The organism is Vibrio crassostreae (genome assembly GCF_041439375.1).
Lineage (GTDB): Bacteria > Pseudomonadota > Gammaproteobacteria > Enterobacterales > Vibrionaceae > Vibrio > Vibrio crassostreae_D.
Window position 1 is genome coordinate 57,672 of record NZ_JBGONY010000014.1, and the last position, 45,048, is coordinate 102,719.

General features: G+C 42.9%; 28 protein-coding genes and 2 pseudogenes (1 of these 30 cut by a window edge). 12 read left to right on the plus strand and 18 right to left on the minus strand.

The features are described 5' to 3' along the window. Positions 1–1,140: the 5' portion of a transglycosylase SLT domain-containing protein gene (locus ACED45_RS08480; protein WP_371713758.1), read on the minus strand. The gene continues 330 nt to the left of window position 1, outside the view; 1,140 of the gene's 1,470 nt are visible here — the first part of the coding sequence; the start codon lies at positions 1,138–1,140; the stop codon falls past the left edge of the window. A 614-nt stretch (positions 1,141–1,754) separates the two neighbouring features. Here ACED45_RS08480 and ACED45_RS08485 point away from each other — a divergent pair. Then, entirely contained in the window at positions 1,755–2,963 is a 1,209-nt protein-coding gene (locus ACED45_RS08485) for a DUF3103 domain-containing protein (RefSeq protein ID WP_146489915.1), read from the plus strand. 92 nt (positions 2,964–3,055) lie between these two features. On the opposite strand, the gene ACED45_RS08490 is transcribed toward ACED45_RS08485, so the two are convergent. Continuing rightward, positions 3,056–3,373, minus strand: coding sequence for a Dabb family protein (locus tag ACED45_RS08490; RefSeq protein WP_371713759.1), 318 nt, complete (start codon positions 3,371–3,373; stop codon positions 3,056–3,058). 215 nt (positions 3,374–3,588) lie between these two features. Continuing rightward, a complete protein-coding gene (locus ACED45_RS08495; protein WP_285954386.1) occupies positions 3,589–3,828 on the minus strand; it encodes a hypothetical protein in 240 nt (79 codons plus the stop codon). A gap of 282 nt (positions 3,829–4,110) precedes the next feature. Between ACED45_RS08495 and ACED45_RS08500 the strand changes: the two genes are divergently transcribed. Continuing rightward, a complete protein-coding gene (locus ACED45_RS08500; RefSeq protein ID WP_371713760.1) occupies positions 4,111–4,989 on the plus strand; it encodes a LysR substrate-binding domain-containing protein in 879 nt (292 codons plus the stop codon). Positions 4,990–5,085: 96 nt separating this feature from the next. Here the strand turns inward: ACED45_RS08500 and tnaA are convergent, their stop codons facing one another. The 3 genes from tnaA to ACED45_RS08515 all read right to left on the minus strand — a co-directional run bounded on the left by tnaA (position 5,086) and on the right by ACED45_RS08515 (position 10,068). Further along, a complete protein-coding gene (gene tnaA / locus ACED45_RS08505; RefSeq protein ID WP_146489912.1) occupies positions 5,086–6,558 on the minus strand; it encodes a tryptophanase in 1,473 nt (490 codons plus the stop codon). A 752-nt stretch (positions 6,559–7,310) separates the two neighbouring features. After that, positions 7,311–8,969 carry a GTPase family protein gene (locus ACED45_RS08510; RefSeq protein WP_371713761.1) on the minus strand — a complete coding sequence of 553 codons (1,659 nt, stop codon included), beginning with the start codon at positions 8,967–8,969 and terminating at the stop codon, positions 7,311–7,313. Further along, positions 8,956–10,068 (minus strand): YcjF family protein, encoded by a 1,113-nt coding sequence (locus tag ACED45_RS08515; RefSeq protein WP_371713762.1) that lies wholly within the window; start codon positions 10,066–10,068, stop codon positions 8,956–8,958. The genes ACED45_RS08510 and ACED45_RS08515 overlap by 14 nt, the downstream gene beginning before the upstream one ends. A 228-nt stretch (positions 10,069–10,296) precedes the next feature. On the opposite strand from ACED45_RS08515, the gene ACED45_RS08520 reads away from it, so the two are divergent. Then, entirely contained in the window at positions 10,297–10,809 is a 513-nt protein-coding gene (locus ACED45_RS08520; protein WP_371713763.1) for a peptide-methionine (S)-S-oxide reductase, read from the plus strand. Positions 10,810–10,976: 167 nt separating this feature from the next. Here ACED45_RS08520 and ACED45_RS08525 read toward each other — a convergent pair whose 3' ends face one another. Both ACED45_RS08525 and ACED45_RS08530 read right to left on the minus strand, forming a co-directional pair. Next, positions 10,977–12,593: a polysaccharide lyase 6 family protein gene (locus ACED45_RS08525; protein ID WP_371713764.1), complete on the minus strand. Its 1,617-nt coding sequence runs from the start codon at positions 12,591–12,593 to the stop codon at positions 10,977–10,979. A gap of 85 nt (positions 12,594–12,678) precedes the next feature. Further along, positions 12,679–14,451 (minus strand): sodium:solute symporter family transporter, encoded by a 1,773-nt coding sequence (locus tag ACED45_RS08530; RefSeq protein ID WP_371713765.1) that lies wholly within the window; start codon positions 14,449–14,451, stop codon positions 12,679–12,681. A gap of 509 nt (positions 14,452–14,960) precedes the next feature. On the opposite strand from ACED45_RS08530, the gene ACED45_RS08535 reads away from it, so the two are divergent. From ACED45_RS08535 to ACED45_RS08545, 3 genes are all read left to right on the plus strand, one after another. Next, positions 14,961–15,569, plus strand: a complete 609-nt coding sequence (locus tag ACED45_RS08535; protein ID WP_371713766.1) for a toxin-antitoxin system YwqK family antitoxin — start codon at positions 14,961–14,963, stop codon at positions 15,567–15,569. 719 nt (positions 15,570–16,288) lie between these two features. After that, positions 16,289–17,548, plus strand: coding sequence for an alginate lyase family protein (locus tag ACED45_RS08540; RefSeq protein ID WP_371713767.1), 1,260 nt, complete (start codon positions 16,289–16,291; stop codon positions 17,546–17,548). A 75-nt stretch (positions 17,549–17,623) separates the two neighbouring features. Continuing rightward, positions 17,624–18,298, plus strand: a complete 675-nt coding sequence (locus ACED45_RS08545) for an oligogalacturonate-specific porin KdgM family protein (protein WP_086716214.1) — start codon at positions 17,624–17,626, stop codon at positions 18,296–18,298. Positions 18,299–18,433: 135 nt separating this feature from the next. On the opposite strand, the gene ACED45_RS08550 is transcribed toward ACED45_RS08545, so the two are convergent. The 3 genes and pseudogenes from ACED45_RS08550 to ACED45_RS08560 form a co-directional block, all read right to left on the minus strand. Beyond that, positions 18,434–19,150: a 3'-5' exonuclease gene (locus ACED45_RS08550; RefSeq protein WP_371713768.1), complete on the minus strand. Its 717-nt coding sequence runs from the start codon at positions 19,148–19,150 to the stop codon at positions 18,434–18,436. Next, positions 19,150–21,012 (minus strand): DUF294 nucleotidyltransferase-like domain-containing protein, encoded by a 1,863-nt coding sequence (locus ACED45_RS08555; RefSeq protein ID WP_004733532.1) that lies wholly within the window; start codon positions 21,010–21,012, stop codon positions 19,150–19,152. Before ACED45_RS08555 ends, ACED45_RS08550 begins: the two co-directional genes overlap by 1 nt. Positions 21,013–21,239: 227 nt before the next feature. After that, positions 21,240–21,957, minus strand: a pseudogene (locus ACED45_RS08560) (FadR/GntR family transcriptional regulator). A gap of 342 nt (positions 21,958–22,299) precedes the next feature. On the opposite strand from ACED45_RS08560, the gene ACED45_RS08565 reads away from it, so the two are divergent. From ACED45_RS08565 to ACED45_RS08575, 3 genes are all read left to right on the plus strand, one after another. After that, entirely contained in the window at positions 22,300–23,076 is a 777-nt protein-coding gene (locus ACED45_RS08565; RefSeq protein WP_004733530.1) for an SDR family NAD(P)-dependent oxidoreductase, read from the plus strand. 201 nt (positions 23,077–23,277) lie between these two features. Further along, on the plus strand, positions 23,278–24,000 hold the full coding sequence (locus ACED45_RS08570; RefSeq protein ID WP_004733529.1) for a FadR/GntR family transcriptional regulator: 723 nt from the start codon (positions 23,278–23,280) through the stop codon (positions 23,998–24,000). Between the two features lie 147 nt (positions 24,001–24,147). Next, entirely contained in the window at positions 24,148–25,515 is a 1,368-nt protein-coding gene (locus ACED45_RS08575; RefSeq protein ID WP_371693255.1) for an MATE family efflux transporter, read from the plus strand. Positions 25,516–25,774: 259 nt separating this feature from the next. Here the strand turns inward: ACED45_RS08575 and ACED45_RS08580 are convergent, their stop codons facing one another. Beyond that, the gene (locus ACED45_RS08580) at positions 25,775–26,812 is read right to left on the minus strand and encodes a polysaccharide lyase family 7 protein (RefSeq protein ID WP_004733527.1); all 1,038 of its coding nucleotides are present in this window, start codon (positions 26,810–26,812) and stop codon (positions 25,775–25,777) included. A 538-nt stretch (positions 26,813–27,350) separates the two neighbouring features. On the opposite strand from ACED45_RS08580, the gene ACED45_RS08585 reads away from it, so the two are divergent. Then, complete coding sequence (locus ACED45_RS08585) at positions 27,351–28,211, plus strand: oligogalacturonate-specific porin KdgM family protein (RefSeq protein WP_004733526.1); 861 nt, start codon at positions 27,351–27,353, stop codon at positions 28,209–28,211. 192 nt (positions 28,212–28,403) lie between these two features. Beyond that, entirely contained in the window at positions 28,404–30,203 is a 1,800-nt protein-coding gene (locus ACED45_RS08590) for a hypothetical protein (RefSeq protein ID WP_371713769.1), read from the plus strand. Positions 30,204–30,919: 716 nt separating this feature from the next. Here ACED45_RS08590 and ACED45_RS08595 read toward each other — a convergent pair. The 6 genes and pseudogenes from ACED45_RS08595 to ACED45_RS08620 form a co-directional block, all read right to left on the minus strand. Further along, positions 30,920–32,488 carry a polysaccharide lyase family 7 protein gene (locus ACED45_RS08595; protein WP_102503948.1) on the minus strand — a complete coding sequence of 523 codons (1,569 nt, stop codon included), beginning with the start codon at positions 32,486–32,488 and terminating at the stop codon, positions 30,920–30,922. Positions 32,489–32,909: 421 nt separating this feature from the next. Continuing rightward, positions 32,910–34,652, minus strand: coding sequence for a polysaccharide lyase family 7 protein (locus ACED45_RS08600; RefSeq protein WP_371713770.1), 1,743 nt, complete (start codon positions 34,650–34,652; stop codon positions 32,910–32,912). Positions 34,653–34,890: 238 nt separating this feature from the next. After that, positions 34,891–36,762: a methyl-accepting chemotaxis protein gene (locus ACED45_RS08605; protein ID WP_371713773.1), complete on the minus strand. Its 1,872-nt coding sequence runs from the start codon at positions 36,760–36,762 to the stop codon at positions 34,891–34,893. A 1,164-nt stretch (positions 36,763–37,926) separates the two neighbouring features. After that, entirely contained in the window at positions 37,927–38,808 is an 882-nt protein-coding gene (locus ACED45_RS08610; RefSeq protein ID WP_004733521.1) for an NAD(P)-dependent oxidoreductase, read from the minus strand. Between the two features lie 650 nt (positions 38,809–39,458). Further along, a pseudogene (locus ACED45_RS08615) lies at positions 39,459–41,536 on the minus strand (DUF4962 domain-containing protein). A gap of 219 nt (positions 41,537–41,755) precedes the next feature. Beyond that, entirely contained in the window at positions 41,756–43,534 is a 1,779-nt protein-coding gene (locus ACED45_RS08620) for a sodium:solute symporter family transporter (RefSeq protein ID WP_371713771.1), read from the minus strand. A 986-nt stretch (positions 43,535–44,520) separates the two neighbouring features. Between ACED45_RS08620 and ACED45_RS08625 the strand changes: the two genes are divergently transcribed. Further along, positions 44,521–44,991 carry a hypothetical protein gene (locus tag ACED45_RS08625; protein ID WP_017077171.1) on the plus strand — a complete coding sequence of 157 codons (471 nt, stop codon included), beginning with the start codon at positions 44,521–44,523 and terminating at the stop codon, positions 44,989–44,991. Positions 44,992–45,048 lie beyond the last annotated feature (57 nt).

The window sequence follows — 45,048 nt, forward strand, 5'->3', positions numbered from 1 at the left end:
GATAAAACGCAGATACTTGCTGCCCGCATGAATATTGCTTTCTAAGTCGTACACATTATCAATATCGACATACCAATCTTTGGCGGTTTTAGGCATCACTTGCATAATACCAACCGCACCACGATGCGATATTTTTGAGTGATCCAAGCCTGATTCTTGAAAAGCCATGGCTAACAAAATGAACCAATCGATCTCGAACTTTTCCCCATAAACCATGAACAGCTTTTCTAGCTTATCCCGCTCTTTGTTTTGTATCGGGTTAGACGCTCTATTCATCCATGATGTGCTTTCGAGATAACGATTGTCGATGACATTACCCAGCAATGTACCCTGCTTTGAATCTTGCAAATATTGGTCGATTTTGGCTTTCAATTGCGGGCTATTTTTGCGAATCGCCCAAGCAATATCAGCATTGTGTCTAAAGGCAAGATTACGATGGATTCTGATGTCTTGCTCTAAGTTTCCCCATAGTTCAAGCTTGTGGCTATCCACAATGGTTGCGGTAATTTGTCCACGTTTAATCAAATCTAGCAATTCGAGATCTTGGAGGTTGTCACTTAACAAATGGATATAGATGGGTGCTAAACCTTTCTTCTTTAACTGTTTATTCACGGCATGAACACTGCTGACGTAACTGGAATTCTGCTTTAACCAGACCTCTTTACCCTGTAACTGGGTGATGTCATTAATCAAAGGTGTAGAACGGCTTGTCACCAACAATTCATCAATGTCGCTACGAATGGGAATGCTGAAATCGACTAATTGCTCACGCTGTTTGGTCACTGTTAAATTTGCGACTGCAATATCACCTTTCCCCTGATTCAAAGCATTGAGTAACTCGCTCCGCTCAACCGGAATCACCTTAACGCGCAGTAAAGGGTCACGCAGCTTTAGCTCTTGATCAAAGTAATAAATCTGCTCAGCAAGAATCCCTTTCGGCTTACCATTTTCAATATGATAGAACCCCATATCACCAGAAACTAAAACACGCACAACGCCTTTTTCACGCAACGCAGAGAAATCACCCACATAGGATTCGAGTGCGTTGTCGGGTATTTCAAAACCAAGAGTTGATTTGGAAATAAGAGAAAGAAAAACCAACATCTTCGATAAACGTGAAGCGCGCTTAAAATTCGTCATATTCAGTATTCCTAATGCGTTTAAGCCAAAACCCTCAATAGTTCTAGGTATTGCGTGGGAGCTATCGGGCTAGAAGCGATTCAACGTAAAGGAACATTTCTTAACGTTGTACGATTGCAATGTACGTTGATGAACAAAATGCGTTGATGCGAAAAGTGTGTTTGATGTCCAGAGCAATTTGGTGAGCGTTATGGATCGTTTAGGCGTTGCTTTGATTCGTTACTTTTATCAAGGGAGGCGAATTATACCGAAAACCATCAAGTTCGAAATAACGCAGTGGCTATAGTAGATATAGGGTGTTCCTATAGATCTCATTCCCCTCTAAAAGCTCCATCAGAAGTCACTCTTCACGATCCCGAATCCCCCCCTAAATAGGCCATACACCACTAGGCTAGTTAATGATTTAATCAGTAAGCTATTGATTGGTTTATAAATTCGCATATATCAAGCCAACATCAGCTTGATATTTTATAAATTATTTAAATTGAGATCCTGTGCTGCACAACGAAATAAAAATAAGCTGTCTAACTTTTAAACACATTCACCTTACTGATAGGTTAATCCTTATAGGGCAAATGCTCTATTGATGATAAAAATTAAAATAAGGATTATTTATGAGACCATCTTTCTCTATCAGTATGGTGCTTGCAACAACAGTGGTTGGCTTCCAGTCCTATGCAAACAATATCGACACAACAAGCTCACTCTCTCTTTCGGAGAACGCCTCAGCGCAAAAGCAGTCTTTGGCGTTGCAAATCAGTGCCCGCTACTCCGATCTTGAGCTTTCTTTAAAAGACCAAATAACAGAAAAGCAACTGTCTACACCGATAGACAAGCTTAACTCAGCTAAGCCCTACTCCGCATTTTCAAGCAAGATGCAAAAAGCCGATCTTAGCTACCGCAAGATGAAAGGGGTCAACGACTTCAGTGACTCTTTGCTAGAGATTCGCATGGCTGATGAAGCGATGATTGAAGCTTGGAAGAATGGTGAAAGCCCGCTGTTTGCCTTCGAACCCTCTGGTGACGATTCAAATTGGCAATACATCGAAGCGTACGATGTGTATGGACAAGTTCATGAATTAGACGTGTACCAAATGCCCGACGTTCCAGTGTTTGTTATTGATAGTAACGGCGCAGAAGAACTCAAAGCAGGCCTAATGGCGATGCAGACCGAGATGAACAAGCTGGGTACTGCAACTCAAATCAATGCCAACAGTGATAAAAGCAACGTCCACAAGTCTCAAAAACAGCCTTTAATGAACAAAGTTCGTCGCTCTATTTCAGAATCTGAACCTGAAGAACTGAACACCACCCAATTATCGAAGATTCGTTTGGCCATTGATAGAGAACCGTGGATCTCTGGCAAAGCTGAAATCTACGCTATTGTCACTGGAGTTAATGCAAGCCGTATAGAACCACAGATCGACTTGGTTGAGATGCCTTATCTGGACTACGACAAACAGACATACTACCCAAATCAAACGGTAATCTTCTGGCCTCGCTACCGTTGGGGCGCAGCAGATATGATTTTGATGGAGCACGATGACGGCACCGATTATAAAGCGTTAGCCAAACTGCTCGTTGAAGCCGCAGAAGAGATATTGAAGATGATTCCAGATCCTGAAGTTCAGGGTTATGCGATCATTCCTCAAATCACAAGTAAGATCATTGATGTGATTCCTGAAGGCGTATTAGTGAATGATGATGACTTCGTGGACGTGTATTACACCTTAATGCAAAACACTCCTTATGTTGATCGCCCGGGAGCTGGCGGTAATGCGGTTGCTTCGTTCACCCCTGTTACGATTTCACCGACAGAGTAAATCGTTCTTTATTGGTTAGGGCTTAGTCACACAAGCCCTAACTCTTCATTATCAAACGTTAGAAAAACATAAGAGACGAACTGAGAAGCTGATTACAGGGAGTAATCAAACACGATAATGTCATCTAACAAAGGACGAAACATATCTTTCAGCGCATCATGCTCTGGGTGTGGAAGGTAGTTCTGACGGCCGTCTTCGTCAGCGAACGTCATTAGCACCGAATGGGTATAACCTTGGTTCTTGTTTTCAGGGCTGTCATTTAACCCCCACTCGACTGAAGTCACCCCTTCAACTTTGCTTGGCATCGCTTCAAACAGTCCTTTGAGTTTCTCAATGTCAGACGCTTCAGCCTCTTCTTTAAACTTAATCAGCAAAATATGACGAATCATTCCCGTTTCTTTTCGATTCATTCCTAGTCCTTTTCGAATCTTCGTTTGCTTGTGTGTCATTCTGAGCCCACACCTAATCGTGAGTTAAAGTTAATAGAAAGACAAAATGCCACACGTTACACACCATGCCAAGGCTAGATCACTAGAGTTTATAAAATATTCCAAATCCCAAAACGAAAAATGCTGCACCTAAGGGCGCAGCATTTCTCATGACAATGGTAAGCACTGATTAAGCGTTAGTCGCGACGACCTGTTAACTGAATAGCTTGGTCTTGTGGCGTATTCGTTTCGAACTTCAGACCGCCAGTCGACGCTTCGTTTCTTCCTTCAAGCGTCAGATCAGACTCAACACGCTCAACATTCACTTGATTTTGGTGACTCGTCGTCATGTCGATAGTACCAGTGTAAGAACCGTCTGCAGCAAAAGCTGTATTCATTGAAATAGCCATTAAGCCTAATGCGATTAGTTTTTTCATACATCACCTCTTATCATTTTAATACTTTGAGTACTGAGGAATTGCTTCAGTACTGTTATTCGTTCATTGCGTTTCTCTTTGTTGAGGTAACTTTAACAACCGAACACAAGGCATTCGAGGAAAAGCAAGATTTACAAAATGGAAAATCAAGGGATTAGCGAATTTCTGACGCGGTGCTGTCTTATAAGGTTTTCATTGGCACTATGATATTAGAGTCACATAATTTCTGTGCGCCTGCAGCACAGAGATTACTGCCCATAAAAGGATTCATTTGGAGAACCTGTGGACATCAATCTAGACATTCAAAATATCCTCGTCATCAAGCGTATGTATGAACTTCGCAATGTTGGATTGGTTGCGGAGTCGCTCGGGAAGACATCAGGGGCGATCAGTAAGAAACTGTCGAAGTTAAAGTTACAACTCGACGACCCACTGTTCATTCAAACCAAACACGGCTTTGAGCCAACGACTTTTGTTGAAAACAATATCGACAATTTTGAACAGATACTGAGCAGTGTCGAAGCCATCAAACACCAAGTTTTCTTACCTGAATCTTATCAGGGCGATATCAAGATTTATGCCAATACCCTGTTTTGGGAACGCTACGGATCTAAGCTCTACCTTGCTCTCAGTAAAGAAGCGCCACATGCCCATTTCTCGTTAGTGAGATGGGGTACCAATGTTAAAAACAGAATCATCGATGGTGAAGAAGCGATAGCCGTTCACTATTTTGACGAAAGCCTGCCACAATCCATCTCACAGAAAGAACTTGGCAAAGGAAAAGTCGTGTTCTTCGTTCGAGAAGAGCATGAAGCGCAAACCTTTGAGTCTTTGGTCAACTATCCCATCATTCTTTTTAAAACCCCTGGGTGGAATGACAATAGATACCCAATTATCGATCGCCTCAAAAACGTCGGTTTCGATGTTACTCCGAAAGTCGAAGTCGACCACCCTGCAATGATCCACGATATTGTGTTGAAGTCAGACTATTTTGGTATCACCTTAGATGGCAGTGTGCCTGAAGGCTGTCGCAGTATTGATTTACCAGAAAAACTCATCATCGATGTTCGCTATGTAATGAGTTGTCGCCGTTCGCAAAAAGACGCACCGCTAAATCAATGGCTTTTCACTATTTTAAAGTCTGTTCTAAGTAGTAAGTAAACGTAGCTTCTTTCCAATACGTTTCTAATGCGTTTAATGAAAAAAAGGCTCCAACAGGAGCCTTTGCAATTGTGACTATTCGCTTATGTTTTTATTTTAAAATGCTTCTTCGAGCGTTTGTTCATTCTTTTTTCCTGCTTGTTTCTCGCTTATTTCTACCTCTTTCAAGCGCGCCGTAAAGTGTCTTAACACTGGCGGTTCATAGGTAAAGTCGAGCCCTTTCACTTTGCTTGCGTTCTCTTTCACTTTCTCAAACGCTTCAATAATAAAATCCATGTGTGTTTGTGTGTAAGTCGCGCGTGGAATAGTTAAGCGTAATAACTCAGCAGGACATGGATGCTGCTCGCCCGTTGCTGGGTCGCGACCTTGCAGTAAGGACCCGATTTCAACCGCTCTGATACCTGCCACTTTATACAATTCACACGCCAAAGCATGTGCTGGGAACTGACCTGCTGGAATATGAGGAAGCAATTTACCCGCATCGACAAACGCAGCATGACCGCCCGCTTGCTGACACACGATACCCATCGCTTCTAAGCCATCAACAAGGTATTGAACCTGACCAATGCGATACTCCAACCAATCTTGACGCATGCCGTCATAAAGACCAACCGCAAGGCGCTCCATCGCACCACCCTCTAAGCCACCATAGGTTGGGAAACCTTCCTGCACGACACACAAGGTTCGACACTCTGTATACACATCCATGAAAGAGTCGTCTTTAAAGCATAACAAGCCGCCCATTTGTACCATCGCATCTTTCTTGGCAGACATGGCTAAACCATCCGCGTATTTGTATGACTCACGCGTGATTTGTTCGATAGTCCAATCTTGATAACCGGCTTCACGCTGCTGGATGAAGTAGGCATTTTCAGCGTAGCGAGCAGAGTCCATGATCACTGGAATATCGTACTTCTGAGCGATTTCGTATACGGCTTTGAGGTTAGCGATCGAAACAGGTTGTCCACCAGCCGAGTTACAAGTAATAGTGCTCACGATGTAAGGAACGTTGGCCGCGCCCGCTTCTAAGATAGCTTCTTCCAATTTGACGATATCGAAGTTGCCTTTGAAGTCGGCATTCACTGAGGTGTCGAACGCTTCTTTGGTATAAACGTTCTTCGCCACGCAGCAATTTACTTGAGTGTGGCCTTGCGTGGTATCAAAGAAGTAGTTCGACAAGGCGACCATTTTACTACGATCCAACCCCTTCTCCATTTCACGCTTCTTGATCAGAACCGGAATGTAAATCTGCTCTGCGCCACGCCCTTGGTGAGTAGGAATAGTCAGCTCATAGCCGAAGATATCTTTCACCGCATTCGACAGTGCATAGTAACTGCGACTGCCGCTGTAGGCTTCATCACCCATCAACATCGCTGCTTGCATACGTTGTGTGATTGAACCCGTACCGCTGTCGGTCAGCAAATCGATGAACACATCATCACTGTCGAGTAGAAACGGGTTCATGCCCGCTTCGACAATGGCTTGTTCACGATAGGCGCGAGTTGTTCTTTTTACTGGCTCTACGACGCGAATACGAAACGGTTCTGGTAGATGTTTGAAATTTTCCATAATAGTACCTTTCAAAAATTCAGCCTAAGGCGAAAAAGCCAAATTCATTATTTTTAGATGTCACGGGTCATCACCATTAATTTCATTTCACGCACGATCACACTCGTGATAATTACGATAAAAATTAATAGTTAGAAATAAATTATTTAATCAATGACGTATTGATTAGACTCCAATTAATAATATCTAAGAGACAAGATATCCATGCATAAAAACAAATACTAAACGCATGAGTTACGAGATGTCTTAAAGACGAAATTAATAGGATTGGGCAAAGCTCATGGGCTCTGCTGGCGCGTGACGCCTAGAGGGTACTACTCTGAAGAAAGGTGGAACGAGAGCTGATGATCTAAAGTATACCAAGCTAACAAGGTTAGCCATGTTGTTGATTGCCATTTCAGATACATGTTCACAATATATCCCTACGTTGAAATCAAGGTGATCCGAAATTTAAATATAGTGCAATTGTTTTATAAATACAGCGAAAGAAAGTATAAATGTGATCAATATTTAGAATGAAAATTAAATACCATAGCGTGTTATATAAACTGTGAATATCGTCAGTTTATATACTATTAAACTAGTTCGCGGAATTAACTAGTGCCGACAAATAACTGTAGTGATACGGAGTTGCGGTAATAGAGGATTAATTATAACTAATGGTAAATAAAACAAGCTCTGATAATCACTGAGTTTCGTTAACTTCTTCTTCAGCTTCATCAGAGCTTGGTTACCAGTTCTGTTAGATCGGGTTACTTCTTCTTAACCACTTGTTTAATCGCCATTTCAGCTAACTTCGGTGTTGCGGCTTTCAATGCACTTGGTGCCACCTTCTTACCGGCTTTTACCGCCTTGTTCAGCTGTCCTTTAACCGACGTCCCTCTTTTCATTGCTTCAAAACGTTGGCGATTTCTCTGCACGTTATTTGCGTCAGCGATACGCTCGAGCAACGTCTGCCTTAAAACATCTAAACCAAACTGCGCCTTTTCAGGAGCAATCGCCAGTGGCAATGCAATATCGGTTTGCAGCAGTGTTTGATTGTATTCGAGCGCTTGAGCAATGATCTTCGCTTTGGCCGATGTTGGGCTCTCTAAGTCATACGGCGGTTGCCAATCGTCTACAGGCTTTAATCGGTCTACCTGATTAACAACCGAGACAACTATCGGCTTCTTACGTGAGATGTTCTTAGAATCGTCATAGAAAGCATCAAACTTATCTTTCAACTGCTTATCTAAATCACGTGCAGATTGATTAGCTTTAAGTACCCATAACACCACATCGGCTTGAGTCATTTCTTTAAGCATCAAGGCTTCGGTTTTGGCGTTGCCATCAAGCCCTTGAAGATCAACAACTCGAACGTCATTGTCATCGACAAACGCGTTGTAAACGGTTGAAGTATCGGTTGATGGCAGAACATCGACCTCGGCAACCAACTCTTGCTTAAGGGCGTTAATCAGTGAGGATTTGCCCGAACTTGTTTGCCCCACCAACACAATTCGTACAGGCTCTAATTCAGGAGCAAAACGCTTTTCGTCGGCTTCTGACACATCAGACGCTCGCAGAGATTCATCTTCAATGCTGAATCGCCCGCTATAGAGATCAATTGCTACAGCGGCTACTTCATCGAGTAAGGCTTGTTTGGCAGCGTATTGCATGTCATCTACCACACCTTTGGTCATGGTAGATGTCGCTTGCTCTCGACCTAAATCAGAAATCACCTTAAGTGGATTCAAATATAGGTTTTTAAGGTGGTTACCCCAGATAGCCGCTTTGAAGATCTTCTGCCCTAGCTCACCGTATTTGTCGTAGGCTTCGTAGCCCGCTTTGATGTAAGAAACCTTGAGATACTCAATGCCCGGAATGTGTTCTTTCACCACTAATTTGTAGCGGCGGCTGACCTCTTCGAAGAGTTTTAGGCCTTCAGGAATCGAAAAATCGAGTGATGTTTTATCAAACTTTTTGGCGACAAACTCAAGCACCTCTAAACCGGTTTGGTCTAGGTTGCCCCACTCTATCTCGCCACTTAATTGCTGACGCACGTAGTGTTTCGAGTCGTTCCAAATCAACAACTCAGCTTGGGACCATTCATCGGATGCTTTGACCATCGCATCATTGATGTCAGCACTCTTAGGCGATGATTCAGTATCACTATCGCTTGCTGAGTTAGCAGACGCATTGCTATCAGTTAGTTGGCGAGAAGAACGGCTAGAAATGTATAAAGGAATGGTGAACACCAAGGTACTCACGGCAATAGCAATCGACATTTCCAACAGATAGCCGTATTTGACGGCCAAAAACAGACCAAAACCCATCATGATGAGGCTTGGGAAGATTGCCGAAATCAGCGCAATGCCCCAACGCCCGCTCGATAGGACGGCCAGTAATCGAAATAGGTTTCTAATTTTCTTCATAGCCCGACGCCGCCTTACCTTTTTTCAGGGATTCTTTGTAGATCTTTTGCATCTCTTGTTCAGACACTTCTTCGCCTTTGTTCTTATGATAGAAGTAAAAACAAGCCGCTCGACCTAAACCATAGCTGGTGCCGAAACTCATGGCCGCAGCTGCAACCGCGCCGACCGTTTGACCATAAACCGGAATCAACTTTATCAGCTGTCGAGTTCCGAGCTTCATGCCATATTGCACTGCAAAGCTGCTTCCCAAAGTGCCTATTAGCTCACTGAAGACTCTCTTGTTCCACGCAACCCCATATTGATTGGCTAAGCTATGAAGCATTTTCGCTTGAATCGCAGGCACCGACACCAAACCAACACCCGGAATCAGGTCACTCGCCGCGGCACTTCCTGCATACCAAAGCACTTCGTTTTCTACTTGGTCAAAGTTGGCTTCTTCTTGGGTGGAATGCTCTTTGTCTTGCACCATCATGCCAATAACAGGAAGCATATTAGTCAGCTGTTCAATCAAGGCTTCATAATTGTAGATTGAGCCTCCATTGTTGCTCACGTCATCCGTTTCGAAATCCACCGCGACGGATTCAAAGCTCTTACCCCAAATTTTTTCTACTTGGTTGATGTTGAACTGAATCTGCCTCGCACGGTCTGTTTCATTGGAAGACAGCACCGCAGTATGAACAAGCAACAAGTGTTTGATCTTCTTCCGTTTCTTAATCTGTTTTAGAGCCGCAAGCACAGCGGATTGTTCAGGTTCGTCGGCTTTCATCACAACGACTAACGCATTACCTGCCTGACCAATCTCTTCCAGATCTTCTTTCGCATCGTAATTCGCTTCACTTAGGCCTCTGGTATCGAGAAAGCGCATCACCGGTTTGTCTTGTGGGAATTCATAAGACATTGCCGTCATGGTGCACGGAGCAAAACCATTTCCAACTTCAACCGAAGAGTCACCCGTGACCGCCTGAATAAACGATGACTTACCCGCCCCCGTCTTGCCTAACAGCCACAATGTAGGAAGATGCTTGCGCTGATATTCATGGGCCTGAGTAAGGTCTGGGTTCTTACTCGGATTGATGAAGTCTTTTATTTGATCAAACATGTTTAGAGTAACGCTCACTTGATGTTGAGATTCGGGTTGATGACAAAGCAATACTGACTTATATAATCACAAATCATATTAAACTTATGTTTGTTCAGTCGCACAGGTTTACAATGCCTAAACGCTTGTTTTTATTTACGCGCTCCTTTTTTATAGACGATCCTGTATCATCGTATTGATTTAGGCACCTAACGAACATCAACAAACACAGGGAGCTCAAAGAGAAGTATGGAACAAATTTATTTAGCTGGTGGGTGCTTGTGGGGCGTACAAGAATTTATTAAGTACGTTCCTGGCGTTATCAGTACAGAAGCAGGCCGTGCTAATGGAAACGCCCAGTTAGCAGAAAACTGGACGACTCAAGGCGATGACACACGAAGCGATTACGATGGCTACGCAGAGTGCGTACAAATTGAATTTGATCCAAACATCACGTCAATTACGATTCTGATAGAACACTTGTTTGAGATTATCGACCCTTACAGCATCAATAAACAGGGTGTCGATGTGGGAGAGAAATACCGCACAGGCGTATACAGCAATGATGCGAAACACTTAACCGAAGCTGAGCACTATATTGCTTCAAGAGATGACGCCGACCGTATCGCTGTTGAGGTGTTGCCATTGACCAATTATGTTGCCAGCGACAACATCCACCAACATCACTTAAGCCTATTTCCTGAAGATCATCACTTATGCCATATCCCTTGGGATCTGCTGCATAAGTATAAATCACAGTAGTCACGACGTAAGATCGAGATAGTCACAACCTAAGATCGATAAAGCCTCAACAGACATTATCTGTTGAGGCTTTTTAAGTGTTAATGGTCAAGACAGCTATCGTGAATTGATTTGATAGCTCAAACCATTAAGCATTAGCCATTAAGTAATGACCCATAGCCAATAACTTACTTAGTCGTATTCTCAAGCACGTAGTCCGGACCCGCTGTTTCAGCCGTCACGACCGCAAGTTTAGACACATCTGCGCCTTCACCTTGGTAAGCGTTAATACCGTTTTCTACAATAACTTTTGGTAGCTCAACCGAGTAGCCTTCGATCAATTCAGAATCCGTTACTTGACCCACGTAAGTTTCGTCTGTGTAAGTCGCCCCCACTAATGGGAAGTCTTGCGTTGCACGTACACTGACAAACTCAGGTGACTGCGAGTTATCAACCACGTTGTTCTTGAACGCCACGTCCACACCTGCGTAAATACCTTCAACTTCTGCGTTATTGAACAGGCTTACACGGTGGCTTTGGTTACCGTAAACAATGCCCCACTCAGTATCGACTAGCGAGTTGTTTTCGATGGTGATGTTTTTCGGTGTCCACTGCTTGTTAAGCTCTTTGCCTTTCACCGATTGATCCAGCTGCTCACCATTCGCTACGTCGATAATGCCCGTGTTAATAACGATGCCGCCACGCAAGTCAGCGTTGCCTTCAATCACACCATCGCGACCACGAGTGTTTGCAATGTAGTTGTTACGAATCACATGGTCTTCATCGTAGATACGAATACCGCCTGTTAAGCGTTTCTCGTTACCCAGAATCATGTTGTTCTCAACCGTGCTGCCTTTACCATGGCGCAGTGAAATCAGTGCCGCACTTTGAAAAATGGTGTTGCCTGAGATCGTGTTGTCACCCGACTTAATCGAGATAAGCTCACGCTCACCATCCATATCGATCATTAGGTTGTTCAAGAACTTAGAACTTGAATCCCACTGTGAAGATTTAGAGTCACCGATACGGATCGCTTCCCAGCTATTGCCGTTGTAACGAATCGCTTCTTTGATGTCGAATTCGTTGAACTGGTTAGGCTTTTGATCCATGAAGATGTTATTCGCGATCAGGTGGTTGTCTGACGTGTCATCCTTTTGAACACCAATCAAAGTACCGCGTTTTTGCTTACCTTCGAAACGGTTGTTGATGACTTTGCCGTCTTTACCCCATAGAGAAACCCAAAGGTACTTTGGATACTCAGAACGACGCTCGTCTGGCTCGTAAGTGTAATCGTGGTTGAAGTAGTAGAATGTTGAGTTTTGAAGCGTGTTGCTATTACCCATCATACGTACTGCACCAAAGCGTTCGTTAGGGCCACCCTCAGTAAATACCAAGCCATCAAGCGTGATGTCATCGCCTTTCAGTTCAAACTGAATCAAACCAGTGATCCAAGCAGAGCCTGCTTGCTCGGCCTTGATAGTAATGTCATTGGCCGTGATCGTCACTTGACCTAAGTTCGCGTATTTACCGGCAGGGATCACCACTTCGTCGCCATCTTTTAGGTTTTCAAATTGTGCTTTAAGCGCAGCCACTTGTTCTTTTGAAGCAACGGCTAGAGTGTTGCCATCTATCTCAGTTAAGCGGTCACTGCTCAATAGATAACTGCGGTCGATTTCGCTAATAGCAGGCGCAACTTGTTCAGCGACACTGACTACGGGTGCTGTTTTTTCTTGTGTTGTACAGCCTGTTGCAAAAGCGAGCGTGAACGCGCTAATAATGCTTACCGATAATAGTTTTTTGTTCATCGTACATCTCACATTAAAGTTTGGATTATAAAATTGACGACCACCCGTTCAGGTGGCCGTGATGTTATTTAGGATGCGTATTGAATTAGCTTTCAGCTGGTGTTACTTCGTCTTGTTTCTCAACCTTGTCATCTACCGCTTTAACAAGCAGCAAACCAACAGAGAATACAATCAAGCCACAAAGAACGAACACCATGCGTCCCCACATTGGGTTAGGCATTACGAACATTGTCATTACGCCCACACCCGCAACTGCGATAAGTGAACCCAACATACGACGTTGCTTGTTATCCAGTTTCTTCTGCTCGTTACTTTCAGCAACCAATGGTGTCGCTAGGTTGTTGAAGAACTTGTCTACGTCTTTCTCACGGTGCTCAGCAAGAGGCTTGTAGAACAGTGTTGATAGTACGAAGAAGCCAGCAGTAAATACGATGTGACCGATAAGGCCGATAGCCACTTTCAGGTCAGCCCACTCACGGCCTGTTAGCTCGTTTAGACCGAACCAGTTTTGGATCATGTCAGCCGTGATAACGAAACCAACGAAGTAAGAAACCACACCACCTACAACTAGCGTGCCCCAACCGGCCCAATCCGGTGTTTTACGGATGAAGAAGCCACAGAATGCTGGAATCGTCATTGGGAAGCCGATCAATGCGCCCACGTACATCATGGTGTCGAAAAGGCTCAGACCTTTAAGGGAGTTGATGAACAGAGCAACCAAGATGATCGCTATGCCGAAGAAAGTAGACGTAAGTTTAGAAACGACCATTAGCTCTTTCTCTGTCGCTTTAGGGCGAAGAATCGGCTCGTAGAAGTTCTTAACAAAAATACCTGAGTTACGGTTTAGACCAGAGTCCATTGAAGACATTGTTGCTGCAAACATCGCGGCAATCAGAAGGCCAACCATACCAACCGGCATGTACTCTTGAACGAAGTATAGGTAAGCGAAATCAGCGGCTTTACTGCCTGCTTCTGGGTAAGCTGCTGCTAAATCAACACCTTGACCCGCCATGAACCATGAAGGCATGAACCAGATGATTGGACCCAGTGTCATTAGTACACAAGCAAGCAGTGCTGCTTTACGTGCGTTGTTTGAGTCTTTCGCTGCAAGGTAACGGTAAGAGTTCAGCATGTTATTGGTGATACTGAACTGCTTCAAGAAGATGAACACCGCCCAGATGCTGAAGATGCTTAGGTAGTTAAGGTTATCACCCGTGATAAATGAATCGGTTGGGAAATCATTGATGATTTGCGTAACACCGCCACCGTGGTAGACCGCTACTACAGCACACGTTACGGTCACTGCCATAATGATAACCATCTGCATAAAGTCAGATGCGATTACCGCCCAAGAGCCGCCCGTTACTGACATCACCAGTACAACCAGACCCGTTAGGACAATCGTCGTTGTCATATCAAAGCCGAAGATACCCGATGCGATGATCGCAAGGCCATTCAACCAGATACCTGCAGAGATAACGCTGTTTGGCATCCCAGACCAAGTAAACACTTGCTCATTCACCTTACCAAAACGCATACGAATCGCTTCAATAACCGTCACAACGCGCAGTTGGCGGAACTTCGGAGCGAAGTAAAGGTAGTTCATTAGGTAACCGAATGCGTTCGCGATAAAGATAATCGCTACGGCAAAACCATCGGTAAAGGCTTTACCTGCTGCACCAGTAAATGTCCACGCACTGAACTGGGTCATAAATGCGGTTGCACCTACCATCCACCACAGCATATTACCTCCCCCACGGAAGTAATCACTCGTCGTACTTGTAAACGTTCGGAACATCCACCCTATTGCAATTAAGAATAGGAAGTAGATGCCAACTATCAGGGTATTGAGTTCCATCTTGAGACCTTTATTTATGTTTTTTGTTGACGTCACTATAGATAGATGGCAAGCATATTTGTACTACAATAATCCAAATGCGTGACAGTGATCTTACAGTCTGACACTCAATTAATCATACAAGTGATCGAGTTCAAAGTTGCACCACCTACGAGCATAATTCCTCAAGTGAGTGCAGCCATCCGTACTAGATTTCGACAAAAACCCCGAAAAACATGAACAAACCCTCTAAAAAACGAAGAATTATCGACAAAAACCATTACTCGTCACGATCAAAGCTCAAAGAAGAACAGCAAAAATATCGTTAGATATAATTTATAAAAATGAATCAGACGAACACATTTGTAGTACAAATAAAATTGAAAATTTGCTTTTAAAAGTTCCCTATATTAGGTAGCCAATAATGAAAACTTGAAAACCACTATTAGATACTGACAGTGGTTCTCGGAAGTGAAATGCTTTTAACACACCCGTTACACTTTCCCCTCGTCCATTAAAAAGGTGTCATTATGAAGAAATACGTTCCAATCTTAATTGCTCTTAGTACGGTATCTTCTATGAGCTATGCAGCCACCAGCGATGATGCTGTTGACTACTTACAGATGCGTAAAGGTGTGGCTTATCAAGTAAACCACTCAAAACCCTTTACTGGTCAATTTGAAGAGAAGTTCGATAACGGCCAAGTCGCGACCCAAGCTCAATTTGCCGATGGCCTAGAACTTGGGTTAGAAACCAACTGGTACCCAAATGGCCAAGTTGCTTCTAAAGTGAATTACGTTAAAGGTGAGCTGCAAGGTAAGGCCGAGACCTGGTATCCAAACGGACAGAAAAAAGCGGAGCTCAACTATAAAGACAATGAGCTGTCGGGTGTTGCCTCTCGCTGGTATCCGAATGGCGAACAAAGCCTAACAGCCGAATTCAGTGACGGGCAAAAAGATGGATTGGTAACGGACTACTACCCTAATGGCAATAAGGCCAGCCAAGCGAAATTTGATGAAGGCGAAGTAGCAAACGGGAAACTCACTCGCTGGAATGCTAACGGAGACAAGGTTGAAGAACTGACCTTTAAAGACCACAAAGTCACGTCTAAACAGGTTTGGATACCTAGTCACAGTTAAGCGAATCTAAACTAATCATGGACTGGCTTTCTAGCTTGTGACCTCTCTCTGAAAGTACGAAAAAAAACGCTCATGTTGCCTGTATCAACATGAGCGTAAAGGCAGATCTTGACTGCCATCTCCTATCTTTCTAAATGAAAGCAAAAGTTATAATTAGAGTAGTTGGGACCAATAATCAAAATGCTCTTGCAAGCACTTCAACGATTTCTTCTTTTCATCGACTTAGAGAGACGTTAACCGTCTTAACTAAATTCGATTCTATATAGCAGGCTGTGTCACTGCCTTGCCTACTACATTTCAAACCTGTTCTGATTGAAGCTTTTATCACCTCAAGCAAATGCCTCGTCCTTTGAACTATTCGTTCTTCTATCCACCTTACTTCACTACTTAGCGGTTGTTTGTTGAATCTACATATATTCAACATACGAAAGATAAGTGTTGCTACATAAAGTTAGTAAATAATAATATATTACAAATACAAATAACATCTAAAGATTCAAATTTTTGCTGTAGCGCACATTTATTGATAAACAAGAACTTTATAAACAGCCCCACAAAGATAAATCAAGCAATAAAAACAACGACTTATAGCCATGTTAACTTTGTAACCCTTTGTAAATAGCGGTTTTGTAACTACAACACGATCTAATTCACAGATCATCACGCCTCGGATCGCTACCATATTTGTATTATTTTAATTCAAAACAAAAGGCGTAAATATGAAAGCCCCCCGACTCCTACATCTGGCTGCCTGTATTGGTGCTATCACTTTCGGTTCACAAGCTATGGCCGCTGAATTCGTTTTCCTCGATGAAGCAACATTAGAAGCCAACCGCACTCTTCTTCAGTCAGATAAAGCTTCTGATTCAATGAAAGATGCTTACACCAAGCTGATTGAAGAAGCAGAACTAGCTATGAACGATGGTCCTTTCAGCGTTGCTAATAAAAGCATGGTTCCACCAAGCGGCAGCAAAAACGATTACATGAGCATCAGCCCTTACTGGTGGCCTGATGAATCAAAAGAAGATGGGCTTCCGTGGGTGCGCCATGACGGAAAAACCAACCCAGCATCAAAAACTGACGAAACTGACTCAAAACGTATTGGCCACTTCACCCGTTCTGTTCGCGCATTAGCGATCGCCTACTACTTTAGCCAAGACGAAAAATACGCTCAGCAAGGTATCGAATATGTAAGAACTTGGTTCTTTAATGAAGATACGAAGATGAACCCGAACGTGAACTACGGACAAGGTGTACCTGGCGTTGCTGAAGGTCGCCGCGGTGGAATCATCGATACCAGAACACTGACTGATCGCATGCTGGATTCAATCGCTATTCTGTCTCAATCACCAACGTGGACTGAGTCTGATGAAACACAAATCACTCAGTGGTACAGCGAATATCTAGATTGGTTAATCATCGATGATCTGTCTGGTGGCCCTAAAGGCGAAGCTTACGCAGAAAACAACCACGGCACTTGGTACGACTATCAAGTAGCAGGCGTTTCTTACTTCATTGGTAACGACGCACTGGCTAAGCAGATGGTTCAAAAAGGCAAAATGCGTATCGACACACAATTCGAGAAAGATGGCTCTCAGCCTCACGAAATCGAACGTACACGTGCTTACCACTACCACTACTTCAGCCTAGATCCATTGGTCGGTATGGCTCAGATCGGTGACAAAGTCGGCATCGACCTTTGGAACTACACAAACAAAAAAGGTGGCTCTTTAGACACAGGCATTCAGCTAATGGCTGACTACAACGACCTGTCGAAAGAGTGGCCATACACACAAAAAGATGAACGTCGTCGCGTTGAACGCATGACTCCGCTTTACCTGAAAGCCGGTGTTGCTATGGAAAACCCTGAGTGGGTGAAACTGGCAACAGAAACTGACTTCAGTGAGTTCACGGTTAAGAAGAACCTAGCGGAAGTTTGGGCTCAACGAGACGTAGAACTGCTTTACCCACAACTTTAATCCCAATACGACAAGGGGCTCAATGTCAGTCCCTTAAACAACCATTTTTTATTTAGATACAGTGGAAACAATAAAATGATAAAAAACAATAAGATTACTTTAGCGATCGTAGCAACTCTTTTTGCTGGCAGTGTTTCTGCCGCTTCACTTGACGCACGCCAAGAGTACAAACATGGTTCTGAAGACTGGGCAAGCCGTATCAAAATGAGTGGTTCTGTAGACAACCACTTCTTTGGCGCTGAAATGAAGCAAAAAGGTAAGCCTTTCTCTGAGTGGGAAGCTGCAGACAACGAGTTTGAATACGGCTACAAATTCAAAATCAGCGATCACTGGTTAATCCAACCAAGTATGCCAGTAACATTTGGTTCTGATAGCGTAACCTACAAACCTCAAGTACGTGTTCAATACTCTTTCGATTCAGGTGTGAAGGCGAAGCTTCGCTACCGTCACGAGTTCCGTGACTACAACTCTGATTCTTCAAACGACAATAAGAACCGCAGTAAAGTAACGGGTAACATCGATTACAACTGGAATGCTTGGCAGTTCGGCTTCGAAGCTAACTACGCAGAAGACTTCATTGATAATGAGTGGACTGGCGGCGGCGGTGCTGACAATGAGTGGGATTACAACGTTAAAGTGGGTTACAAAGAGGCTGACTGGAGCTGGCGTCCATACGTTGAGTTCGGTAACGTTCAAGACAGCCGTGACCGTCAACTACGTAGCCGTGTAGGCATTACTTACAGCTTCTAAGCTACACGCTACATGAAAAATCTAAGATAATTACTGTCCTAATTTTCTAAGATCCAAACAAAAGCCAGCTTAATTGCTGGCTTTTTTATTTAAAATCAGTTGGTTAAAAAAATCGAGTACTTGAAGTTGCTTTTCCTATTGACTGATCCGATAGAGGAATGCAACGGTCACTTCATCGTTAGGCACCAATCTCTTTTGTTGAGCTAAAAACAATTCCGCTGTTGAGACTGCATCAGCTAATGCATTGTGGCTGTTGTACTCAGGAAGTCTGTACCTTTCACGCGTGCCAGCCAGAGTTAAATCCACCTCTTCATGGTTGCTGATTGCTTTTTCCATGCTTTTCTCAATACACAGTGTATCCAACCAAAGTAGAGGCAGTTGCCTTAAGCCATAACATCTCAGCAGATATTGGCTGATGAACTTCTCTTCGACCACACAAGCGTGCGCGACGATGATCTTACCTTTCGCTGCTTCGAAGAAAGTGAGCATCGCATCATGAATAGATGCACCCTCTTCCAACATCTGTGGTGTGATGTGGTTAATCACTGCGGTTTCAGCATTGATCTGAGAATCGTTATTGAGGTAGATATGCTTGGCAGAAGCCAAATCGATTCGCCCTTTCACCACATCGACCCATCCCATTGACAAGATAAGATCTTGTTCGCTGTCTAAGCCTGTGGTTTCAAGATCCAACACGATATAGTCGCTGTCTTTGGCCAAATCAGTCATTTCAGGACAAGGCCGTTCTACCAGATCATGTAACGCTTCTGGCAGCTTAACCGTACCTAGGTATTGCTTACGCTTGCGTTTAATTCGCTCCAGCGGGTGAAAGTAGTTCAATAAGGCTTTCATTAACGCGCTCCGAAACGAATTTTCGCCGCTTCTTGAAGGTCAGCAATGATCCTAAAGGCATCTTTCAAGTGTTTACGTTCAAAGCTACCAAAGCTATCTGGATTGATATTGTTGTCGGGCACATCTCCGTTCTTCAACGCTTCAAGTTGATGACCGAATCGGAAAGAGAGAATGAACTGGTAAGCACCTAGAATGTTTTTGAATGCGTCGTCGCTCAGCATGCCTTTTTCATTGGCTGCCGCAAAGCGTTCATCAGTGGCCGACAAGTCACACTCCACTGCGAGACCATAAATACGCGCTAAATCAATAATCAAGTTGATGGCGTATTTCTTCACGTTCAAGGTTTTCTTGTTCTCACCCGATTTTTCTAACACCAAGCTGTTGAAGATACCCAAAGGTGGATTGGTATTGACCGCATCTTTCACGAGCGTACTTAGGAACTCACGGTTGCCGCGAATATTGGTATGCAGCTCATCACGAAGAATGCCTTCGAACTCACTGTTGCCATAAATAGTACGGATCTCTAGGAACACACTGATGTTGAGTAGGCGTTCGTACTCCGGGTTGGCGACCCATTTTTTATAGTAGTGCTTCCAAACATTGAGTGGCTGACACCATTTTGGCGTCGCTGCCATGAATTTTCCTGGGCACAACGGGTAATCGCAGCTTGCCAACCCGTTGGTCACCATCATCGCTAAGTGTTTGAAGTAAATACGGTCACTGTCTGTCGCATCATCAGCCAGTACAATCGCGCTGTCTTGATCCGACAACATGTGCACTTCATTACGCGCGTGCGATCCCGCTACGATCCAAGAGAAATCACACGGTGGTGGGCCTAATTTATCAATCGCTATTTGAATCAATCGACGGGTGTAGGCATCCATAATCATGGTCATGACCTTACCGACGGTTTCCGGTGCAACCTTGCCTTCCACCAGCGCTTCAAAAATAGCTTGTCGCTCAGGGGTGAACGAAGACATGGTTTTCACACTGCCCGCGTATTTGATTTTCTCGATTAAGAAGATCGCCTGGACACGGTGGTTTTGAACTAAGTGAGACGTGGTGAGAAGACCAACGACTTTATTCTCTTTCACAACGGGCAAGTTACGGATATTGAATTGCATCATGATAGATGCAGCATGCAGCACTAAATCATCGGGTTTCACTGTGAGTGGAGAGTGTGTCATTACCTCTGAGATCAGGCTATCAGTACTGACACCGTGAGCGATCACTCGCTTAGTCATGTCACGGTCGGTAATCAAACCAACAATGGTTTCACCCTCATAGATCACCGCACATGGCGAGCGTTGATGAAGCATTTCCACCGCTACCGATTGGATGGTTTGCTCAGACTTAACAATGGCGACCTGCCCGCTTGCCACTTCCTCAACTTTACGAATGAATAGGCCTTTCTCTTTATTTGACCACACCACATCCAATGCCGACTTCAAGCGAACCTGCGCCTGTGAAGCAAAGTGTTCAGCGCAACTTGGAAAGGCTTTGAAAAGCGTTTGAAGTGCCGAGTGTGGAATCACATAAAGTAAGGTGTTCTCAATTGCGATGGCTCTATAGCCTTTCTCATCGTTAACTTCAGAATCTAAGAATGTAAAACCGAACAAGTCTTCGCTACCTAGACGTGCGCGAAGCACACCGTCCGATTTTCGTTGCTCCATAGAGCCAGTTCGAATGATATAGAGCGACTTTTCCTTGCCCGATTCACACAGATCAACCACATCCCCTTTGCCGAGGTAAGTGATCTGAACATTAGAGGCAAGTTCACGCAGCGCTTCTTTAGGGATCTTATCGAAAGGGTCTATCTGACCGATAAACTGAAGAATATTTGGTAATAAAGACTGAGGCATAATCACACTCGCAATAATTTGATTAGTATTATTATATAACCAAAAAGGCTGGTTGCTAGTGGTTTTAACAAAACAGCAAAGAATAGGTCAAATATTGGACATCAGTCAGGTTTCCATCAAATTTAGATACAAAAAAAGCACGTATTAAACGTGCTTTCCTGGTGTACCTTTTAGTTCCAATGAACCAGTTCCAACAAAGATTCAAAGTAAAAATCTTTTTAAAACAATTAACTAGCGATTGGTAACCTGTGGTTCGTTTCTAGCAAGTGACTCGCTGACGCTTGACGCGCTTTATCACTGTTCCCCGCCATGATTGCTTCATAAATTTGGCGGTGTTCTTCAATGCAGGTACTTCCCTCTTCAGAAGAGTGAGAAATAAAGTTAACAAACATAGTCGTTAAGATATTGCCGAATGGTAGGTAAAAATCGTTCCCTGTCGCGTTGAAGATTAGGCTATGGAACTTCATATCAATATCTAGCCAACGCTCTTTATCAAGAATCTCTTCGCTAGATATCTCCACCATTTTTTGGAAAATTTCTGATAATTCAATTCGTTGATCCGCAGTCGCAAATTTAGCGGCCAACGCACAAGCTTCAGGTTCGATGGCACGGCGCAAGCCTAAAAATTGATGGCAGAATTGGTCGGTGTCAGCTAAACCGTCCATCCATTCGATCAATTGTGGATCTAAGAAGTTCCAGAACGCGCGGTCAACAACACGAGTACCAATCTTAGGGCGAGATTCTAATAGGCCTTTTGAAGTAAGAAGCTTAACCGCTTCTCTTAATGCTGTTCTACTGATACCAAATTGCTCACACAGAGCCATTTCACCAGGGATAATAACCTTGAGGCAAATTGCCCGACAAAATACCACGAGCGATTTCACGTGCAACTTGCACATGAAGGCTTCGCTTAGAGCCTGAAATAGAATTGAAATGACCAGCCATGTGTCTACTTACTTATTAGATATGTATTATTTAATTCGTACTATAACACTGATTTATATCTCTACCAACTCAGTATCAGAATAACGTGAGGTCACTACCAATATAGGCTAGAGCATTATTTTGACAATCTTGTAAGTATTAAGCTCATCAAACCAAACATACCCATTTATTCATACAAATAGTTCTTATTTACACATTTTTTGTATGCGTGAACTCACAAAACCACTCTTACTCTCACTATTTATGTCGGTAATGATCAGTTTTTAGATGAACACTCTTGAATATAGCAAGTGTTATTGTATGATTTATTAACGCAAATAATCTACAATATAGGCGACTCTGATGTTTAACGATTTAAAAGGCAAACGCATTTTAATTACTGGCTCTACTGCTGGTATGGGCTTAGCTACTGCACGCATTTTTGCAAAGTACGGCGCAAAGATTGGCATCAATAGTCGTGCTTTCAGCCCAAAAGTCGATGACGTTCTCACCGAACTCACCGCATTGGGTGGCGATGTTGCGTTTTTTCCTGCAAACCTAATGGACACATTAGAGTGCGAAAGGTTAGTCAAAGAGTTCACCGACCATTTTGGCGGCATGGATGTGTTGATTAACAACGCAGGTGGCCTTGGTGGGCGTGCAAGTCTAGAAAATATCGATGACGAGTTTTATGAGCGTGTGATGAACCTAAATGTTCGATCCGCGCTGATGACAACTAAGTTCTCTATCCCGCACTTGCGTGCATCTGCTGCTCTATCTGGGCAAACATCGTGTGTGATTAGCACGGGCTCTATTGCCGCTCGCGAAGGCGGTGGTGTGGGTGCTGGCGTATATGCCGCATCTAAAGCGTGGTTACACGACATTCACCGCAATTGGGTAAAAGAGTTCGCGCAAGACAATATCCGTTTCAACATTGTTTCACCGGGCACTATCGACACCGCATTTCACGATGGCAAAAGCGACGATCTGAAAGCGACCATTGCTAACAACATTCCAATGGGACGCTTTGGCAATATTGATGAAGTTGCCCCTTCATTTGCTTTCTTTGCATCACACGCTTGTAGCGGGTACATCACAGGGCAAATCCTAGATGTGAATGGCGGACAAATAACGCCCTAGCTAGCTGACTTATATAAGCTCACTAAGTTATATAGAATCGTTAAGTTATATAAAGTCGTTAAGACCGTCACACTTAAAAAGGTCATCAGACCCAAATAGATGAGGGAAAACCTCACACTATATTAGACGTATACACTGACACTAAGCGCCAGATTCGTCTGGCTTTTTTTGTTTTCAAAGTTTCAATTTCAGGTGGTTTAAATGTCAATATTTACATTGGTGGAAGATTCAAGCCGCCGAATTCATGTCCAAGTCGCGAGACAAATTGCTCGCAAAATCTTGTCTGGCGAGTTGAAAGAAAATCAGAAGTTACCTAGCGAAATGGAGTTGTGCGAGATCTTTGGAGTCAGCAGAACTGCCCTTCGAGAATCAACTAAACTACTTTCAGCAAAAGGGTTGATTGAATCAAAGCCTAAAGTGGGCACTCGTATCAAACCAAGAACGCAATGGCACTTTTTAGATCCTCAATTACTGTATTGGATCCAAGATTTAGAAGACACCAAACCCTTCTTATCTCAATTCTTGGGCTTAAGAAAAGCGATTGACCCAGAAGCGTGTGCGCTTGCAGCATCCAACGCTACGGTAGAGCAACGCAAAGAGCTTTCGATCCTTTTCCAAAAGATGACCATTGCCGCAAACGGCTTTGATTATCAAGAGTGGACAACCAACGATCATCTGTTTCACCAAACGATTTTCTTATCGACGGGTAACCAGTTTTACATTCCGTTCGCGAACATTCTTTCGACAATTTTCAAACAGTTTATCGACCACTCTGCCGAAGGCGGTCGCTTCTGTTTAGAAGAGCACAAAGCGATATACGATGCGATTATGTCAGGCAATGCGAATCAGGCTCGAATAGCCTCTCAAGCTTTACTTGATGATGAAAACCAAAAGCTGTCTAGGGTTGAATTAGCCATCGCATAACCAAGATTGACCAGACTGACTCGTGTATCCCAATACACGAGTCAGTCTGTTTTAGCGCCCATTTTTAACCATCCATTACCGTAGTGTTTCATCTTTAAATGTTGAACTCGGGTCCTCTCAGAGAAAACTTACGGTTACACACATAAGGTGTTGTTTGTGTCTACACAATCGTATGTAAGGAAAAATTTCTCTCTCGCCTGGCCCCTAGCCCTAAACGGTATATTGATGCAGTCGATGTTAATGATCGATACGCTGCTGGTTTCTCCTCTTGGTGAAATACCTTTGGCTGCCATGGGAATTGCGACCACTATGGTTGCCTTTGTACTTGGTATTCAAATGGCGCTGGCAAACGGCACTCAGCTAGTATTGAGCCGCGCCGTGGGTTCTGGCATCACCGCTTCATTATCCAAAGCGTTTTGGGCAGGTCTGTTCATCAACTTAGGTATCGCGACAATATTTTGGTTTCTGCTCACCTTTTTAGAACAGCCTTTAATTCAAGCCTTAACCGACGATAAAGCTCTTTACTTAGAAATCAGCCACTACCTTGATATCTCAAAGTATCTCGTCATTTTCACAGCATTAACGCAAGTAATTATCGCCCTATTTAATGCATTAGGAAAAACCAAAATACCGTTTAAAGGGTATTTGATTGAATTGCCGATCAACGCTGTACTTTCTTATGGACTCATTCACGGCTTTTCAAATTTCGAAGGTATTGGTGTTCAAGGCGCCGCGCTAGGCAGTGTTATTGCTATCACCCTTCGCCTTGTGTATCTGGTTCTTTGCGTGTATTTGAGCTCAGCAATTTCACTCAAATTAGACGCCCAGCGCTCTGAGTTCATGACAAACGTTCGTCGTCACTTTATCGAGATATTCCCTGTCGCAGCAAATGTAACCATGCTATTGATTGGCGCAACGATTTATCAGTTACTGTATTCGCAACTTAACATCAACGCGTATGTTGCGATTACTTTGGTGATGCCTTGGATTAGGGCTGTCTCTCAATTTATTACCGCTTGGGCTCACTCTTCCGCAATTACTATCAGCCAAGCGATTGGCTCTAAAAAGATGGATGACCTAGTCAAAAACGTCGATACCAGTATTGATATTGCGGTCGTCATTTCTTTTGTGTGTGCAATCTTGTTCGCAGGATTAAGTCTGGTCATTGGTGACATTTACCCGAACTTGGATGAGTCTACCTATCACGCATTGGCCGTTATCGCCCCACTCTACATCTTCTTGCCGATTGTCCGTGGCTACAACACGGTTCATGGGAATGTATTAAGAGCACTAGGAAAAACGACCGCAGTCTTCAAAATCAACTTTACTGGTCAATGGGTAATTTCAATTCCATTGTGTGCATTGATCATCTTTGGATTAGACGGTTCTATCTTTTGGGCATTCGCTATCCAACCATTCGAAGAAGTCGTTAAAGCTTTCCCATTCCGTCATTTGGCTCGAAAGTCTCTTAAAGAGTTTGATGCCGACAAAGCCAAAGAGTTGATGTATGACTAAACTCCGTATCGAGTTGCCGTCCTAAAACCTTCCTACGCTTTCTGAATACAACCTTGTCTTTTGACAAGGTTGTATTGTTTTAGCTGTACTTTTCATTGGTAGGCTTCACGTACACCCTCATTGATACTAAGGTCACATTAACACCAAGGTCATCTTAAATCTCATAGAAACCAAAAAGACCACTCAACATTCGGTTAAGTGGTCTTCGAAAATATTCCTTAAGGACTGCGTCTAGCTAGCCTATTGGTTATGCTATGTGCTATTTACCGTTCAACTTAAGCGCAGAGAAAGTCACACTGTTGTAATCGCCATTCTTTTTATCGACAGCGAAATCGCCAGTACCGCCACAACCAGGCCCCCATACAGGGTGAGAATCGCTCACGCTACATTGGCCGTATGCGCCCGCTTTGTAGTAAAAATCATCTTCAGCATAGCCCGTTGGTGAATCAAGTTCATCGATGCCCTTACTCAGGTCGATTTCATACTTAACGGTATCGTGACGCTCGGTTTCAAACGTTAGGTACATCATGGTGCCTTTCACTTCCACTTTGTAACTAAACTCTTCACCAAGAGCAATACCCGCTTCACCCGGCTCTGCAGGGTTTTCCCACGTGTTACCCCACACTGGATAAGCGATATCGGCACGGTTAGGATCTTTTTTCTCTAGGTTACGTTCATAGTTCCAGAATACTGAACCCATTTCTTGGTCAGGAAACTTCTTATAGAAGATCTTCAGCGGTTCATTACCATGCCCATAACCGGTTCCAGCTTTGATTAGCTCGTTGTGTTTTTTAGCATGAATCTGACCAACCACAACAGAATGAGCTGGGTATTTTTCTGGGAACTTAGCGTTAACTGAGACGTGATTAACTTTTAATGTCGCTTCTAATGTTCCGCCAACAGCACTGTATTCACTAGCCGCTGGGTGACTCGACAGTGCCCACTGGTTTCCTTTATCAGCCGTATCGATAGAGAAATCTGCGCCTCTTGGCATTTGTCGTAATTCAGAACGCGCATTCTTCGAGTTTTTCGTGGTAATCGCTTGGTTCTGCACTTCAAATACAAGGTTGCCGTCTTTATCAAGATGGAAGAAATCACTATGTGAGTAGCTCATCATGGCTACCCCTTCTATTTCATCAACACGACCATCTTCATTAATATCTGAAGGTATGGTTATTTTCCAATTATGCATATCGAATTTATCGGCAGGTACGGGGTAAGAAACACCGTTATTTGCGAAAGTAACCATTGGTACAGTCGCTAATAACGCCACTGCTAATATGTTTTTCTTAAACATGACTCATCCTTTATTGTTAACAGATACTGAGTACACTCTCAGCACAGAAACTACTTTTGAACACGAATTAGTACTAAATATTTTCTCTTCGACTTAAATAAACCAACCAATAAATAGAATTTACATTTCGCCATCTTTTAACTTTTACCAAAAATTTGGCGGTGGTTTATATCTATATCCCTCAACATGCCCCGTTATGTTTAAACCACAACAACTAGAACATCGATATGAAATTGTGGGAGTATTCTTATATTTGTATTATTTTAACACATACAATCAACTGAGCTTACAAGGTTTGTTAATATGAGAACTGAGTCATGATTGATTTGATTGGTAAGCCTTAAATTGAGATATTCATAACATTTAGCTATATAAATAGGCCATTAGTCAGAACTTTTGATAGATCTCACAGAAATCTACCCTAAGAATAAATACCATATTTGTCATACATTAATTTAATACCATGTAAGGTATTGGTTTGTGAGCCAGGGGTACATTGGATGTATCCAGAATAAAAAAATAATAGTGAGACAAAGGTATGAATTCTGTTACAAAAATTGCTGCAGCTGTTGCATGTACTCTTTTAGCGGGCACAGCTGCTGGTGCATCTCTTGATTATCGTTACGAGTATCGTGCTGCGACGGATTATACAAAGACTAATGGTGATACGGCTCACGTAGACGCTCGCCATCAACACCGAGTTAAGCTAGGTGAAAGCTTTAAGCTGTCAGATAAGTGGAAGCACTCTACTGGTCTAGAACTTAAGTTCCACGGTGATGACTCTTACTATGATGAAGATTCAGGTTCTGTTAAATCAGCAAACAGCCAGAGTTTTTACGATGGCAATTGGTACATCTATGGTATGGAGATCGATAACACTGCGACATACAAAATAGACAATAATTGGTATCTACAAATGGGTATGCCTATTGCTTGGGATTGGGATGAGCCTAATGCTAACGATGGCGACTGGAAGATGAAAAAGGTTACGTTTAAACCTCAGTTCCGCGTTGGCTATAAAGCAGATATGGGTTTAACAACTGCTATTCGTTACCGTCATGAATATGCTGACTTCCGTAACCACACACAATTTGGCGACAAAGATTCTGAAACTGGCGAGCGTTTAGAATCAGCTCAAAAGTCTAAAGTTACACTGACGGGTTCTTACAAAATTGAATCTCTACCTAAGCTTGGCCTTTCTTACGAAGCAAACTATGTAAAATCTTTGGATAACGTACTTCTTTATAATAGTGATGACTGGGAATGGGATGCTGGCTTAAAGGTAAACTACAAGTTCGGTTCTTGGAAACCTTTTGCTGAAATCTGGTCTTCTGATATCAGTTCATCTTCAAAAGATCGTGAAGCTAAATACCGTGTTGGTATTGCTTACTCATTCTAATAATAAAATAGTCAGAATATAAAATAGCCCTCTCCTCTTGTAATTTATTTGGGCATATTTTAATTACTTTATTTTAAATAATAGGATGTTCTAATTAGAATTAGCTTCATCCTAATAAATATTTAACGACTATTCATTATCTATTTCTTATGTGATTTACATATGGATTTAATATCATAAAGAGAATATTTTATGCAGATTTCTAAAGTCGCTACAGCTGTCGCTCTTTCGACAGGTTTATTATTCGGTTGTAACAGTGATGGTTTACCTATTCCGACGGATTCAGGTGCAGGCAGCCAAGAATCAGTACTAACAACGGGTTACTGGCAAATTAGTGATGGTAACTCCGCTTCAATATCCGCGTCATCTAACGCAGATCTACCAAACGTGTATGTTTTCCAAAAAGACGGTAATCATAAATACTATGACGACGACGATGACTTAGGTACATACACCATTAAAGATGCAAGTGCTTCTACCAATAATTATGATGATGAAGCTGGCACTGTTTCTTTTACTTACTATGAAACTGGCTCGTCAACTCTTGAAATTTTAGATGGTGCGTTTACCTTTGATGATTCAGGCGCTCTCACCATTTCAGATAACTCAACTGGTATTGCATATTCAGGTTCAGATCAGACAGAAACCGGGAGTGTACAAGACGCAATCAGCCAAGCGAATGAAGCAAACGGCATCAATGGCTATGTTCAAATTTTAGATACCAACAATGGCGGCGTAAAAAATGATGTTGGTGAGTTGCGTTTAAAACTGTCTGACAGCAGCAAAGGTGCAACGGTAGACACTATTGCATCAGGAAAAGTGACCGTTGATTTAATCTACCAAGTCGATGAAGACACGGCACAGCCAGAAAACGGCTCAGGTAACAACGCTTATATTAGTCTCTACGCTTCAGGTACATCTAATACGAACCTGCACGGCGAAGTTATTTTTAACTCTGGAGAAATTTTCTACCGTTCCACGGTTACCGATAGTAGCGGTAAACCTCAAATTCCTGATGAGCCTGTAGGCACTTACACTTTAGGTGAAGATCTCGCGGTTGAAATCAACTGGGCTAACGGTTATTACACATTCAAGGTCAATGACACCGTATACGACAATAGCGGCAACGGATTTGAGGCTTTCGACAAAGCTGCAGTTACTATCGTGTCATTAAAGCTTGGCGATACTTCCAACACCACACATTACGAATTGAACGCTGACAACTTTAAAGTTTATTCGAATGACACAACGACTGATGAGCTGGTGTTTGAAGATAACTTTAACAATTACCCGAATGGCCAAGCGCTATCAGGTAATCCGTACAACAACAACACAGCGGAAGCGACTGTTATTGTTGACGGTGGCAGTACTGAGCCTGACCCAGATCCTACTGACAACCAGGTAGCGGCTATTACTGATACGGATATTAGCGATACTGGCGAATTACGTTACAAGTTTGATTCAGGAATGACGACAGGCACACATAAAGTTTCTATGTACTATGACGTTGCTGAAACGGAATCGGCTTATGTTTCTCTCTTCGATACTAAAAATTCAACATCATCATTGATTGGTGAATTTAAAATCGATGAAGGGAAAATCACACTCCGTGGTGAAGGCACTCAAGTAACAACATTCACTCCAGGTACATGGATTGACCTTGAAATGTCTTGGGACACGTCAAGCTTGAGTGCTGCAGGCACTTATACCGTTAAGGTAAATGGTACAGAGTATGGTCCTTATACATCACAAAACACTACTCCAGGTGTGGAAGTAACTGCGACAACCATTAAATTCTCATCAAACGGTGGAACAGCAGATACAACTTTATACGTCGATGACTACAAGGTTTATTCCGATACAGCAGGCTCGACTGAAATCTTCTCTGATGACTACGAGAACTACAGCATTGGCGCAGATTTAAGTGCATCACCATACAACTCAAGTACATTCTCTGCAGTTGTTGCTGAAGACCCTCTAAACGCTGAGTAATAAGTTAAGTTAACCTAAAACTCTGTCAAAAATGCCGTCCTAGTGACGGCATTTTTATTTCCATTCAACTGAACTAAATCGTTCATTTGGCAAAAACTAACTCGCAAATAGCCCACTTACCCTCTCCATTAAGAGACTTGTCATTCCATACAAAATTCAAACCTCGAAAGCTCACCAATCCCCGCTTCGACTTCTCAATGTAATTAATAATTAAACTAATCGACATGTTGTTCTGATGCATATCACTAGTAACTTAGGTTAGAAATGGCTCTACATAAATCATGTTGTAACTGCAAGCTCTTCCCTACCTAGATACTACAAGTAGCCTGTTTGCATAGGGTTTAGGATTTAGGATTTAGGATTTAGGATTTAATCACGATATACAAACCAACCTTAAACACCTAGCCATGAGTCGTCGAGAATACTTAATATGTAAATACAAGCTCGTGCGAGCAACCTAAGCCTATCGCTCCCAGCAACATTAGCTTGTAACCGCTATTTACTAAGATAGGCAAATGGGAAGCTATGTTGAAGATTGAGCAAGGGGTGAGCGACAAAATATAGAACTGAGAAACAAGGTTAACCACCAGCCTTTTATCCGAATTATTGAGCGGCCTGTTATTTACCTTACCCAAACGACAGTCACAAAAAAGCCTCCGAACCCTAAGGCTGGAGGCTATTGCGATAGCTTTAATATTAAGTGTTATTCGACCAGATTACTTTTTGTACTGGTCGTGCGATACGTCTAGCTGGTAGAAAGTCGCTTGTGAGTAATCATCTAGGTCGCCGCTGATGTTTTGGTTGTAAACACCGGCCTTGAAGTACATGTACTTGCCGCCTGCGTCGTAGCCACTGTTGCTCATATCAACCACGTGTACAACGTCGTCTTTACCTTCGCGCATTAAAGTAACTGTCATCGTGTTGCCTTTAACGTCAATGCGGTAGCTGAACACTTCGCCAAGCGCGATACCATCGTCACCTACTTCAGCCGTCATATCGCCCACTAGAGGGTAAAAGTCCTCTTTTGTTGCGTCTTGGCTTTCGTGTGCAAAGTAAACTGCGCCCGTTGCTTGGTTTGGCAGTTTACGGTAGTACAGACGAATCGGCTCATCGTTTTGATCGTGAATCTGACCAATGATAAAGCGACCTACTTCATTCGCATTACCCGTCGTTGTCGCGTGGTCGATTTTCAACGTTGCTTCAAGAACGCCGTCGATACCAGCCGCAGCTTCTAAGTCAGACTCAGGTGCGCTTGAGAATACCCAGTTGTTCTTGTTAACACCTTTAGTGCTAATAGACTGATCACCACGACGCATCATTTCACGAAGCTCTGTACGCGCGTACTTAGTGTTTTTAGATGTACGTACACCTTTCACGTAAGCTTTGAATACTAGGCCGCCGTCATCAGCTGTGTAGAAGATTTCAGGGTGTTGGTAACCGTTTGCAAGGTTCCACTCAGAAACGTCATCAGGCTTGCCGTTTTTGTCATGGTCAAATGGTTGAGATAGGTACCAATGCGTCATGTCAAAGTTTTCGCTCGGTGCGTTACCAGCAACTGGTGTCGCTGGCAGGCCTGTTGGAACTGGAAGTGCACTGCGTGTGTCGCATTCAACGGTCGTCTCACAAGGGTAAACCGCTGCTACACCGAAGTTACCAGAGCGTAGATCTTTACGCGCATCTTTACGTGCTTTTTCTGCCGCTTTCATTTCAGCAATAATCACGGCTTCTGCTGCTACCACGTCTGAAGTGATGATATGGCTAGCAGGACATGCGTTGATGCTACAGTTAACCGCCGCTAACCCCGTCACACTGTTCCAACCGTTTTTGGTGTTACCGTGACCAACGTATCTTACGTAGCGTGCTTGCACTGCTGGTTCAAATTGGAAACGCTCTAGGCCGATCGCTTTACCTGAGCTTAGTTGGTTTTCTAGTACCGTTGTCCAGCTTTCGCCATCAACACTCACTTGGATATCAAATTTAGATTGGCGCTGATTACCTTTACTGAAAGATGCCTGAACCGCGTCAAACTCTTGTACTGAACCATAGTCTAGCGTTGCCCACTCGCCGTCACCCGCAGATGACCAACGTGTAGTTAGGTCTTGGTCAACGAGACGATCAGGTCCGTTACCATCATGGCTACTAGCGGAAACAGCAACTGGCGTCAGAAGCGCTTCACCAGTTTCTTTGTTATTTGGAAAATCAGCAGTAGGCGTGCTCGTGCTCGCACAACCAACCGCAAGTAGAATAGAAGAAGCGAGTAAAGTTTTTAGAGTAATTTGTTTCATATTTAATCCATTATTATAATACAAAGACAGCGTTCGTAAGTGAAAGCTAAATCAGCAAACACGAGCTATAAGGCGATTCACCTATCAGTATTTGCGATAACACGAAAATATTACATAATCTTATAATACAAATAAAACACTTCGTTGGATAAATGAGACTAGGAACACTTTCCGATTTTTCCATACTTTAACTGGATCACATTTCCTATTGATAAAAGACAATATATAAAAATTTAGAATGCGAAATGAGCTAGCAAGGGCAGAACAAGCGAGCTGTAATCGTGTGTATTTGCAGGGTTCGAGCAGAACATTTGTCCTTCCAAACACATCACTGTAAGTGTCCAAAAACAAAAAAGACCACATTGTAGGCATCAATATGGTCTTCTTCATTACCGACATGGCTAACCAAACATCAGAGAACTCAGTTATGCTCTGCTCTTAGAGAACTAAAGCTCACATCAAACACTTCACCCGCATAGTCGCTATCAGGCTTAAATTGTGGGTAGATGCCCGCTTTGAAATAGAAAGCGATGTCTGTCGATGTCCAATCTGACGTCAACGATACCGTGTCCCCATCTTTATCTGTGTAATCTTGTCCCCAAGGGACTAAATGAGAAACCGTATTAGTTCCATCTAAATCATGAGTCGCCAAGTAGATACCGTCTTGATTGGCACGAATCGTATATCGCCACTCTTCACTTGCCGAATAAGTACCTAACTCGACACTGAACGGGTCACAGTGATTACAGTCTTGGTTGTTGCGCTCAAAATCAGAGTTCAGTATCACTCTTACTGGCTTATTCTCGCCTTCCCATAACAGCTTCACCAATGCTTGATTGATCTTCCAACCATGGATTTGCCCAACTACCACTTTGGGATCTTGATTATTGATGTTCGGGTAATCTTCAATTCGTAAGCTTGCGGTTAACTCGTGACTGGTAGCGTTCGTTCTAGTGTCGTCCAAATACCAACTAGTATCTTCATCGCTGGTGCTACAATCCGGTTGAGTACTACTTTGATACAACTCCCTTAACTCAGAGCGAATATAGCTAGAATTTTCGGTAGAGGTGCCATAACCCATATCCGCTCTAAAGTGCACTCTCCCTTCATCGGTATTGAAATAAGAAAGGTCAATATCGCTATGATAGACATCGCTATCATTAGCGAGAAGGTCTTTACTCGATTCACAGCGCTCAGGTTCTAGTTCAGCCGCACTGTCACCCCCACTTCCATACCAAGTGTCTTTGCTCGCAGGAATCGTCAACTTCCAATCATTAATATCCCAATCGTTTGAGCCGTTGACCTGTGTGGTGGTGTATCGCAGTGCCTGAAAATGAGCCGTGGCTTCGCCATTTTCAAATTGATTATAGATACCCGCTTTAAAATAACTCAGTAGATGCTGCCAGTAGGTGATGTCTTCGTCGACTTTAACTTCATCGTTCACTTTGATCGAAAGGGTGTTTTCATAAACAGAAAGATCAAACTTAGTGAAGCTATCAAGATCAGCCTCTCCTAAATCATAACGATTATATGAAGTTGCATAACAATCCGAAGAGTCAGCAGCGCTGCTACAGTCAATAGCATTGTTTTTCATGACTGCCCAGTAGTGACCTGTGAGGCCATCTCGTTCTTGCTCCCAAACCACACGCAATAGCGGATGAGGGATATAACCCGTACCACTCTCGTCTGTACCTTTATTGTGGATCTGTAGCACTGTCACTTCATCGTGATCTGCGGGAGAACTCGCCATTGCATGTTCGATATCGGGCAAGCTTATTTCTGCATACAAACTGCGTCTTACGCCTGCTTCATTGATATCGAAGTTTTCTCCTTCACGAACTTCAGAGCGCATCTTGTAGTTCGCCATTTTGAAGATCAGGTTTTCCGTCTCTTCATCCGCGTAAAAATAATCACTGATGTAGCCATCGAAATCCCCATCTTTCACTTCAGAAGTTTTATTACCCTCTGTGCCGTTAGGATCCGATACCTGAAGGTCAGAACTCGAGAGGATGTTTTGATACTTAGCAATATCATAAGGCGCAACAACGCCATAGGACGATCCTGGATTGGTGTTATCAGAAGAGTCACTGCTATCACTTGAGCTGCTTCCACCGCAGCCGTATGTGAGTGAAGCGAGCGCGACGATGAGGATTGGCTTATTCACATTTATCTCACTTATCCATAAGAGTAGAGTGATAATGTATATTTGTACTATTTTATGTCAATTATGAGTTTATCAGAATGTGAGATGCGACAGATGAAGTTATATGAGTAGATTTCACGTAGGGTTTGAGACAAAAACAACGCAGAAAGGCCACTCTAAACTCGAAAGTTATTGAGTGGCTCTTTGACTAAAAATAATATTTAAACTACTGATTTTTAAATATTATTTATGGAAGCAATTAAACTTTAAAACTGCTCATCAGTTCACTGACGCTGCCATTCAGTGTTTTGATTTCAGCGGATTCTGTCAGTTGATCTTGGCTTAGCTTATTGAGCTCTTCGACGAAGCTTTCAATCTTGTGCATGTTCTTAGCGAGACTTTGAATGAGGGCATTCTGCTCGACAGAAGAGCCAGAAATATCATTATTGAAACGACTCACGGTTTCCATCTGTTCTGTTAGCTTCGCCAGCATGTTAACGGCTTGAACCACTTGAGCACGAGTCATCTCGCAATTGCTCTTCGTTAACTCAATCGATTTAACCAAGCCATCCGATTTAGACTGCAACCCAGATAGCGCCTCTTCTATTTCAGAGGTACTGATTTGAGTTCGGTTTGCTAGCGCACGGACTTCGTCAGCCACCACAGCAAAACCTCGACCATGCTCGCCTGCTCTCGCCGCCTCTATAGACGCATTCAACGCAAGTAAGTTGGTTTGTTCAGCAATGCCGCCAATCACAGACACAATCGACTGTATGCTCTGCGTTTCGTTGGCCATAGAGCGAATATCATCAGACGTCGTACCGACTTGCTTCTCAAGATCACTGATGTACGTTTCTGTCACTGTATTGATTTGCTTAGTCTCATCGCTAAACACAGCGGCATCTCGTGCCGCATCTGCCGCTGACTGTGAGTTCTTTTCCACTTCATTTGATGCTTCAGACAAACCATTAATCGCTGAGACCACTTGAACGGTTTCATCAGTATGAACTTTCAATACGTCGCTGGTTTCTTTACAACCTTCTCGAATGCTTAATACCTTGGTATCGAGATCCGAGTTCTTGAATTTCACATCTTTAACCATTTCTTGCAGGCCAATGATGAACAAGTTGATGTCCTTAGCAATATGTCCTAGATCGTCATTGCCTTTCTCAGCAAGCCTTTGAGTCAAGTCGCCATTACCTTGAGAAAGGTCATGAACGATTTTTCGCAGCGACACGATTGGACGGTAAAAACGATTCAGAAGTAAAATCATCAATATCACCGAACCGAATACACAGGCGACAATCAGCATTCGCGTATTCGACATCACACCATTCAACTGATTTAACGCTAACTCAGGATCGATACTGGAAATCATGAACCATTCTTTTTGACTGCCAATATCCACCTTCTTAGCCATCAAGATTCTTGGATTGCCATCAATCACACCTTCAATGAACTGGTCAGGCAGTTCAATTGCACTGCTTAGTTTCATCAAGGCGTCAGCAGAGGAGATATTGGTTTGCGGAAGCACGTTCTCTATTGTGGAAGCAACAACCATTCCTCTCTCATCCACGATGATACCTTTCGCTTCGTAGATGCTATCTAACTGTTTGAGTTGTGTTTCCAAATCGTCAAAACGAATATCGGCCATGATCACGCGATCTTGGTATGAGTACGTCACACCAATCATAGGCACTTGAGTACTCTTAGTGAAAAACAGGTCACTAAAAGATAAACCTGATTTCAATTTTGCCTGTTGATACCAAGGGCGAGTTGTTGGGTTGTATTTTTCTTTGATTCCAACACCGTTAGGGAAAGACTCTGACGGACGAGAAGTGTAAGAACGGCCGTCGTCAAAACCCACTACAATTTTATCAATGCCACCGAGCTTGGCGGCGTAATGCATAAGCGCTTCATTAGGCACTTGATATGGGGATTTCATGAACTCTTGTGCAACGGAATTGACGGTATCTATGGTGCGCTGGACGGTACTTTCTATTTGATTAATTTCTATCGTTAGCGAGTGGTCAATCTCGTTATAAATCGTTTGGTTCACCTGATCAGTCGCTAAGTTAAGCGTAAACCAGTTCGTAAATGCCAATGCACTAGAACTGACGATCGCTACCATTAAAATCAATTTTCCTTTAAACCCTAGAGACAATTTTGAATTCATAAAACTCATCATCCATATCAACCTATATCTATTATTTTCATCCGAATGAAATGGTCATTTTTAAGATTTTCGAAGATACGGGAAGCGAAACTTGTTCATGCCGATCCATCGTCACAACCATCGATTTAATTAATATTGTATGTTTAATTAACTGCACTTTCTGTGAGCGATATTGATATATTAAAACTGGCTAAAACCACCCTGTGACATAGGTATCATTTATGAATATGGACTTTTAACTCGATTGGGAAAGAATAAGTAAATCACTAAAAATGATCGACTTTTGAATAACAAAACAACAACTTCGCCGATAATGCCTCTACTTAAATTATTCATATAAATCTCGATTCGCTGACTAGGAAAGTGAGCATTAAGTCACATTTTCACTAACCAACCATTCACTAAAGGAATTCAATCTCTAGATTTATTTGTAATACAATAACCCCTACTGTATGGTGTATTTGAATCATAACTTAAGTTCTTTCTGGATGCTTTTGTGCAATTCAAAGTGGTAATTGAAGCAACTCGCTTTAAGGTCATTGAACACGTTTAATGTAGAAACTGTCGGGGGATCTCGTTAATCGTTATTTCACTTATCTTGTTCATTGGTTTTTCCAGACGGCTAGTCCGAATACGCCCACACAGTCACCAGCTGTGTGGGCTTTTTTTTGTTTTGTGATTATTGCTTCGGGTTTTGGTTATCGATCTACGCTACAACCTATCGCGCAGTAGTGACGGTATTAGAGATTTGAGCATGTGAGAATCAGCTGATCCCTAATAAAGCGCGTCTAGAACAAAGAATTTCTGGAGGCGTTGAGTGTTAGCAAGCAGCTTTGCAGCATTGAAAATCGAGATTAAATGAAAGTCGGAACAGGTAGAGTTTTGATTAGATAGAACAAAAGGAAGCAAAAAAGTAGAGCTAGAAGAATAATACAGATGGTAACGGGCTTTGCGAAAAAGAGTGAAACTGTGGGAGTAAGCTGGGAATTGTAGTTGCAGATAAAGCGGCATTTGAGATAAAACGGTCTTGTAGATAAGACCTGGTATAGATAAAAACGAACCTCGCTGAGGTATCGCCGCCTAAAAGACAGGCAATACCCTAGCGAGGCCGTACGTCGATTACTTCTCTAGTTTAGCGAAGTAGTCGAAGATTACTGGTACATCGTTGTTACCCATGCCTGCATCAACAGCAGCTTGTAGGCTTGTTGCAGTACCTTGAGCGATTAGAGACTCAGTACCTAGCTCTTCACAAAGAGCAAGGAAGTAACCAAGGTCTTTGTTTGCGTTAGCAACTGAGAAACCTAGCTTCTCTTCGCCGTCTACTGCGTAGAACTTACAGAATTGCATGAACGGAGAGTTAGATGGACCTGCAGACATGATGTCAAACAGTTGTTGGCCATCAACACCAGCGCGTTGAGCAACAGCGAAAGCTTGAGACATAGTCGCAACAGTCGTCATACCCATGAAGTTGTTTACAAGCTTAGTCACGTGACCAGAACCTAGAGCGCCTAGGTGGAATACGTTTTCGCCTTGCTCTTCAAGAACAGGTTTAACTTTGTTGAAAGTTTCCATGTCGCCAGCAGCCATGATGTTCAGAAGACCATCTTTAGCGTGTGCAGGAGTACGACCTAAAGGAGCGTCGATCATGCCCGCGCCTTTTTCAGCAAGAGCTGCGCCGATTTTCTTAGTAGAAGCAGGAATAGAAGTACCGAAGTCTACTAGTACTGCGCCTTCTTTGATGCCCGCTAGAACGCCGTCTTCGCCGTAAACGATTTTTTCAACAACAGCAGAAGTTGTCAGACAAAACTGAACGATGTCACTTGCAGCAGCTAGTTCTTTAGCAGAAGTGAATGCAGTTGCGTTGCCGCGATCTGTTACGCGAGCAACAGCTTCAGCGCTTAGATCCATTACGTTTACGTGGTAGCCGCGCTTTTGTAGGTTTTCAACCATGTTGCCGCCCATAAGACCTAGGCCAATGAAACCGATTACAGGTTTAGTCATGTTCAAACTCCAAATATAGTATTGTATGATTATATGCTCATTATAATAACGACGTCTTTCTCGTTACGCAATAGTTTTAGGGCATTGATTTGATGGTTAGACGCAAGTTGTGACGGGGGTTCACTTTACGAGAAAATATGGGTCACGCTTTATACTTACAGGAACTATTTACCACTTTAAAAACCGTCTATTGATGACATAACATACGTTAAATGTCATACGATTAGTAAGAACAAGCTACGCCTTTACCTATGTATAGTTCGCTACTTCCTTACTCAGCCAGTGATTAGACTGTTCACGGAAAAGTAAGTCATAACAATTGCTAGGAAACAGGCGTTGGCGCCCTGTTCTTCTAACAGAGCGATACATGCGAGTCTCTTATACGACTCCTGCACATTTCATTGAGCATAGTGGCTAAGTACATGCCCGGGCTTTGTGTGTATCAATGTCCAGATTTAGCCTTGAGCCACTGACTTAGCATCGAGAAGCTATTTATCTCTGGCCAATTAAGTTATCTTTCAACCTGATCGGTTTGCCACTTATCCAACTTAACTGACTTATCCAACTCCAACTTAATTCGCTAGCCAAACAAAAAAACTCCGAGCTTTCACTCGGAGTTTTTAGTATCTAACTTCTGTTACTTCAGCGGATTACAGTTCGATTGAAACCGTTTCGCCGTCAACATTGAGCAGTAGCGTGTTGCCTTCAAGCTTGTGAGACACTTCAACTTGCTCGCCTTCGTTCTTATTAGGAACAAGAAGCGTCAAGATATTGTGCTCTTTCGATGGCTTGAATTCCACTTCCACGTGACGGTGGATCTCAAGATCTTTAAACTCGTATGGGTCAACTTCGCCAAAGCCTTCAACGTTCTTAACTGAAGTGATGTTATCAGCAGACTCGTTGATGAAGTTTACGTCTAGGTGCGCAACTTCGCCACGGATAGTGAAAGACTTGTCTGCCACTTCGTTTGCGAAAGTTGTGTGCATTAGCCAAGTCATGTCTTTCTCTTCAGAAAGCGTTGCCTTGTCTTGCATTACGAAGACTTTACCTTGAACGAACCAAACCTTACGCTTGTAAGATTCAATTTCAGGAACGAAGTACTTGTAAGATGCCGTTGCATCACCTTCAACCATCTTCACATCAGATTCTGTGTCAAAGTCAGAGATAGTGCCGCCCGCTTCGATACAGAAGCGATCTTGGTGGTTTTCGTAGCCTGTGTTCTTGTTCTCGCCGTACTGACCTTTACCGCCAAATAGTGGCAGGTTTTTAGAGAACGTTTGACGACGCCACTTAGTGTGCATGTCTACACCGAAACCACCGTAGTAACCTGTTACTGACGCTAGCGTTTCACCAAATGCGTGAAGCGTAAATGCGTTTTGGTCACCGTGAGAGTGGCTGATTGAGCCAAACGGAGAACATTTGAATACCATGTGAATATGGTTATCACGCTCAGTCATCTTGTTGTGGAATGCAGCCCAACCCGTGATTGGGAATACTTTCAACATTGGATCGTTCGATGGGGCTTTCTCTTCAGGTGCATCCCAAAGGAAGTTAAAACGAAGATCGTCATAACCGAAGTCCCACCAACCGAAGTTGTAGAATTTGGTGTGTGCTTCAGTATCACGGCCTTTCAGTTGGTTGTAGTACCAAACGTACTCAGACTTCAGGTTAACACCTGCGTAGTGCTTGATGTTGTAAGCCAGTTTTAAACCTGGGAAATCGCCGATTGAAGACTGGTCACAGAAGCTCGCGCGCTTAGAGTGAACTGGCATGCAGTAAAGCGGGAAATCACCTGTGTTTTCGTAGAATGTTTTGTTAAACATGTCTACACCACAGTATGCTTTCAATAGGTCGAATGCTTCGCCTAGGAATGCAGTTTGCGTGTTCCAGTAATCAGGACCTTCAGTCCAACCGCCGTCTACACCGCCCCATGGTGGGTAATGTACTGCGTAGTATTCTAGCGCGTATGCAATGTACTCGCCTGCTTTCGGGTGATCGTGGTAAAGCGCGATACACGTTGGGATGATCGCAGAAGAGATAGAACGAACACAGTGGCTGTTTAGTGGGTTGTTCAATAGATCAACCGTCACTTTCAGGTGGTGCATGATTTCGTCTAGACGCTCAATCAAAGCATCTTGAACTTGCTGGCGTTCTTCATCTGTGAAGTAGCCGTGTAGCCAATCGTAACCCCAAGCCATAGCAGCGATAACACGGAAAGCCGCTTCATCGTTATAGCCACGAGAAGTCACGCCTTCTGGATCGTACGTAGACAGTTTTAGAGTCCAAGCTTTTGCTTTCGCAATGAGCGCTTCGTCTTCTTTCACAACACCAGCAATCGCTAGGTTACGTGTCGCGTTCAGTGCCATTTGGCAATCAACGTACATTTGACGCCAATAAGGACGCCATAGAGAAGCTTTACCTACCGTCTCAGCTGGGTACGCTTGAGGTTCTTCAAAAGGAGCAGTCTCAAGGAACTTAACGGTAGAGTTGTTGTAGAAATCATCAAACATACAGTGAGCTTGATCAGCTTTCACTTTTGCTTTGAATTCTTCTAGCTGATCAGCTGAACAAGAAGACGCGGACGTGCTTCGCTCAAGGTGTCTAGGAATGATAGGTCGAAGTCACGTGTTTGAACTTCGATAGGGAGTAGGTCTACAAGATTACCTGCTGAAGTATCGTTTTCCAGCTTCATCTTCCTGATTGCATCAAGAGATTTTTGGTCGCTCATTCTAACTCACTTATTTTTCAAGTTGATTGAAAGGAATTAGCAATAATATACATCTTATTGTATGACAATTGAATATATTTCGATTCGATTGAACCACTTTGTACAGTTTTCGTGATTTAGGTCAGATATCTTTCACCTGACGGTTTTCCAGTTCCGCAGAATAAAAAAATGCGACGCCCTTTTGAGTCGTCGCATTCTATTATAAACGTTTTCTATGTATTAGCTTTCGGTTACTGCTTTCGCTTGCTTGCCGCCATCATCGACCGCTTTCACAAGTAGAACACCAACACCACCAACAATCACACCACAAAGGATGAAGACTAAACGTCCCCACATTGGGTTCGTCAGAAGAGCCATCAACATGATACCAACACCCGCTACCGCAATCAGTTTACCAAGCATTTGACGTTGTTTGTTATCCAACACTTTTTGCTCTGCCGATTCTGCTACTAATGGTGTATCTAAGTTGCCAAAGAACTTATCAACATCCGCTTGACGTTCTTTTGATAGAGGCTTGTAGAACATCGTAGATAGTACGAAGAAGCCACCGGTTAGCGTGATGTGAGCAATGAGACCAATCGCAACTTTAACATCAGACCATTCACGTCCTGTTAGAGTATCAAGACCAAACGCCGCTGCTACCATCTCCGCGTTGATAACAAAACCAACCACATAAGATACGGTACCACCAACAACTAGCGTACCCCAGCCAGCCCAGTCCGGAGTCTTCTTGATGAAGAAACCAAGGAATGCAGGAATCGTCATAGGGAAGCCGATTAACGCACCTACGTACATCATCGTATCAAACAGGCTTAAGCCTTTTAATGAGTTGATGAACTGCGCAATTAGGATAATAGCGAAACCAAATACCGCTGAAGTAATTTTAGATACGGTTACTAGTTCTTTCTCTGATGCTTGACCTTTACGAACGATTGTTTCGTAGAAGTTCTTAACAAAAATACCTGAGTTACGGTTTAGACCTGAGTCCATTGAAGACATTGTCGCTGCAAACATCGCGGCAACTAATAGACCAACCATACCTGCTGGCATGTACTCTTGTACGAAGTATAGGTAAGCAAAGTCGCCCGCTTTTTTACCTGCATTAGGGTAAGCCGCTGATAAATCAACACCTTGGCCTGCAATGAACCAAGAAGGCATGAACCAAATAAACACACCACACAACATCAACACACAAGCAAGCAATGCAGCTTTCTTAGCATTCTTTGAATCTTTTGCTGCTAGGTAACGGTATGAGTTAAGCATGTTGTTCGTGATTGAGAACTGCTTAACGAAGATGAAGAATGCCCAAATAGTAAAGATGCTTAGGTAGTTGATGTTGTTGCCCCAAAGGAACGAACCACCATCTTGTACTGGGAAGTTGTTAACAATCTCACCAACACCGCCACCTTGAACAACCGCTACAACCGCACAAGTTACCGTTACCGCCATGATGATAACCATCTGCATGAAGTCAGATGCGATTACCGCCCATGAACCACCTGTTACCGACATTGCCAATACCACAAGGCCAGTCACCCAGATAGTCATGTTCATGTCGAAACCGAAGATACCCGAAGCGATGATTGCCAATGCGTTTAACCAAACACCCGCAGATACCACTGAGTTCGGCATTGAAGACCAAGTGAATACTTGTTCGTTGGTCGCACCAAAACGCATACGAATCGCTTCGATTACCGTAACAACGCGAAGTTGACGGAATTTCGGCGCGAAGTACGCGTAGTTCATGAAGTAACCAAATGCGTTGGCTACGAAGATGACCGCTACAGCGAAACCATCATTATACGCTTTACCTGCTGCACCGGTGAATGTCCATGCACTAAACTGGGTCATAAAGGCGGTTGCACCAACCATCCACCACAACATGTTACCGCCCCCGCGGAAGTAGTCGCTAGTAGTACTTGTAAATGTTCTAAACATCCAACCTATCGCAATCAAGAATAGGAAATAAATGCCGACAATAATCGTGTTGAGTTCCATCGTGTATCCTTTGTCCGTTTTAATTTGTTACGAGGACTATAGGAAATTCGACCCTTTATTTGTAGTACAATAATCCAAATAAGTGATGGTGATCTTATTTTGATTGATTAAGTTAATTATATATATGACATAGGATGGAATATGGCTAATCCATTAAGGAAATTGTTAGGGTTTTAGGTAAAAACTCAAAAGATCAAACACTAAAAATAAACTTCACCTTAAAAACAACAACTTAAAACAAAAGTGAGACTTTGCACACTTATGAACAAATACAACCAAACACATATAAACATAAAGATCTCAAAAATAATAAAAGAGAATCCTTGACCAAACCCACATCATTCATCACACAATAAACCAGTGTTTTTTACGAAATCGAGCGGGTAATATCATTAGAATTCAATTTAAATTTGTGTAGTGCTCTTATCTTTAGATCTAAATATAAATGGATGAGAAATCACCTCAATCGAATGACTATTTCAACCATTTCCTGATGAGTTAAGAGAGGAAATTTAAGCTGCTGTCTCTGGGAGTGATAAAGAGAACGTGCAAAGATTAGAGGGCATTGAGCAACCCGAATAGCTAAAGAAAGATGGAAAAATGATTGAACCAAAACAGTGCAACACGCTGCCTAAAAACAAAAAGATTAGCTCGCTAACATGTTCGTAAGTATCCCATTGTTTTACAGGGTGCTCGATTATCACGCCAAAATTTTCGCCCATATGAATAAACAGAACGGTGACCATATGATGGTGAACTCATATCTAAAAAATCAACCAAAATAAAACTGGGTCTTTGTGCATTTATATCCAGCTTTAAAAAAGACCAGAATCACACTATTTCCGAAACAATATGGTTAAAACAAGATCGAAGTCTAGTTAGAAGACTTCCGGTTGTGATCGCTCCGCGCTTCCAAGCTTTCGTTAATTGAAGAATTATTGTCATACAATATTCTATATACCTAACCAGACATAAGGACATGTGGCATGCGCTCAATGAAAGATATCACTCAAGACGCTATCGATATCGTTAAACCCTCTATCGACAAACTGTTTGAAAGAACCAATAGAAAAGAACTGCATATTGTCGTTATGAATCCACATCTCAAACCTTGGGAAGCCTCTTTCGAAGACGCCATTCTTTATGAAGAGTCTTTAGGAACCCCTGATAACTGGACTATCAAGTTTGATCACCTTGCTCGTAAGAAAGCTCAGCAAGCATGGCGAGAATCGACAAGCAATCTAACACTTCACTCCCAACACCCATCTTCATTACGTGACGAAGACTTACTGTTTTATGGTTCGTTTGTTTACGGAAACGTGGTTGTTGCCTGCAGTGGCGTACAACAATGGTATGACATGCTGATCAGTGGCTGGATAGCGGTAACTATTGAACAGCTAGCAATGCACGAATACCAAACAGAAAAAGCAGAAAACCCTACAAAAACATATCGCTAATAATTAGGGCGTGTTGATCTTTCGTGAGTGTTTTTTGAACAGCATGGTAAAGAGTTA

What these genes read in the sequence shown, in the direction of transcription:
- ACED45_RS08515 (WP_371713762.1), bottom strand. Translation starts at nt 10,068, where the DNA reads ATGTTTGATCAAATAAAAGACTTCATCAATCCGAGTAAGAACCCAGAC.
- ACED45_RS08590 (WP_371713769.1), top strand. Translation starts at nt 28,404, where the DNA reads ATGCAGATTTCTAAAGTCGCTACAGCTGTCGCTCTTTCGACAGGTTTA.
- ACED45_RS08485 (WP_146489915.1), top strand. Translation starts at nt 1,755, where the DNA reads ATGAGACCATCTTTCTCTATCAGTATGGTGCTTGCAACAACAGTGGTT.
- ACED45_RS08595 (WP_102503948.1), bottom strand. Translation starts at nt 32,488, where the DNA reads ATGAAACAAATTACTCTAAAAACTTTACTCGCTTCTTCTATTCTACTT.
- ACED45_RS08525 (WP_371713764.1), bottom strand. Translation starts at nt 12,593, where the DNA reads ATGAACAAAAAACTATTATCGGTAAGCATTATTAGCGCGTTCACGCTC.
- ACED45_RS08620 (WP_371713771.1), bottom strand. Translation starts at nt 43,534, where the DNA reads ATGGAACTCAACACGATTATTGTCGGCATTTATTTCCTATTCTTGATT.
- ACED45_RS08555 (WP_004733532.1), bottom strand. Translation starts at nt 21,012, where the DNA reads ATGCCTCAGTCTTTATTACCAAATATTCTTCAGTTTATCGGTCAGATA.
- ACED45_RS08545 (WP_086716214.1), top strand. Translation starts at nt 17,624, where the DNA reads ATGATAAAAAACAATAAGATTACTTTAGCGATCGTAGCAACTCTTTTT.
- ACED45_RS08520 (WP_371713763.1), top strand. Translation starts at nt 10,297, where the DNA reads ATGGAACAAATTTATTTAGCTGGTGGGTGCTTGTGGGGCGTACAAGAA.
- ACED45_RS08610 (WP_004733521.1), bottom strand. Translation starts at nt 38,808, where the DNA reads ATGACTAAACCTGTAATCGGTTTCATTGGCCTAGGTCTTATGGGCGGC.
- ACED45_RS08570 (WP_004733529.1), top strand. Translation starts at nt 23,278, where the DNA reads ATGTCAATATTTACATTGGTGGAAGATTCAAGCCGCCGAATTCATGTC.
- ACED45_RS08585 (WP_004733526.1), top strand. Translation starts at nt 27,351, where the DNA reads ATGAATTCTGTTACAAAAATTGCTGCAGCTGTTGCATGTACTCTTTTA.
- ACED45_RS08490 (WP_371713759.1), bottom strand. Translation starts at nt 3,373, where the DNA reads ATGAATCGAAAAGAAACGGGAATGATTCGTCATATTTTGCTGATTAAG.
- ACED45_RS08510 (WP_371713761.1), bottom strand. Translation starts at nt 8,969, where the DNA reads ATGAAGAAAATTAGAAACCTATTTCGATTACTGGCCGTCCTATCGAGC.
- ACED45_RS08580 (WP_004733527.1), bottom strand. Translation starts at nt 26,812, where the DNA reads ATGTTTAAGAAAAACATATTAGCAGTGGCGTTATTAGCGACTGTACCA.
- ACED45_RS08530 (WP_371713765.1), bottom strand. Translation starts at nt 14,451, where the DNA reads ATGGAACTCAATACCCTGATAGTTGGCATCTACTTCCTATTCTTAATT.
- tnaA (WP_146489912.1), bottom strand. Translation starts at nt 6,558, where the DNA reads ATGGAAAATTTCAAACATCTACCAGAACCGTTTCGTATTCGCGTCGTA.
- ACED45_RS08565 (WP_004733530.1), top strand. Translation starts at nt 22,300, where the DNA reads ATGTTTAACGATTTAAAAGGCAAACGCATTTTAATTACTGGCTCTACT.
- ACED45_RS08535 (WP_371713766.1), top strand. Translation starts at nt 14,961, where the DNA reads ATGAAGAAATACGTTCCAATCTTAATTGCTCTTAGTACGGTATCTTCT.
- ACED45_RS08625 (WP_017077171.1), top strand. Translation starts at nt 44,521, where the DNA reads ATGCGCTCAATGAAAGATATCACTCAAGACGCTATCGATATCGTTAAA.
- ACED45_RS08495 (WP_285954386.1), bottom strand. Translation starts at nt 3,828, where the DNA reads ATGAAAAAACTAATCGCATTAGGCTTAATGGCTATTTCAATGAATACA.
- ACED45_RS08550 (WP_371713768.1), bottom strand. Translation starts at nt 19,150, where the DNA reads ATGAAAGCCTTATTGAACTACTTTCACCCGCTGGAGCGAATTAAACGC.
- ACED45_RS08540 (WP_371713767.1), top strand. Translation starts at nt 16,289, where the DNA reads ATGAAAGCCCCCCGACTCCTACATCTGGCTGCCTGTATTGGTGCTATC.
- ACED45_RS08605 (WP_371713773.1), bottom strand. Translation starts at nt 36,762, where the DNA reads ATGGTAGCGATCGTCAGTTCTAGTGCATTGGCATTTACGAACTGGTTT.